This is a genomic window from uncultured Maribacter sp., assembly GCF_963975365.1.
In the GTDB taxonomy this organism is placed as follows: domain Bacteria; phylum Bacteroidota; class Bacteroidia; order Flavobacteriales; family Flavobacteriaceae; genus Maribacter.
The window spans coordinates 1-57671 of record NZ_CAXBGF010000006.1 but is presented as its reverse complement, the minus strand read 5'-3'; the positions used below and the strand labels follow the sequence as shown (position 1 = coordinate 57671).

The 57671-nt window shown below is 34.0% G+C and carries 61 protein-coding genes and 1 pseudogene (1 of these 62 running past the window's edge); 27 read left to right on the top strand and 35 right to left on the bottom strand.

Annotated elements, in window-relative coordinates; genetic code table 11:
• The 6 genes from AACZ49_RS08910 to AACZ49_RS08885 form a co-directional block, all read right to left on the bottom strand.
• Positions 1–247: the start of a DUF4835 family protein gene (locus AACZ49_RS08910; RefSeq protein WP_339653666.1), read on the bottom strand. Its footprint begins 647 nt before the window's first position; 247 of the gene's 894 nt are visible here — the first part of the coding sequence; its start codon is at positions 245–247; its stop codon lies off the left edge, out of view.
• Entirely contained in the window at positions 240–1445 is a 1206-nt protein-coding gene (gene coaBC, locus AACZ49_RS08905; RefSeq protein WP_339653663.1) for a bifunctional phosphopantothenoylcysteine decarboxylase/phosphopantothenate--cysteine ligase CoaBC, read from the bottom strand. The genes AACZ49_RS08910 and coaBC overlap by 8 nt, the downstream gene beginning before the upstream one ends.
• A 5-nt stretch (positions 1446–1450) precedes the next feature.
• Positions 1451–1777, bottom strand: coding sequence for a DNA-directed RNA polymerase subunit omega (locus tag AACZ49_RS08900; protein ID WP_339653660.1), 327 nt, complete (start codon positions 1775–1777; stop codon positions 1451–1453).
• 17 nt (positions 1778–1794) lie between these two features.
• Positions 1795–2622, bottom strand: coding sequence for an outer membrane protein assembly factor BamD (bamD, locus tag AACZ49_RS08895; RefSeq protein ID WP_339653657.1), 828 nt, complete (start codon positions 2620–2622; stop codon positions 1795–1797).
• A gap of 118 nt (positions 2623–2740) precedes the next feature.
• Positions 2741–3631 carry a 4-hydroxy-tetrahydrodipicolinate synthase gene (gene dapA, locus AACZ49_RS08890; RefSeq protein ID WP_339653654.1) on the bottom strand — a complete coding sequence of 297 codons (891 nt, stop codon included), beginning with the start codon at positions 3629–3631 and terminating at the stop codon, positions 2741–2743.
• Between the two features lie 2 nt (positions 3632–3633).
• Entirely contained in the window at positions 3634–4167 is a 534-nt protein-coding gene (locus AACZ49_RS08885; protein ID WP_339653652.1) for a hypothetical protein, read from the bottom strand.
• Positions 4168–4296: 129 nt separating this feature from the next.
• On the opposite strand from AACZ49_RS08885, the gene AACZ49_RS08880 reads away from it, so the two are divergent.
• The 3 genes from AACZ49_RS08880 to AACZ49_RS08870 are packed head-to-tail and all read left to right on the top strand — an operon-like array spanning position 4297 to position 6373.
• A complete protein-coding gene (locus tag AACZ49_RS08880) occupies positions 4297–4998 on the top strand; it encodes a 5'-nucleotidase (RefSeq protein WP_339653649.1) in 702 nt (233 codons plus the stop codon).
• A 1-nt stretch (position 4999) separates the two neighbouring features.
• Entirely contained in the window at positions 5000–5908 is a 909-nt protein-coding gene (locus AACZ49_RS08875; RefSeq protein ID WP_339653646.1) for a metallophosphatase, read from the top strand.
• A 15-nt stretch (positions 5909–5923) separates the two neighbouring features.
• On the top strand, positions 5924–6373 hold the full coding sequence (locus AACZ49_RS08870) for a GNAT family N-acetyltransferase (protein ID WP_339653643.1): 450 nt from the start codon (positions 5924–5926) through the stop codon (positions 6371–6373).
• Between the two features lie 52 nt (positions 6374–6425).
• Here the strand turns inward: AACZ49_RS08870 and AACZ49_RS08865 are convergent, their stop codons facing one another.
• The 6 genes from AACZ49_RS08865 to AACZ49_RS08840 are packed head-to-tail and all read right to left on the bottom strand — an operon-like array spanning position 6426 to position 11887.
• The gene (locus tag AACZ49_RS08865; RefSeq protein ID WP_339653640.1) at positions 6426–6728 is read right to left on the bottom strand and encodes a hypothetical protein; all 303 of its coding nucleotides are present in this window, start codon (positions 6726–6728) and stop codon (positions 6426–6428) included.
• Complete coding sequence (locus tag AACZ49_RS08860; protein WP_339653638.1) at positions 6725–7963, bottom strand: sodium:proton antiporter; 1239 nt, start codon at positions 7961–7963, stop codon at positions 6725–6727. The genes AACZ49_RS08865 and AACZ49_RS08860 overlap by 4 nt, the downstream gene beginning before the upstream one ends.
• Before the next feature lie 6 nt (positions 7964–7969).
• The gene (gene ligA, locus AACZ49_RS08855; protein ID WP_339653636.1) at positions 7970–9967 is read right to left on the bottom strand and encodes an NAD-dependent DNA ligase LigA; all 1998 of its coding nucleotides are present in this window, start codon (positions 9965–9967) and stop codon (positions 7970–7972) included.
• Positions 9967–10548 (bottom strand): TIGR00730 family Rossman fold protein, encoded by a 582-nt coding sequence (locus AACZ49_RS08850; protein ID WP_339653634.1) that lies wholly within the window; start codon positions 10546–10548, stop codon positions 9967–9969. The genes ligA and AACZ49_RS08850 overlap by 1 nt, the downstream gene beginning before the upstream one ends.
• Positions 10545–11399 (bottom strand): peptide chain release factor N(5)-glutamine methyltransferase, encoded by an 855-nt coding sequence (prmC, locus tag AACZ49_RS08845; RefSeq protein ID WP_339653632.1) that lies wholly within the window; start codon positions 11397–11399, stop codon positions 10545–10547. The genes AACZ49_RS08850 and prmC overlap by 4 nt, the downstream gene beginning before the upstream one ends.
• Before the next feature lie 2 nt (positions 11400–11401).
• Positions 11402–11887 carry a GNAT family N-acetyltransferase gene (locus AACZ49_RS08840; protein ID WP_339653630.1) on the bottom strand — a complete coding sequence of 162 codons (486 nt, stop codon included), beginning with the start codon at positions 11885–11887 and terminating at the stop codon, positions 11402–11404.
• A gap of 77 nt (positions 11888–11964) precedes the next feature.
• Here AACZ49_RS08840 and ribD point away from each other — a divergent pair, with 77 nt between their 5' ends.
• The 4 genes from ribD to AACZ49_RS08820 are packed head-to-tail and all read left to right on the top strand — an operon-like array spanning position 11965 to position 15176.
• Positions 11965–13068, top strand: a complete 1104-nt coding sequence (gene ribD, locus AACZ49_RS08835; protein WP_339653628.1) for a bifunctional diaminohydroxyphosphoribosylaminopyrimidine deaminase/5-amino-6-(5-phosphoribosylamino)uracil reductase RibD — start codon at positions 11965–11967, stop codon at positions 13066–13068.
• Positions 13065–13667: an HAD family phosphatase gene (locus tag AACZ49_RS08830; RefSeq protein ID WP_339653625.1), complete on the top strand. Its 603-nt coding sequence runs from the start codon at positions 13065–13067 to the stop codon at positions 13665–13667. Before ribD ends, AACZ49_RS08830 begins: the two co-directional genes overlap by 4 nt.
• Entirely contained in the window at positions 13668–14552 is an 885-nt protein-coding gene (locus AACZ49_RS08825) for an EamA family transporter (RefSeq protein WP_339653623.1), read from the top strand.
• Between the two features lie 21 nt (positions 14553–14573).
• Complete coding sequence (locus tag AACZ49_RS08820) at positions 14574–15176, top strand: YigZ family protein (protein WP_339653621.1); 603 nt, start codon at positions 14574–14576, stop codon at positions 15174–15176.
• 16 nt (positions 15177–15192) lie between these two features.
• Here the strand turns inward: AACZ49_RS08820 and AACZ49_RS08815 are convergent, their stop codons facing one another.
• Positions 15193–15594, bottom strand: coding sequence for a thioesterase family protein (locus AACZ49_RS08815; RefSeq protein ID WP_339653619.1), 402 nt, complete (start codon positions 15592–15594; stop codon positions 15193–15195).
• Positions 15595–15795: 201 nt separating this feature from the next.
• On the opposite strand from AACZ49_RS08815, the gene dnaA reads away from it, so the two are divergent.
• Genes dnaA through AACZ49_RS08800 form a run of 3 tightly spaced genes read left to right on the top strand, consistent with a single transcriptional unit; the run spans position 15796 to position 18408 of the window.
• On the top strand, positions 15796–17220 hold the full coding sequence (dnaA, locus tag AACZ49_RS08810) for a chromosomal replication initiator protein DnaA (RefSeq protein WP_339653616.1): 1425 nt from the start codon (positions 15796–15798) through the stop codon (positions 17218–17220).
• A gap of 12 nt (positions 17221–17232) precedes the next feature.
• Positions 17233–17685 (top strand): low molecular weight protein-tyrosine-phosphatase, encoded by a 453-nt coding sequence (locus AACZ49_RS08805; protein ID WP_339653613.1) that lies wholly within the window; start codon positions 17233–17235, stop codon positions 17683–17685.
• Entirely contained in the window at positions 17686–18408 is a 723-nt protein-coding gene (locus AACZ49_RS08800) for an SAM-dependent methyltransferase (protein WP_339653611.1), read from the top strand.
• 55 nt (positions 18409–18463) lie between these two features.
• Here the strand turns inward: AACZ49_RS08800 and AACZ49_RS08795 are convergent, their stop codons facing one another.
• From AACZ49_RS08795 to dapF, 4 genes are all read right to left on the bottom strand, one after another.
• Positions 18464–19093 (bottom strand): hypothetical protein, encoded by a 630-nt coding sequence (locus tag AACZ49_RS08795; protein ID WP_339653609.1) that lies wholly within the window; start codon positions 19091–19093, stop codon positions 18464–18466.
• A 148-nt stretch (positions 19094–19241) separates the two neighbouring features.
• Positions 19242–20285, bottom strand: coding sequence for an endolytic transglycosylase MltG (mltG, locus tag AACZ49_RS08790; protein WP_339653607.1), 1044 nt, complete (start codon positions 20283–20285; stop codon positions 19242–19244).
• Complete coding sequence (locus AACZ49_RS08785) at positions 20285–20809, bottom strand: GNAT family N-acetyltransferase (protein ID WP_339653604.1); 525 nt, start codon at positions 20807–20809, stop codon at positions 20285–20287. Before AACZ49_RS08785 ends, mltG begins: the two co-directional genes overlap by 1 nt.
• Entirely contained in the window at positions 20803–21579 is a 777-nt protein-coding gene (gene dapF / locus AACZ49_RS08780) for a diaminopimelate epimerase (RefSeq protein WP_339653601.1), read from the bottom strand. Before dapF ends, AACZ49_RS08785 begins: the two co-directional genes overlap by 7 nt.
• Positions 21580–21706: 127 nt before the next feature.
• On the opposite strand from dapF, the gene AACZ49_RS08775 reads away from it, so the two are divergent.
• The 10 genes and pseudogenes from AACZ49_RS08775 (at position 21707) to AACZ49_RS08730 (ending at position 33611) form a co-directional block, all read left to right on the top strand.
• Positions 21707–23104, top strand: coding sequence for a trypsin-like peptidase domain-containing protein (locus tag AACZ49_RS08775; protein WP_339653598.1), 1398 nt, complete (start codon positions 21707–21709; stop codon positions 23102–23104).
• Positions 23105–23234: 130 nt separating this feature from the next.
• Positions 23235–24693, top strand: a pseudogene (locus AACZ49_RS08770) (glyceraldehyde-3-phosphate dehydrogenase).
• Positions 24694–24838: 145 nt separating this feature from the next.
• Complete coding sequence (locus tag AACZ49_RS08765; RefSeq protein WP_339653595.1) at positions 24839–25462, top strand: tRNA (guanine-N1)-methyltransferase; 624 nt, start codon at positions 24839–24841, stop codon at positions 25460–25462.
• Positions 25463–25476: 14 nt separating this feature from the next.
• A complete protein-coding gene (locus AACZ49_RS08760; RefSeq protein ID WP_339653593.1) occupies positions 25477–25941 on the top strand; it encodes a GNAT family N-acetyltransferase in 465 nt (154 codons plus the stop codon).
• 14 nt (positions 25942–25955) lie between these two features.
• Entirely contained in the window at positions 25956–26630 is a 675-nt protein-coding gene (gene trmD, locus AACZ49_RS08755; protein ID WP_339653590.1) for a tRNA (guanosine(37)-N1)-methyltransferase TrmD, read from the top strand.
• 136 nt (positions 26631–26766) lie between these two features.
• Positions 26767–27117 carry a 50S ribosomal protein L19 gene (gene rplS / locus AACZ49_RS08750; protein ID WP_339653587.1) on the top strand — a complete coding sequence of 117 codons (351 nt, stop codon included), beginning with the start codon at positions 26767–26769 and terminating at the stop codon, positions 27115–27117.
• Between the two features lie 617 nt (positions 27118–27734).
• Positions 27735–29951 (top strand): NADP-dependent isocitrate dehydrogenase, encoded by a 2217-nt coding sequence (locus tag AACZ49_RS08745; protein ID WP_339653584.1) that lies wholly within the window; start codon positions 27735–27737, stop codon positions 29949–29951.
• Positions 29952–30064: 113 nt separating this feature from the next.
• Positions 30065–32464 (top strand): TonB-dependent receptor, encoded by a 2400-nt coding sequence (locus AACZ49_RS08740; RefSeq protein ID WP_339653581.1) that lies wholly within the window; start codon positions 30065–30067, stop codon positions 32462–32464.
• Between the two features lie 3 nt (positions 32465–32467).
• Positions 32468–33385, top strand: coding sequence for a DUF4249 domain-containing protein (locus tag AACZ49_RS08735; RefSeq protein WP_339653578.1), 918 nt, complete (start codon positions 32468–32470; stop codon positions 33383–33385).
• On the top strand, positions 33372–33611 hold the full coding sequence (locus AACZ49_RS08730; RefSeq protein WP_339653575.1) for a DUF6095 family protein: 240 nt from the start codon (positions 33372–33374) through the stop codon (positions 33609–33611). Before AACZ49_RS08735 ends, AACZ49_RS08730 begins: the two co-directional genes overlap by 14 nt.
• Here AACZ49_RS08730 and AACZ49_RS08725 read toward each other — a convergent pair.
• The gene (locus AACZ49_RS08725; protein ID WP_339653573.1) at positions 33608–34297 is read right to left on the bottom strand and encodes a DUF4294 domain-containing protein; all 690 of its coding nucleotides are present in this window, start codon (positions 34295–34297) and stop codon (positions 33608–33610) included. The genes AACZ49_RS08730 and AACZ49_RS08725 overlap by 4 nt on opposite strands.
• 103 nt (positions 34298–34400) lie before the next feature.
• On the opposite strand from AACZ49_RS08725, the gene AACZ49_RS08720 reads away from it, so the two are divergent.
• Both AACZ49_RS08720 and AACZ49_RS08715 read left to right on the top strand, forming a co-directional pair.
• Positions 34401–35492, top strand: a complete 1092-nt coding sequence (locus AACZ49_RS08720) for a M42 family metallopeptidase (RefSeq protein ID WP_339653571.1) — start codon at positions 34401–34403, stop codon at positions 35490–35492.
• A gap of 49 nt (positions 35493–35541) precedes the next feature.
• Positions 35542–36090 carry an NUDIX domain-containing protein gene (locus AACZ49_RS08715; protein ID WP_339653568.1) on the top strand — a complete coding sequence of 183 codons (549 nt, stop codon included), beginning with the start codon at positions 35542–35544 and terminating at the stop codon, positions 36088–36090.
• On the opposite strand, the gene hisS is transcribed toward AACZ49_RS08715, so the two are convergent.
• From hisS to rpsF, 6 genes are all read right to left on the bottom strand, one after another.
• Positions 36082–37461 (bottom strand): histidine--tRNA ligase, encoded by a 1380-nt coding sequence (gene hisS / locus AACZ49_RS08710; RefSeq protein ID WP_339653565.1) that lies wholly within the window; start codon positions 37459–37461, stop codon positions 36082–36084. The genes AACZ49_RS08715 and hisS overlap by 9 nt on opposite strands.
• Before the next feature lie 81 nt (positions 37462–37542).
• Positions 37543–38019, bottom strand: coding sequence for a DUF6495 family protein (locus AACZ49_RS08705; protein WP_339653562.1), 477 nt, complete (start codon positions 38017–38019; stop codon positions 37543–37545).
• 61 nt (positions 38020–38080) lie between these two features.
• Positions 38081–41188: a carboxypeptidase regulatory-like domain-containing protein gene (locus AACZ49_RS08700; protein WP_339653559.1), complete on the bottom strand. Its 3108-nt coding sequence runs from the start codon at positions 41186–41188 to the stop codon at positions 38081–38083.
• A gap of 103 nt (positions 41189–41291) precedes the next feature.
• Entirely contained in the window at positions 41292–41744 is a 453-nt protein-coding gene (gene rplI, locus AACZ49_RS08695; protein WP_339653556.1) for a 50S ribosomal protein L9, read from the bottom strand.
• 13 nt (positions 41745–41757) lie between these two features.
• Positions 41758–42054 (bottom strand): 30S ribosomal protein S18, encoded by a 297-nt coding sequence (rpsR, locus tag AACZ49_RS08690; protein WP_027067300.1) that lies wholly within the window; start codon positions 42052–42054, stop codon positions 41758–41760.
• A 5-nt stretch (positions 42055–42059) separates the two neighbouring features.
• Positions 42060–42404: a 30S ribosomal protein S6 gene (gene rpsF / locus AACZ49_RS08685; protein ID WP_079513901.1), complete on the bottom strand. Its 345-nt coding sequence runs from the start codon at positions 42402–42404 to the stop codon at positions 42060–42062.
• A gap of 229 nt (positions 42405–42633) precedes the next feature.
• Between rpsF and AACZ49_RS08680 the strand changes: the two genes are divergently transcribed.
• Entirely contained in the window at positions 42634–43326 is a 693-nt protein-coding gene (locus AACZ49_RS08680; RefSeq protein WP_027067302.1) for a LytTR family DNA-binding domain-containing protein, read from the top strand.
• A gap of 53 nt (positions 43327–43379) precedes the next feature.
• On the opposite strand, the gene priA is transcribed toward AACZ49_RS08680, so the two are convergent.
• The 4 genes from priA to nadC are packed head-to-tail and all read right to left on the bottom strand — an operon-like array spanning position 43380 to position 48102.
• Positions 43380–45836 (bottom strand): primosomal protein N', encoded by a 2457-nt coding sequence (gene priA / locus AACZ49_RS08675; protein WP_339653552.1) that lies wholly within the window; start codon positions 45834–45836, stop codon positions 43380–43382.
• Between the two features lie 2 nt (positions 45837–45838).
• Entirely contained in the window at positions 45839–46279 is a 441-nt protein-coding gene (locus AACZ49_RS08670) for a DUF2147 domain-containing protein (RefSeq protein WP_339653550.1), read from the bottom strand.
• Positions 46276–47244, bottom strand: coding sequence for a YihY/virulence factor BrkB family protein (locus tag AACZ49_RS08665; RefSeq protein WP_339653547.1), 969 nt, complete (start codon positions 47242–47244; stop codon positions 46276–46278). The genes AACZ49_RS08670 and AACZ49_RS08665 overlap by 4 nt, the downstream gene beginning before the upstream one ends.
• On the bottom strand, positions 47245–48102 hold the full coding sequence (gene nadC, locus AACZ49_RS08660; protein ID WP_339653545.1) for a carboxylating nicotinate-nucleotide diphosphorylase: 858 nt from the start codon (positions 48100–48102) through the stop codon (positions 47245–47247).
• A 66-nt stretch (positions 48103–48168) separates the two neighbouring features.
• Here nadC and rlmH point away from each other — a divergent pair, with 66 nt between their 5' ends.
• The gene (rlmH, locus tag AACZ49_RS08655) at positions 48169–48642 is read left to right on the top strand and encodes a 23S rRNA (pseudouridine(1915)-N(3))-methyltransferase RlmH (protein ID WP_339653543.1); all 474 of its coding nucleotides are present in this window, start codon (positions 48169–48171) and stop codon (positions 48640–48642) included.
• 31 nt (positions 48643–48673) lie between these two features.
• Here rlmH and AACZ49_RS08650 read toward each other — a convergent pair whose 3' ends face one another.
• From AACZ49_RS08650 to AACZ49_RS08620, 7 genes are all read right to left on the bottom strand, one after another.
• Positions 48674–49033 (bottom strand): hypothetical protein, encoded by a 360-nt coding sequence (locus AACZ49_RS08650; RefSeq protein ID WP_339653540.1) that lies wholly within the window; start codon positions 49031–49033, stop codon positions 48674–48676.
• A gap of 53 nt (positions 49034–49086) precedes the next feature.
• Complete coding sequence (locus AACZ49_RS08645; RefSeq protein ID WP_339653538.1) at positions 49087–49473, bottom strand: type IV pili methyl-accepting chemotaxis transducer N-terminal domain-containing protein; 387 nt, start codon at positions 49471–49473, stop codon at positions 49087–49089.
• Between the two features lie 188 nt (positions 49474–49661).
• Positions 49662–51554, bottom strand: a complete 1893-nt coding sequence (gene serA / locus AACZ49_RS08640; protein WP_339653536.1) for a phosphoglycerate dehydrogenase — start codon at positions 51552–51554, stop codon at positions 49662–49664.
• A gap of 141 nt (positions 51555–51695) precedes the next feature.
• Positions 51696–52346, bottom strand: a complete 651-nt coding sequence (locus AACZ49_RS08635) for an alpha/beta fold hydrolase (RefSeq protein WP_339653534.1) — start codon at positions 52344–52346, stop codon at positions 51696–51698.
• Between the two features lie 150 nt (positions 52347–52496).
• Positions 52497–53192, bottom strand: a complete 696-nt coding sequence (locus AACZ49_RS08630) for a DUF3307 domain-containing protein (protein WP_339653531.1) — start codon at positions 53190–53192, stop codon at positions 52497–52499.
• A gap of 1 nt (position 53193) precedes the next feature.
• Positions 53194–53799 carry a SatD family protein gene (locus tag AACZ49_RS08625; protein WP_339653528.1) on the bottom strand — a complete coding sequence of 202 codons (606 nt, stop codon included), beginning with the start codon at positions 53797–53799 and terminating at the stop codon, positions 53194–53196.
• Positions 53800–53898: 99 nt separating this feature from the next.
• Complete coding sequence (locus AACZ49_RS08620) at positions 53899–54351, bottom strand: isoprenylcysteine carboxylmethyltransferase family protein (RefSeq protein WP_339653525.1); 453 nt, start codon at positions 54349–54351, stop codon at positions 53899–53901.
• Between the two features lie 60 nt (positions 54352–54411).
• Here AACZ49_RS08620 and AACZ49_RS08615 point away from each other — a divergent pair, with 60 nt between their 5' ends.
• The 3 genes from AACZ49_RS08615 to AACZ49_RS08605 all read left to right on the top strand — a co-directional run bounded on the left by AACZ49_RS08615 (position 54412) and on the right by AACZ49_RS08605 (position 57628).
• Positions 54412–54999 carry a non-canonical purine NTP diphosphatase gene (locus AACZ49_RS08615; RefSeq protein ID WP_339653522.1) on the top strand — a complete coding sequence of 196 codons (588 nt, stop codon included), beginning with the start codon at positions 54412–54414 and terminating at the stop codon, positions 54997–54999.
• Positions 54986–55630, top strand: coding sequence for a DUF4337 domain-containing protein (locus AACZ49_RS08610; protein ID WP_339653519.1), 645 nt, complete (start codon positions 54986–54988; stop codon positions 55628–55630). Before AACZ49_RS08615 ends, AACZ49_RS08610 begins: the two co-directional genes overlap by 14 nt.
• A 159-nt stretch (positions 55631–55789) precedes the next feature.
• Complete coding sequence (locus tag AACZ49_RS08605) at positions 55790–57628, top strand: DEAD/DEAH box helicase (protein WP_339653516.1); 1839 nt, start codon at positions 55790–55792, stop codon at positions 57626–57628.
• Positions 57629–57671: the final 43 nt, after the last annotated feature.

Below are 57671 nucleotides of genomic sequence, written 5' to 3'. Positions count from 1 at the left end.
GGTTCGATTCGTACTCGGTAATCGTAATGAACATCTGTGCATTTATACGCTCGTTCTCCTTGTATACCCGATTCGTCCATTTTGACTTGTTCACAAAATCATTGAGTGAACGCTCTAAAGTCTTAAACACCTGAAGGTCTCCTTGCGATAACTGATCAGAATTAACCGTAACGGTACAAGTTAATTCTTGTGCCTTAGCAGAGCAACTTACTAAACACAACAGTAGTAGAAAAAGAATCTTACGCATAACGTCTTTTAATAATTTCATTAAAGATGTCCACAGCAACGTCTGCCTTGGTCTTTAGTTCAAACGTAGTTATGCTAGAATTGGTATCTATAAATGAAATTTTATTGGTAGCACCACCAAAACCAGCTCCCTTATCTTGCATCGAATTCATTACTATTGCATCTAAATTCTTACGCTTAAGCTTACCCAGTGCATTCTCTAACTCATTTTCAGTCTCCAAGGCAAAACCTACCAAGTATTGATTTTTCTTGTGCTCACCGAAAGTTTTTAGAATATCTGTATTCTTGACCAATTCTATAGTTAAGTTCTCGTCAGACTTTTTAATTTTCTGCTCTGCTACCATTTTAGGTCGATAATCGGCAACTGCTGCTGCACAAATTACGATATCTGAATTATCATAATACATCTGTGCGCTATGATACATATCTTCTGCAGAAACAACTTTTACCACATGAATATTATCGTGCATTATCGACAAATGTGTAGGACCGGTTACCAAATAAACTTCGGCACCTAATTTTGCTGCTGTTTTTGCAAGCTCAAAACCCATTAACCCAGAAGAATGGTTTCCAATAAAACGTACAGGATCTATAGCCTCATAAGTAGGTCCGGCCGTAATCAGTACTTTTTTTCCTGATAATGGCAAACCTTGAGAAAGTTGATTTTTAATAAAATCAACAATGGCCTCTGGCTCGGCCATTCTGCCCTCACCATGTAGACCACTCGCAAGCTCACCACTAGTTGCAGGTATAATCTTATTACCGAATGATATGAGAGCATCCATTGAGCTTTTTGTACTCGGATGCTTATACATGTCCAGATCCATAGCGGGAGCTACAAAAACCGGACATTTAGCTGATAAGTAAGTTGCCAATAAAATATTATCGCAATTACCAGAAGCCATTTTAGCCATGGTGTTTGCCGTTGCCGGTGCAATTATCATCAGGTCTGCCCAAAGTCCTAATTCCACATGATTGTTCCAATCTATGGTGTTTGCTTCCGACTTTACAAAATCTAATACCACAGGGTTTTTAGCCAAAGTAGCTAATGTAAGCGGGGAAACAAAAGAGCTGGCACTATCCGTCAGTATGACCTTAACGTTAGCGCCAGCTTTTATAAATAAACGAACTAAGAATGTTGTTTTATAAGCAGCAATTCCTCCGGTAATCCCTAAAAGAATGTTTTTGCCGTTCAACATATTTCTTAAGCGTCTTTTTCTGTATTTCTATGGTATATTTTATCCATCAGCCACTCCTCTACTGCCATAGCATGAGGCTTAGGTAATTTTTCGTAAAATTTAGAAACTTCTATTTGTTCTTTATTTTCAAAAACCTCCTCTAAACTATCACTATAAGTAGCAAACTCTTCTAATTTCTCTAAAAGTTCTTTTTTAATTTCAGAATTAATCTGAACAGCACGCTTTGCAGCAATTGAAATTGCCTCGTAAATATTTTCAGTTGGCTTATCAAACTCGTTACGATTAATAGTAACAGTAGATACCGCTGCTTTTGAGTTTTTTAAATCGTTCATATTCATAATTAAATTATTTATTTTGATTCAACAGTCTGTGGTTGCAAACGTTGTAATTCTTTATTTATTTTCTCGATAAGATCATTAACTTCTTTATCAAATTTTGATTCTGGATATTGCTTCTTAAGTGTGCTGTAGGCTGCTTTTGCTGTTTTTAAACGCTCCTCTTTTAAACTCTCAAAGCTGTTCATCGCCATGTGGGCCAAAGCCTGTAATTTTACAAACATTGCTTCTTCCCTAAATTTTGAACCAGGATTATCAGATACAAAGTTATCACTTGCAGCTACGGCAGATTTAAGCATGTCATAGTTAAACTCACCTAACTTATTGTATTGCTTCATTATTTGAAAAGCTTTCTCTTCTTTCTTAGCAGTAAGCTCTTGCGCCATCTCATTTGCTTCTGCAAAATATTCAGATTCAGAATACGTATTAATAAAGTTTTGCAACTTCAATAGCGCTTTATCTGTTTCAGTTTGATCTAAAGAATATTCAGGAGATAACTCATAATAGCTTTTAGCACCTAAGAAAGATGCCTCAATAATTTTATCACTTTTCGGATATGATTTTATGAAACGTTCAAATTGATAGCCGGCCATATTAAAATCGCCACGTTTAAAATAACTATTGGATAAAAAGAACATTACACGCTCACCTTGTGGCTTACCTACATATTTTGGTGCTATCTGTTCATACAAACGGTTAGCCCTTTTGAAATCTCCTTGTTCATAGTATTTTTCAGCCATATCGTATTTAGCCTTTAGATCATCGTTCTTAAGCACCTTTTGGTACTCGCTACAAGATTGTAAAGCAATGGCAATCAATAGAATCGGAAATATTCGCCTCATTTTAAAAAACATTTTGCAAAATTAGTGATTATCAATGGATTTAAAAAACATTTTAAACCAATAAAAATACAGGCTTTATGCGGCACAAAACTACCTTTTGGGGAAGTTTTAACGAAATTTATACAGGTATACGGATTACCGATTCCATAAATGAAACAATTCTATGTTTCAATGAATCAGTCGCAGCCATAAGTGGAAGTCGAACAAAAGGCTTGGCTATTCCTAAATATTCAAAAATAACTTTAATACCTGCTGGGTTGCCTTCCTCGAAAATTAGCTTCATACCTTCTTGCAACTTATAATGATACTTATAAGCCTCGTCGGTATTTCCATTTAATCCTTCATGAACCATTTTGGTGAATTCTACGGGTAAACCTTGTCCTATAACCGAAATTACACCGTCGCCACCAGCAACTATGGTAGGCAAAGCCGTTATGTCATCGCCAGAAAGAACCAAAAAGCCCTCTGGTCTTTTAGAAATCAATTCTAAAACTTGTGACATATCGCCACAAGCTTCCTTAACAGCAACAATATTCTCGAAGTTCTTTGCCAAACGCACTACTGTTTCTGGAAGCATATTGCTTCCTGTTCGACCTGGTACGTTATAGACTATAATAGGTAATGGCGATACTTGTGAAAGTGCTTTAAAGTGTTGAAAGATTCCTTCCTGTGTAGGTCTATTATAATACGGAGAAACCGATAAAATTGCGGTATAGGAAGATAAATCCAAGGTTTGCAATTCCTCTACAAGCCCTAACGTATTATTTCCGCCTACGCCAATGATTAATGGTAAAGCACCTGCATTAGCTTCTTCAACAGTACGCATCACCAACAACTTTTCTGCTTTTGTTAGGGTTACAGACTCTGCTGTTGTGCCTAGCACCACCAAATAATCGATACCACCTTCGATATTATAGGCCACCACCTTCTTAAGGGCAAGAACATCTACCGAACCATCTTCTTTAAAAGGTGTAATTAACGCAACTCCTGCACCTTGTAATTCTTTCATATTTAAATCTCTTTAAAAATGCCCAAGTACTTTTTCAATTCTTTTTTAAACAACTGAAAGTCCTTTAACGGCGTATCTAACATTAAATCGTTATAAGTAGGACCAACTTCTTTAAAACCTACTTTTAAACGGGCCTTTGTCTTTGCTGACATTAAATTCAATAAAAGGCTATCCTCGTCATAATAATTTACTAATAGGTCGTATTCCCTGCCTAAAAATTCAAGAGCATAACTATTTTCTATTTCACCGTTCCACCCTAAATCTTTATCTGAAAACACAGGTGTTGCATAGGGTGAATTCTTATCATAAAAACGCTTATAACCTATAATCTTTACTGCATTTGGTTGCAAAGAAAATTCATCTTGAAACTGAAAAAACAGCTCTGACTTTTCGAATTTATCCAAATCTACAATACAACCTAATGAACGTATACCCTTACTCTCACGCGTAACAGGTGGTGGCATTGTCACCATTTGTTTCAATAACTTACGGCCAGATTTTTGTTTAAACTTGTCCTTAATTCCTTTAAAAAACATGTATTTTTACATTTACACAAATGTAAATAATATCCCTGCAACTATATGGCGAAGTTAAAACACTTTGGTATTTTAAAAATAAAACATTTTGTTATATTTTTAACAATTGTGGTTTTTGGTTCTTGTAAAATGAAAACAAAACAACTTACCGAAATTTATGGTAAGCAAATACCTATTGATAGTAGTTTTATTCTTGTCGATAGTATTCAAGATTTTATTACCCCTTATCATGATCGTGTAGAGCAGATTCTTGACAGCACCATAGCCTATGCACCATTTACCATTTCAAAAACAGATGGGGAATTCAATACAACGGCAGGCAACCTTATGGCCGATATTGTTATGAGTGAAACGAATCCTATATTCCAAAAGCGAACGGGAAATACAATTGACTTTGTATTACTAAACCATGGTGGTATACGTGCTATTATATCTAAAGGTAACGTCACAGCAAGAACCGCCTACGAGGTTATGCCTTTTGAAAATTTGGTTGTTGTTGTAGAATTAAAAGCTGAATCTCTTTTAAAAATGGTTACATACCTTATAAAAGCAAAGCGAGCACACCCAGTATCTGGTATACAATTAATCTTGAACAAGGATAATACCGTAAACACATTTTCTATTGGTGGAAAGCCGATAGCTATGAATAGAACCTATTTTGTAGCTACCTCAGATTATTTGGTGAAAGGTGGCGATAATATGGATTTTTTCAAAGATGCTGTTTCTATTATCGAGACAGATTACAAGATACGGAATGCAATGATAGATTTCTTTTCTAAAGTAGATACGCTATCACCTAAAGTGGACCTAAGATATTATCAACTACAGTAATATGGAAAGAAGAAAATTTATTCGAAATACCGCTGCATCTTCAAGTTTATTGACCCTTGGCGGATTAAGTCTTAATTCTTGTGCCACATATTCTAAAAAGCATATTACCATTTTACATACCAATGATGTTCACAGCCATATAGATGCTTTCCCAAATGATCATGCCGATTTTCCTGGTTTAGGCGGTTTGGCAAGAAGAGCTGGTTTGGTAGATAGTATTCGAAAGGAGAATCCCCATACCCTACTCTTTGATGCCGGTGATATTTTTCAGGGTACGCCTTATTTTAATTTTTATGGTGGCGAGCTAGAATTTAAACTCATGAGTATGCTCAATTACGATGCCACCACTATTGGTAATCATGATTTTGACAATGGCGTGGACGGACTTTTAGCTCAAATGCCTTATGCCAAATTTAATTTCTTAAGCGCTAATTACGATTTCACCAATACAGATTTAAATGGCTTTACCCAACCTTATAAAATTTATAGGAAAGACGGGGTGAAAATTGGTGTTTATGGTTTAGGTATTCAACTCGACGGATTGGTCACAAAAAAACTATATAAAGAAACCCAATACCTTGACCCCTTCGAAATGGCCACCGAAATGGAAACCAAGTTAAAAGAGATAGAAAAATGCGATATAGTTATTTGCCTCTCACATTTAGGATACGAATATGATTTTGCTGAAAAACCAGACGATTTAAAACTAGCCATAAGATCCAAGTATACCGATTTAATTATTGGTGGTCACACACATACTTTTTTAGAAAAACCAACAGTGGTTACCAATGCAAACGGTCGTGAAGTTTTAGTAAACCAAGTAGGTTGCTATGGCGTGAATTTAGGTAGAATCGATTTTTACTTCGATAACACAGGTAACTCCGCTAATGGATATACAATAAAAGTCTAATTATTAGACCTATTTATGGTGCAATTAAAAAGGACTACAAGTACAGATAATGATTTTAAGGCTTTGGTCTTTTTGCTTGATAAAGATTTAGCGCAACGTGATGGGGAGGATAATGCATTTTATTCTCAATTTAATGGTATTGTACAGCTCAAACATTGCGTAGTACAATACTTAGATGACACACCAATAGCATGTGGCGCTTTTAAACCATTTAATGAAACTACCATTGAAGTAAAACGTATGTTTGTGCAACCAGGCCATCGTGGAAAAAGTATCGCCTCAAAAGTTTTAAATGAACTTGAGGTATGGGCCAAAGAATTAAACTATTCCTATAGTGTGCTAGAAACTGGATTACGCCAACCCGAAGCCATTGCCCTTTATAAAAAGAATGAGTATATAATAATACCGAACTACCCGCCTTATGAGGGAATATTAAATAGTGTATGTTTTAAAAAAGAACTTTGAATCTACACTCCATAGAATAGTATGCTTGATTTTGTATATCATTTAAGTAGTTCTATGTTGTTTCTATTAAATAAGTTACAATCTCCTCTAATTCTTCCTCTAAGGTAGATTTCGGAAAAGACTTATCTGCCAACCGATACCAATAACCTGCATTAAAGCGGTCGCCTTCTTTTCGGTGTAAATACGCATGTAGCCAACTACCCAATTTATTATGCATATCTTGAGCAATATTGTGCGAAGATTCCCAATCTCCCTTCGCATCGAACCACATAGACTTTAATGCATCGGGCCATTGATTTGGAGGCTCGTTCAAAACTAAAGTATTTTCAAAATCTAGATAGGTTTGAGGTATCATTGTACTACACGTTTAATTAACTTCTCAACCGTTAAGCCTTGTCCTATTATAGAAAATACGACCACGATATATGTAATTACCAGAAAAACATCCCTAAACATATCATCGGATAATCCTAAAGCTAAGGCTATTGAAATACCTCCACGCAATCCGCCCCAGGTCATTATCAAATTAGTTTTTGGCACGAAGTTAAGCTTCTTCTCAAAAAATTTGATAGGTAGCAACAAAGACAGGAATCGACATATCAAAACTAATGGAATAGCCAATAAACCGGCAATTACATATTCAGTCTTAAAAGACAGTACCAACATTTCCATCCCTATGAGAACGAACAATAGTGTATTCAGTAGAATATCTAACAACTCCCAAAATTTATCAACATAGGTTTCTGTAGTTTCAGACATGGCAGAATTCCTAACCGTATCATTACCAACAACCAAACCTGCAGCCACCATTGCCAATGGAGCTGATAAATGGAAATTTTGAGCTATTAAAGTACCTACCATAACTGTTGCCAATGTAATAATTACCTCGATATCATAATCATCAATTGATTTCATTAATTTGTAAGTAACCCATCCTAATGCCAACCCAAGTGCTAAACCGCCTATGACCTCAACACCAAAAAGTTCCAAAATTTCTAAAGGCCCCACGGCTACTTCACCAGCCGAAGCCAATTGAAAAATAGTGAGGAATACTACAACACCTACCCCATCATTAAAAAGTGATTCGCCCACAATCTTTGTTTCCAATTGTTTTGGGGCTCCGGCTTTCTTCAATATCCCCAAAACTGCAATAGGGTCTGTAGGTGATATTAATGAACCAAATAGCAAACAATAAATAAAAGAGATATCCATTCCTAAAAGCTGTAATAAATAATACATGCTGGTACCAACTAAAAAAGTAGAGACCAAGACGCCAAGGGTAGAAAAAACTAAAATTGGCCAACGTTGCACTTTTAATTGCTCAAAATTGGTATGAAGTGCCCCGGCAAATAGCAAGAAACTCAACATTATATCGAGCAAAACAGATTTAAAATCTATCTGATCAATGATATAGCGTTCAGCATTAATAAGGGTATCGTCAACATAACCTATACCAAAGACTACCAATGTAAAAGCAATAGTAATGAGCATAAGTCCAATGCTATTGGGGAGTTTTAAAAACCGAGCATTTAAATAACCGAAAATGGCCGATAGAAATACTAATACTGAAATAATCGTGAAAACATCCATAGTTACTTATGCTATCATATTTATAAAATCTTGTTCACTGATAATTGGTATTTCTAAGTTTTCAGCTTTTGTTCGTTTACTTGGCCCCATTTTATCCCCTGCTACTAAATAGCTTGTCTTAGAAGATATAGAAGAGCCAACCTTGCCCCCATTATCCTCAATTTTCTTCTTGAGTTCATCTCTACTCAATATTTCAAACACGCCTGAAACGACAAAAGTTTTTCCTGCCAAGGTATCGGTCAATTTTTCTAACTTATCTGCAGAAAGCTCTAATTGCACACCATAACTTCTTAATCTCTCCATGGCATCAATATTCTTTTCATTGGTAAAAAAGTCAATTACACTCTGGGCAATACGCTCACCTATTTCATCTACTGCAGTTAAATGTTCTAAAGATGCTTCTTTTAAGGCATCAATATTTTTATAGGCTTTGGCCAATTTTTTAGCAACAGTTTCACCGACATAGCGAATACCTAATGCAAACAGGACCCTTTCAAACGGCACATTAACTGAATTAGCTACTCCTTTAACCAAGTTTTCAGCAGATTTCTCAGCCATACGTTCTAACGGTAAAACATCTTCCTTGGTTAATCGATATAAATCGGCATAATCTTTAATAAGGCCTTCTTTAAAAAGCAATTCTACGGTCTCACCTCCTAAACCTTCAATATCCATCGCTTTTCTCGAAATAAAATGTTGAATTCTACCCGTTATCTGAGGCGGACAACCATATTCGTTTGGACAATAATGTTTTGCATCACCCTCGTTTCTAGTTAGTTCTGTTCCGCATTCAGGACAATGAGTTATGTACTTAGTGGGGACAGAATCAACTGGTCTTTTAGACAAATCAACTGCAATTATCTTAGGGATAATCTCACCGCCCTTTTCAACAAACACTGTATCTCCCGCTCGTATATCCAATTTTTCAATCTGATCTGCATTATGCAATGAGGCCCTTTTTACAATTGTACCGGCAAGTAACACTGGTTCTAGGTTCGCTACAGGTGTAATGGCTCCTGTACGTCCTACTTGATACGTTATTTCATTTAACCTGGTAAAAACCTGCTCCGCTTTAAATTTATAGGCCATTGCCCAACGGGGAGATTTTGCCGTATACCCTAACTCCTCTTGGTTTTCAAGGCTATTAACTTTAACAACAACGCCATCGGTTTCGTAAGGTAACTCATGACGTTTAACATCCCACTCTTCTATGAATGCCATTACTTCATCTGAAGTTGAACAAAGTTTAGCAACTGTTGGTACTTTAAAACCCCACTCTCTTGCTTTCTCTAACAGTTGAAACTGGGTATCTATCTCCAAATCTCTACCAATAATACCATATAATAGACACTCTAAAGGCCGTTGTGCCACTAAACTGCTGTCCTGTAATTTTAAACTTCCCGATGCTGTATTTCTTGGGTTCATATATGGCTCTTCACCATTTGCAACCCGTTCTTCGTTCATCTTTAAAAATCCATCGAAAGGCAGCACAATTTCTCCTCGTATATCAAACTTTGGTGGATAATCACCTTTCAATTGAAGTGGTACTGATTTAATCGTTTTGATATTGTTAGTGACATCATCACCTTGAAAACCATCACCACGTGTAACCGCTTTCACCAGATTACCATTCTCATAGGTTATACTTATGGATGCCCCGTCATATTTTAATTCACATGTAAAGGCAACAGGTACATCTCCCAAAATACGCTGAATACGTTTTTCCCAATCCTTTAAATCTTCTTTGGAATATGAATTATCCAAGGAATACATACGATGTTCATGTACTACCGTTGCAAAATTCTTGGTAATCATTCCACCTACCCGTAAAGAAGGTGAACTGGCATCGTACAACTCTGGATGCTTTGCTTCCAACTCTTGCAATTCCTTGAGTTTCATATCAAACTCAAAATCTGAAATGGTCGGATTATCTAGCACATAGTAATTGTAATTATGCTCGCGTAATTCTTTTCTAAGTTGTTGTATTCTCGCTTCAATAATCATTATAACTGCTCTTTTTTAATCCATTTTGGAGTTGGTAATGACTGGTAATGCTCCATTTTATCTAATAAATTATCAATATTCGTGTCAACTAGAATAGTATTTAAATGGTCATTTTTTACAAAACCTTCCGCGACCATTTGTTGCATCATATTTATTAAATGGTCATAAAAACCATTGGTGTTCAATATTCCTATAGGGTACTGGTGTAATCCCAATTGTGACCATGTCAACATTTCAAAAAATTCTTCAAGCGTACCAAAACCACCAGGTAACATAATAATACCATCAGATAAATCATGCATTTTCAATTTACGTTCGTGCATGTTTTGAGTAACAATCAATTGAGTTAAACCCGTATGAAACACCTCTTTAATTTTTAAAAAATCAGGAATTACGCCTATGACCTTACCCCCATTATTTAAAGTCGCTTCTGCCACTTTACCCATTATACCAATTTTTGCTCCACCATAAACCAATTGAATATTTTTCTTTGCAAAGGTCTCTCCCAATTGATAACCGTTCGATGCATAAACAGCATTAGCACCTTCACTACTACCACAAAAAACAACTATACTTTTCATCGTATTATTCCCTTAAGCATACGCTCATTTCCGTACATATCTTGTTTTAAATCTATAGTATGAAATTCATACTTTAATAGAAGCTCTATCATTTCTTTACCCAAATATTGATTAATTTCTAAATACAAGCTGCCTTTGTTCTTTAAATGTTTAGATGCAAAATCAACAATTGCCTTATAAAACTTCAATGGATCTTCATCGGGTACAAATAACGCAATACTAGGTTCATGGTTAATAACATTCTTTTGCATCTCCTCTTTTTCCAATTCTCGTACGTATGGCGGATTCGATACAATTATATCATATTTAGTATTTAGGTTTAGGTTTAGGTTTAATATATCTGCTTGAAAAAATTCAACTTTAGTTCCATGAGTTTTGTTATTCTCATTTGCCACTTCTAAAGCATCCAAAGAAATATCTAATGCGAATATATTTGAATTTGGTAAGTGTTTTGATAGAGAAATAGGTATACATCCACTACCTGTGCCCATGTCTAAAATAGTTAGTGCCAGTTCATCTTTTCTATTATCTTCTAGAATCCAACGAACCAGTTCTTCTGTTTCAGGCCTAGGAATTAATACATGTGAATTTACCTTAAAATCCATATCCATAAAAAAGCAGCTCCCTATAATATGTTGAATAGGGCGTTCTAACTTCAATTCGGATAAGGCGTTAAAAACGATAGTTTCTTGTTCTTTATCTATAACTAGTTCTGGCTGGATTGCTAATACGAAGCGCTCTAAATTAAAATAGTATTCAATTAACATGTAGAAAAAACTAGAGACTTCATCCTTTCCATAAAGCACATCTAATTCGGAATGAAATATATTTTTAATTTCCCTTAAAAGCACAGCTATAATTTTTTAAGCATCCAAACCGGACAAGAATAATGACCCGTATCACCCATTGGTGCATCTATATATTCGAAACCCATTCTCTTATACAGTTTTTGCGCAGCTTCCATGTATGGCATGGTTTCTAAATAACAGCCTTCAAAACCATATTCTTTGGCACGTTCTAAACAAGTATTTATCATTTTGTTTCCGATACCTTTACCTCTTGCAACTTCGAGAAAATACATTTTCTGAAGCTCACAAATATTGCCCTCATAATTATCTAATTGGGCAATCCCTGCACACCCTAAAATAACTTCATTTTCTTCGACAACAAAGTAAGTTGCCTTTGGCTTATCGTAATGTTCGAACATATGGTCTAATGCAGCATCGGCATATGCTGTACCAACTTTCGGTACTCCTAAATCTACGAATACCTTTCTTATGACTGAAGCCACTTGAGGATTATCTTCCTTTCTAATTTCACGAATTACAACATTTTTCATATCAATAAAGCAATAGGTTTTAAAGTGCTATTTTTGAGGTGTGAAGATACGTGATATGCGTATAAAGGTAAAGTTTGATGTCCAATAATAATCTTGATCCCCATAATACCACACCAACAAATTTAGAATCCTTTACTAGGGATGAGAAATATATGTTACGTTGTATACAAATTGCAAAAAACGGACTAGGAACGACAGCTCCCAATCCGATGGTGGGTGCCGTTATAGTTTTTAATGACCTAATAATCGGCGAAGGATTTACCAGTGCCTTTGGTGGTGCCCACGCTGAGGTGAATGCCATTAATTCAGTTAAGGACATTTCATTGTTAAAATCAGCAACTCTTTATGTTACCCTAGAGCCTTGCTCCCATTATGGAAAAACACCACCTTGTGCCGATTTAATTGTAAAAATGGGTATACCTAAAATTGTAATAGGCTTGAAAGACCCTCATGAAAAAGTTGCAGGGAATGGTATAAAGAAACTAGAACAGGCCGGTTGTAGTGTTCATGTAGGTATATTAAAAAATGAATGTGAAGAACACCACAAAAGGTTCCTTACTTTTTACACCAAAAAACGCCCTTATATTATTTTAAAATGGGCAGAGACGGCAGATGGCTTTATAGCACCCGAAGCCACAATTAGAGGTGAAAAGAAAAAACCCTATTGGATTACCAATAAAAGGTCTAGACAATTAGTGCACAAATGGCGTAGCGAAGAGTCTGGAATTTTAGTCGGAACCAACACCGTACTAGCCGACAATCCTCAATTAAACATAAGAGATTGGACAGGAAAACCTCCCACAAGAATTATTATAGATAGAACATTGAAAATACCAAGTGAATTTCATGTTTTTGATGGAAAACAAAAAACAATTATATGTACCGAAGTTGAAGATACCAACCAATTCATAGGTGATATTAATTATAAAGTTCTAAATTTTGAAAATTTACTACCCCATCAATTATGTTCATTGCTTTATGAAGAACAGATACAAAGTATTATAATTGAAGGCGGGTGTAAAACCTTGGAAGGTTTTATTGAAAGTAATTTATGGGATGAAGCTCGAATTTTTAAAGGAGCAACAACATTTAAGAAAGGTATTAAAGCCCCTAAAATACAAGGCGTTATTAAAGAACAGGTTCAAATTTCAACTGACCAATTAACCATATTTAAACCATGATTAAAAATATCATATTTGATTTTGGTGATATTTTCATCAATCTAGACAAGCAAGCACCTTTAATTGAAATGTCAAAATTTGGATTAAGCCAAGTGACGCCAAAGCTAGAAACCATTTTTATGGAATATGAAATGGGTTTGATAAAATCTAATGATTTTCTGAATAGCTTATGTCCTTATTTACATGACGCAACTATCGAGCAAATTAAATTTGCTTGGAATTCTATTATTTTAGATTTTCCTGAAAAGCGCCTGAAATTCATTGAAAAACTCAAAGTTGAAAATAACTATCGATTGTTCTTATTAAGCAACACCAATCACCTGCATATTGAAAAGGTAAAGGAATCTATGGGCTTAGAACGCTTTAATAGATTTCAGAATTGCTTTGAGAAATTTTACTTATCACATGAAATGAAAATGCGAAAACCAAACGCAAATATTTATGAATTCGTACTTAACACAAGTAGGCTAATAGCCCATGAAACCTTATTTATTGACGATTCTAAAATTAATACCGATAGTGCCAGCAAATTAGGAATTCGATGTTGGAACTTAAAAGTTGGGATTGAAGATATACTTCAAACACAAAAACATCTATAAATGATGTATTTGTCATTAAGCATTCTGTTTTCCAGTTTAATATTTGTAGAATTTAAATTTTATACAAAATATCAAATTCAAACGATATTTGCCATTATAGTCAATTATATAACAGCATGTATAGTTGGTCTATTATTTTACAAAGAACGTATTGACCTTATCTCCATACCTCACAAAAGTTGGTTTTGGGGTGGAATGGCCCTAGGTTTATTGTTTATTTTGATTTTTAACTTGATAGCTGTAACATCTCAAAGACTAGGAGTATCTGTTGCTTCTGTAGCCACTAAAATGTCTTTCACAATACCAGTGCTTTTTGGAGTTTTCTTCTTTAAAGAAGCATTAGGTGTTTTAGAAATAACCGGAATCATCTTAGCTTTTTTTGCTATATATCTCACATCGACAAAAGCAAATAAAATAAAAGCTAAGAAATGGGCCTTGGTATTACCGGTATTAGTTTTTTTAGGTTCTGGAATTATAGATACCTGTATTAAGTATTTTCAAGCGGTGCATATGCCAGAAGAAGAGTACGCCCTATTCTCTGCTTGTGTTTTTGCTTCTGCCGGAATCTTCGGCGTTTTATTTATTGGGTTTAAATCAATAAACCAACCTATTAAGGTGAATTTAAAAAATATAATTGGAGGGATTTGTTTAGGTGTTCCTAACTATTTTTCTATTTTCTTTTTATTAAAAGCTTTACAACACCCTACGTGGAACAGTGCTTCGGTATTCACTATAAACAACGTTGCTATAGTAATGTTCTCAACTTTATTAGGCATCCTATTATTTAAAGAAAGGCTAACGATTAAAAATTGGTTTGGTATTGGCATGGCCGTATTGAGTATTGTTTTGGTTGCATTTGGTCAACAATTAATGAATTTTCTTTAAAACCAGAGAAACTATTCAAAAATGGACACATACAGAACTATTTCAAAACCATCGGAACCTATATTATATAAGGAACGAAAAAGTAAGTTCTATGGATATTGCTTTCCTGTCACCAATGAAGATGAAGTAAAAGAATATATTGAAGGTTTAAAGAAAGAATTCCCTACAGCCAACCACGTATGTTATGCCTGGCAAATTGGAATTGAAAACTTTTCGTACCGTGCAAATGATGATGGTGAACCAAATAATTCAGCAGGAATGCCCATTTATGGTCAATTACAATCTTTTGATGTTACCAATACGCTAGTTGCTGTAGTTCGAATTTTCGGAGGAACCAAATTAGGCGTTGGCGGATTAATAAGTGCTTATAAAGAAACTGCAAAGCTAGCTTTAGAAAACGCCACTATTATAATGAAGGTATTAAAACAGCAATTATGCGTTTCATTCGAATATTCAGAAATGGATATAGTTATGCGTTTGGTCAAAAAACATCAACTTGAAATTATTTCACAAGACTTACACCTTAAATGCAAAATTGTTCTTTCTATTCCAAAAAGTGAATTCAAGAAAACCTACACACTTTTAATGGCTCATCACAAACTAGTGATAAAAGATGTTGATTAATTTAAATTATGTCCTTCTATGAGTAGTTTAATTTATCCAATAATACTTGAGGACATTTAGTAGGCCTTTTCCTTTTCATATCCATAAACACCAAAACTGTATTTGCAGTAGCTAATAAATCCCCAGACTCATTTGTAATCTTATAATCAAACTCAATTCTAACCGCAGGCTTTTTTTTCAATATTACTTTGACCGTTATTAAATCATCATATAAAGCAGGCTTTAAATAATCAATCGATAAACTTATCACTGGAAGCATTATTCCGCCTTCTTCCATAGTTTTGTAAGAAATACCTAATGACCTTAACCATTCAACTCTTGCCAATTCCAAATATTGAGCATAATTACCATGATACACTACACCCATTTGGTCAGTTTCACTGTATCTTATTCGAAAAGAAATTTCGTTTGTACGCATTTATTCAAAGTAAAAAGTATATATTTAAAAGCTGAGTTACTAGCAAGCGAACATGAGAAAAAAAAAGGTCAAATTCAATGGTAATCCATTTTTTTTTTAAATTATTTGTTCACATATTTGCCCAAGTTAACTAACAGACCTAATTGAAATTTTTCAATTAAAGTTAGCTAAACGCTAACCATTAAAAGTTTAGAATTGATTATGAGTGTTACTGCAAATTCCGTATGGAAAAACTGTTTGGTGTTTATTAAGGATAATATCCAACCGCAGGCATTCAAAACTTGGTTCGAACCTATCAAGCCAGTTAAATTATCTGAAAAAGCTTTAAGCATACAAGTACCAAGCAAGTTTTTCTATGAATGGCTAGAAGAGCACTACGTAAAACTTCTAAAAGTTGCCTTAACCAAAGAATTAGGAGAAACTGCAAAACTGGTTTATATTATTCGTATGGAAAACACCTACGGTAATAAAGAGCCTTTTACAGAAAAGATACCTAGCTCAAATAGAGGTGCAATGGCAGCGCAAGAAATGGATGTGCCAATTAAATCTAAAAATCCCGAATTAAGAAATCCTTTTGTTATACCAGGAATTAGAAATATAAAGATAGAGTCACAATTAAATCCGAATTATAATTTTGATAATTTCTTAGAAGGAGATTCTAACCGCTTGGCTCGTTCAGCAGGTATGGCAGTCGCCAATAAGCCAGGAGGAACTTCTTTTAACCCTTTATTAGTATTTGGTGGTGTTGGTCTAGGAAAAACTCATTTAGCTCACGCCATTGGTGTAGAGATTAAGGATAAATACCCAGAGCGAACCGTGCTTTATATATCTGCAGAGAAGTTTACTCAGCAGTATATTGAATCTGTAAAGAAGAACACTAGAAACGATTTCATTCATTTCTATCAATTAATAGATGTACTCATCATTGATGATGTGCAGTTTTTATCTGGGAAATCTGGCACGCAAGATGTTTTTTTCCATATTTTCAACCATTTACATCAAAATGGTAAACAAGTAATACTTACTTCGGATAAAGCTCCTGTAGACATGCAGGATATTGAACAACGTCTTTTGTCTCGTTTTAAATGGGGACTATCCGCAGAATTGCAAAGTCCTGATTATGAAACAAGAATATCTATTTTAAAGAACAAGTTATATAGAGATGGTGTTGAAATTCCTGAAGACATCATAGAATATGTTGCAAAACATATTAAAACTAATATTAGGGAACTTGAAGGCGCTATTATTTCTTTGATTGCTCAATCTACCTTAAACAAAAGAGAGGTTACTATAGAACTTGCCCAACAAGTTGTAGAAAAATTCGTTAAGAACACTAAAAGAGAAGTATCTATCGACTATATTCAAAAAGTAGTTTCTGATTATTTTGAAATGGATGTCGCTACTTTGCAGTCTAAAACTAGAAAGAGACATATTGTTCAGGCAAGACAATTAGCCATGTTCTTTGCAAAGAAATTCACAAAAGCTTCATTAGCTAGTATCGGCTCTCAAATTGGAAAGAGAGATCATGCAACTGTTTTGCATGCGTGCAAAACTGTAGATAACTTAGCAGAAACTGATAAACAATTTCGTAAGTATATTGACGATTTAACAAAGAAATTCTCTTAATACCACTACTACATGAATGTGTTGATGGTTTGCCTAGGTAATATCTGTAGGTCTCCATTAGCAGAAGGTATTCTTAAATCAAAAGTTAATTCTACTTATACTTTTGTAGACTCAGCAGGTACAGCCGGATATCATATTGGCAATCCTCCTGACCATAGATCAATAAAGATTGCTCAAGATTATGGCATCGATATAAGCAACCAAAACTGTAGAAAGTTCGCTATTTCTGATTTTGATACTTTTGATTTGATTTACGTCATGGATAAAAGTAATTATAAGGATATACTAAGTTTAGCAAGAAATAATTTGGACGCACAAAAAGTTAAGCTACTTTTAAGTGAAATTAATTTAAAGAACGAGGAGGTCCCCGATCCTTATCATGATTCTGATGATGGTTTTAAAAAAGTTTATATAATGATCGACAAAGCTTGTACGGTTATAGCAGCAAGAATAGAAAATAAATAAATGAGCAAACAAAACGGGAAATTTGGAAATGTATATTTAATACCTTCTACGTTAGGTGACATGGCGCCATTAGAAGTATTGCCCATATCAATCAAGCAAACTATTGAGAAATTAGATTATTATATCGTTGAAAATGAGAAAACGGCTCGTCATTTTATAAAAAAAATAAGTCCGAGAAAATCTCAACCCTCACTAAAACTTTCTGTATTAAATAAGTTTACAGAGGCACAGGAAATTCCAACTTTTCTTAATCCATGCATAGAAGGTTTTGATATTGGTATACTTTCAGAAGCTGGCTGCCCTGGTATTGCCGACCCTGGTGCTTCCGTCGTCAAAATAGCTCATGAAAAGAATATTCAAGTAATTCCTTTGGTAGGTCCCTCCTCGATTTTATTAGCATTAATGGCTAGCGGAATGAATGGTCAAAATTTTGCTTTTAACGGTTACCTCCCTATTGAAAGTCCTGATCGTAAAAAATATATTAAAAATTTAGAGCGAAAATCAAAAGAAGATAACCAATCGCAAATATTTATTGAAACTCCGTACCGTAACAATAAAATGCTTGAAGAACTAATAAAAACATTAGCTCCGAGCACACGAATTTGTGTTGCAGCAGATATTACGCTACCAACGGAATACATTAAAACAAAAACTGCTATCAATTGGAAAAATGAAAATGTTGACCTTCACAAAAGGCCGGCAATCTTTATTATTCATGCATAAAAAAACCTTGGTAATTAATTGCCAAGGTTTTCCATATTCATATCTACTTAAACTTTTAAATTCTTGGATTGCGTTTCGGCAAAATCATTGAAATATCGTATCCCGAGAACTTTTTCATATAGTGTGAAATACTAGTTCCATAACCATCCATAATTTCCATACGACCTTGAGAGCGTAAATATATTTTTACGTTGCCTGGACCTGCAAGATGTGCCGCTGCTAGTATACCTGATTCGGTAATTTCTATTCCGCGCATGTGCACCCCAACATATCGTTTAATATCCTTTCTTAAAATCCATTTATTTCTAGAAATATTTACCTTAAAAACTTTCTCTTGAAGAACTGGGTCATTTAAAAAATGATTTCCGTTGTAAACACCAACTAATTCTAGGGTACCTAACCCAAATTGATATTTTCCCAAATAACCATAGCTATTCGTGGCAAAATAATTGCCTTGAGACTCTTTAAAGGCCAATGCCTCTTTAAAGCCTATGTACTGACTACCAAGAAAGGGGGGAGCAATTTGATAATTAAATAAAAAAGATTCGTTTTGAGGAAACGAAACTAAAGTAGGTTCTTTTACTTTAAGCAACTCCGGTACTTCAACCTTAAAAGGTTTGAAACCGAAACCAGATAAAATAAACATCATAATTAGAGGACAACAAATTAATATCCATCTTCTCATACTTGTTATTTCTTAAGACTAATGGCGAACTCAATATGCCTGCTTAAATTTCTTTAACAAAGGTATAAGGTAAATTATAGTAGTTTAAGAAGGTTCTGTTAAAAGAATACAGTTTTAGTTAACAATTGCTAAAATTCGGACAATAAACCTATCTATTGATTTTTTGTGCATTTATCCATCGGATGTATTGCTCTTTATTTCGGTTGTGTTGCGTTAAGTTCTCCGCAAACATGTGATATCCGAATTTTTCTACATTCGCCACAAAATAATAGTAATTATGTATTTTAGGGTTCAATACCGCATCTATAGCTGTAATATCGGGCATTGCAATCGGCCCAGGAGGTAAGCCAGCATATTTATAAGTATTATAAGGAGAGTCCATTTCTAAATCTTTATACAATACTCGCTTAATAATGGTATCAAAATTACCCGTCTCCTTTTTTATTGCATAAATAACTGTTGGGTCCGCCTGTAGCAACATTCTTTTTTTCAATCTATTTAGATACACGCCAGCAACTGTTGGCCGCTCATCAACCTTTGCAGTTTCTTTATGTACTATTGATGCTAAAGCGATTACTTCGTTAGGCTGTAAACCCAATACTTTTGCCTTTTCAATTCTAGCCTCGTTCCAAAATCGATTATATTCTTTTAACATTCTGTCTCTAAAGTCTGTTGCAGATGTATTCCAAAAAAACTCATAGCTATTAGGAATATATAGAGATATCATATTAGCTTCATTAAAACCGTTGGAATTTAAAAACCCGGTATCCTTAAAAGCAGTAACTAAAGAAATACTATCCGCCTCAATTTGACTTGAAATTCTACCCGCCAAGTCATTGACATTCTCTTGATTGTTAAACGATACTTTTACGGGTAAATTACCGCTTCGTAAGGAATTAACAATCTCGTTATTATTCATACCCTTGGTAATCTTATATCTACCTGCTTTAATATTGCTTAAATAGCCTTTTATGTTCGCCGCAGATCTGAAGGTATCAAAATCCTTAAGTAATGGTAACAAACCTTTTTCTAAATCATTCTCAGAAGCATCGGTAGGTATAAAAACAAATTCTTCATCACTATTGAAATTTGTATTAGGCGTAAAAAATGTACCATAAGCAATGTATGCGAAAATACCGCCACCAACTAAACCTGCTAGAACTAAAATCAGTAAAATACGTTTGAAACCCATTAGTCATTTATTTTTTGCAGTAAAACCTCATTCTTAAAGGTATTCTTAATTCGAACCCAATCTTTCTTGACACCAACTACATCGAAACCTAACTTTCTAAACAAATGCATGCTAGCTAAGTTCTCTTCTAAAATATTGGCATAAATCTGTCTTAACCCTAGCGCATCAAAAGCATAATTACATAATAAGGTAATGGACTCTGTCCCAATTCCTTTATTTCTTTTCTCCGTATCTAAAATGATTATACCTATTCCTGCTCGTTTATGATTTGGTTCAAAATCAAAAATATCTATTAATCCGATTGCTTTATGCTGTAAGTCGCAAATTACCAATCTTAATTGTTTTACGTCAAAAATATCTCGGTGGGCATTATCTAGATAGCGCTGTAATACGCTTTTAGAGTACGGTGCAATTGTACCGCTAACCTCCCAAACATTTGTATTATTCTCAAGTTTATATAGAAAATCTAGGTCCTCTTGCTCTAAGGCCCTTAGATATATCTGATTTCCTTTTAATTTTACCACGTTAGCTCACCTTTAAAAACTTGTTTCGCTTCTCCTTTTAAATAGATATTACTATATAAACCATTATGCTTCTCAAAAGAAACTTCAAGATTACCGCCAATTGCTTTTATGGCAATAATTTTATCTTTTGTTTTTCCCATATGATACATACCTAAAGCAACAGCAGTTACACCGGTACCACAAGATAATGTTTCATCTTCAACACCTCGTTCGTAGGTACGTATATCGAAACCTCCTGATTTGTTTTGTTCTACAAAATTGATATTACTACCCTTTTCTCCATAAACACCATACCGCAAACGGGCACCTTCCTTAATCACATTAAATGATTTCAAATCATTTACCAATTGTACATGATGAGGCGATCCAGTGTTTAAGTAAAGTGCATTTGGTTTTTCATTTATTTCTTGAACATCTGACATTTTTAAACTCACTACATCTCCTTTAATATGAGCTTCATGTAAACCATCCACAGCTATAAAAACTGTTTTTTCCTCAATTATATCAAGAAAATGGGCGAATGCAACAATACATCTTCCGCCATTTCCACACATGCTTCCTTCCTTCCCATCTGAATTAAAATACACCATTTTAAAATCCGTATCCTCATCATCTTCCAAAAGAATCATACCATCAGAACCTACACCAAATCTACGATTACAGATATTCGCGACTAAACTCTCATTATCTTTCGGAAATTCGTTTTTGCGGTTATCAAACATTACAAAATCATTTCCAGTTCCTTGATATTTATAAAAGGTGTATTTCATGTTTGCTTATAGACACAAAGATAGTATATAATTAAGTTTTTAATCGTAGTTAAAAAGTAGTTAAACGATTATCAAAGTGCATAAAATCAAGTAATTTTACATCGAATACGTTAAACTATTAAAGATTATGAAAAGATTAGCAAGTCTTCTATTTGTATCTGTTTTTGCAGGCGCATTCACTTTGGGCGCTTATAAATTCTTTTTTGAAAAAAATAATTTTACCATTATTTCACAAGAAAATGGCAATAGCAATGGTGTTTTTAACACCAACTACACCCCCACTTCCGCAAATGGTTCTGGAATTAATGAAGTAGATTTTACTATGGCTGCAGAAAATACAGTTAATGCTGTTGTTCATGTTATGAATATCACTTTAAGTAAAGGACCTACGAGCATTTTAGATTTTTTCTATGGTTCAAGCGGTAGTCCTGTACCTCAATTAGGAACCGGATCTGGAGTAATAATTTCTTCTGACGGATATATCGTTACCAATAACCATGTTATAAGCAGAGCTAATCAACTACAGGTAACATTAAACAACAACAAAACATATAATGCTGAATTAATAGGTGCTGATCCAAATTCAGATATTGCCCTAATTAAAATAGATACAGATGAAAAATTACCTTATTTAGCATTTGGCGATTCTGACCAAACAAAGATTGGCGAATGGGTTTTAGCTGTAGGCAATCCATTTAACTTAACTTCTACGGTAACTGCAGGAATAATTAGTGCAAAAGCACGAAATCTTGGCAAAAACCAATCTTTTATACAAACAGATGCCGCTGTTAATCCAGGAAATTCAGGAGGAGCGTTAGTAAATACAAACGGAGACTTAGTAGGTATTAATACAGCAATTACATCACAGACCGGTTCATATGTGGGATATTCTTTTGCCGTTCCCAGTAATATTGCGAAAAAGGTCATACAAGATATTTTGGAGTATGGAAATGTACAGAAAGGCTTTATGGGTATTAGCCCTGCCCCTACAAATACAAGAGATGCAATTGAAAAAGGAATCAATAATATTGATGGAGTTTATATTGAATTAATTGAAGAAGAATCTGCTGCTCAACAAGCAGGAATTGAAATCGGAGATATCATTAAAAAGGTAGATGAAATAGTAGTTCATAAATACCCAGATCTAACAGGATACCTTTCGACTAAAAGACCTGGCGACACGTTATCTTTTGTGATTGATAGAAATAATGAGTTGTTGAATATACTATTAACATTAAAGGAAAGACAATCATTAGTAGTCCCGGAAATGGGCTTAGAAGTAAAGAACCTTACCGAACACGACAAAAAGGTTTACAAAACTAAAACTGGTGTCAAGATCATTGGAGTCCCCGAAAGATATAGAGGTTACGGATTATCTGAAAAGGTTATTATTAAGATTGATGATATCGAGATTGGAAATATCGACGATGCATATAATGCTTTCGGAGGCATCTCTAAATACAGTAAGACAGTTATTACAATGTTAGGCTCTAACGGAGAGCGAGACCGGCTTATCTTTCAATAAAAAAATCAGTATAAAAAAAGCCTTCGTAAAAATGAAGGCTTTTTTTTGAAAATCATTCAAATAAGGCAATAAATTCATCGTTTTATGCGAATTCAAAAAAAAAAAAAAAAAAAAAAAAAAAAATAAATAAATATGGCATCAAAAAACCGCATTTGAAAAAGAGCTGGCATTTCAAGCAGATTGAAGAAAAGCTACGACTAAATTCATCAAAATTGTAAGTGATTTTTGGTACGATAAGTCTATTGAAATTGTACTTTTTAAAAATCATGTTATTGATAAAAACGTAAGTGACATTATCTATTTACATGAGTACTCGGGTGAATTTGTGCAAAAACCGATTTCAATTTTCGATTCGGTAGAAATTTTACGTTCAATAGCCGATATTCCTTTACCCCTTCTAAGCTTGACATTTAGAAATTAACATATGAGTATAACTCTGATGAAAACATCTTAAGCAATGTAAAAGCGATTGTAATAGGTAAACTTAAAAGCGCACAAGATTTTGAAAGCATAGAACCTAAAGATGTTGTGCTTTACGGTTTTGGAAGAATTGGCCGATTGGTAGCTAGATAATTAATGTCTAAAACCGGTAAAGGAAACCAATTAAGACTTAGAGCAATTGTTGTTCGCTGGAAGCTAACCAACGAAAACTAAGAAAAAAGAGCTAACCTTTTAAGAACTGATTCTGTTCATGGGATTTTCAACGGAACTGTAAAGGTCGACCATGAAAATGAAAAACTTATGATAAATGGCACTATTTTACACGTTATATATGCCAATATACCCCAAGAAATTGATTATACCGAATACGAAATAAAAAATACTTTGATTATTAACAATACCGGTGCTTTTCGAGGTTAGGAACAATTAGGAAGACATCTAGAAGCAAAGGGTGCCTAAAAAGAACTATTAACAGTACTTTAGTGAAGAGATTGCGAACATTGTACATGGTGTAAATCATTTAGAATATAGTCCTGATGATACTAAACTATTTTATGCCGCATCTTGCACTACAAATGCCATAACCCCTATATTAAAAAACGTTGAAGAGACCTTTGGAATTGAAATGGTCATCTAAAAACTATTTACGCATATACTAACGATCCAAACCTTGTCAATAATATAGATGGTAAATATAGAAGAGGTCGTGCTGCTGCCCTAAACATGGTCATAACCGAAACAGGGGCTGGCCAAGCAGTTGCTAAAGCGCTACCCTATTTAAAGGGGGAGTTGACATCGAATGCTATTAGGGCAACTGTCCCGAATGGGTCATTGGCTATTCTAAATCTAGAAATAAATCAAAAATAAAAAAAACTTCATTAGATGGTGTAAACACTATAATTAAAAAATATGCGCTTGAAGGTGATTTGGTAGAACAAATAAAATATTCCCTAGATAAAGAGCTTGTATCATTTAATATTATAGGTACCTCTGCCCCATCAATTTATGATAGTAAGGCTACTATAGTTTCTAGTACTGGTAAAAATATAATACTTTATATATGGTAAGATAACGAATATGGTTGATCTCACCAAGTGATTAGGTTAGCAAAATATATTACGAAAGTTCGCCGTTATACTTATTACTAAATCAATAAGGAAAACGTCTATTTCATAATTGTTTATGCAGTTAAATATACAGTATCAACGTTTATTCATTTTTTTTTATATTTTAACTTTAATGAAGTACTTTAGTCATCTCTAAATCATTTATTTTAACCTAAGAATCTATTTCATGAAATTCTATAGAATACTACTAATAGTGGCGTTTCTTTTTGTCGCTAACCAACAATTTGCCCAAAGCACTGAGGAAGAAGACGACAAGTTATCGTTAGACGAAGGACCTATCAGTAATCAATTTGACTATATATTAAAGCGTTCAGGTAATTATAGAGCTGATGGTGTTAAGTATGAGGTAGTAAAAGAAACCAATCTTTTTAAGATACGTAAGAACGTATTGGATTCTATTTCCGTCATGAATAAAAAGACTGGCGAATTAAAGTCTACCATTGCAGAACATGAGACCACTATAACTTCTTTAAATAAAAAATTAGAAGAGACAACTACGAATCTTAGTTCTGTTACTGAAGAAAAAGATAGTATGTCATTCATTGGTATTCCTGTTTCTAAAGGAACTTACAATTTTATTCTTTGGACAATTATTGGAGGCTTATTTCTATTATTAGGCTTGTTTATTTATAGGTTTAGAAACAGTAATATACTTACCCAAGAAGCAAAACAAAATCTTTCTGAATTAGAGCTTGAATATGAAGACCATAGAAGAAGAGCTCTAGAACGTGAGCAGAAGATAAGTAGACAGCTACAAGATGAAATCAACAAACAAAAGAAAACTAAATAATTAAAAGCTCCGTTATGGAGCTTTTTTTTGATATGAATAATTTAAAAAGAATTATCCATGCCCAAATAGAAGATATCGCATCCCTTTTCGATAGCTACCGAGTATTTTATAAAATGGAGTCTGACATTGATGCTGCAATAGCATTTCTAAATGATAGAATATCAAAGGAAGAATCTATCATATTCGCTGCCTATGAAAGTGAAAATGCCATAGGTTTCGTACAAATATACTATACCTTTTCTTCCGTAAGTTTAGAAAAGTCATTAATTCTAAATGATATTTATGTAGATTCAGCATATCGCAAGCAATCGGTAGGACAAAAACTATTAGAAAAAGCTCAACAATATTGCGTTGAACAGGGGTTTAAAGGACTTGCCTTAGAAACAGCAATCGACAACCCTGCGCAAAAGCTTTATAAGAAATTAGGATGGGAAAAAGATTACCACTGTTTTCATTACTTTTGGCAGGATAAACGATGAAGCAAAATCAAAAAATGCGAATAGATATTATTACCGTATTACCCGAATTACTTACAAGTCCGTTTGAAGCTTCTATATTAAAAAGAGCTATAGATAAAGGCTTAGTTGAAGTACATTTTCATAATCTCAGAGATTATACCGATACCAAATATCGAAATGTTGACGACTATCAATTTGGTGGAGGCGCAGGTATGGTTTTAATGATTGAACCTATAGATAAATGTATTACCGAACTAAAGTCTCAACGCAATTACGATGAAATCATATATATGACGCCCGACGGGGAAACACTAAATCAGAAAATGTCCAATCAACTATCAATGATTGATAATATGATTATTCTTTGTGGTCACTATAAGGGTGTAGACCAACGTGTTAGAGATGCATTTATTACCAAAGAAATTTCTATTGGTGATTATGTACTTTCAGGAGGTGAATTAGGTGCGGCAGTACTTTGCGATACTATTATAAGATTAATACCAGGGGTTCTAAATGATGAAACTTCTGCCCTGACAGATACTTTCCAAGACGGGTTGTTAGCTCCGCCGGTTTACACAAGACCTGCCGAATATAAAGGTATGCAAGTGCCAGATATATTGCTAAGCGGCAATTTTGGTGAAATTGAAAAATGGCGTGAAAGCATGGCTTTTGAACGTACAGAAAAGCTTAGACCAGATTTATTACAATAAGCAAATTCTATTCAAACAAAAAAAATCCCTAAAATACTTGTATGTTTTAATATAAGGATTAATTTTGCAGCCTGTTAGAATAACCTCTGACGATAATCGTGAATGTTGCTCTAATTTAATTCCAATTAACTATTCAATGGAATCATTAATAAAATTTGTACAAGACGAATTCGTAACTAAAAAAGAATTCCCAAATTTTTCATCTGGTGACACAATTACTGTGTACTACGAAATTAAAGAAGGTGAAAAAACAAGAACTCAGTTTTTCAAAGGTGTAGTTATACAACGTAGAGGTACTGGTTCAACAGAAACTTTTACCATTCGTAAAATGTCTGGAACAGTTGGTGTAGAACGTATCTTCCCAATTAACTTACCTGCACTTCAAAAAATTGAGGTAAATAAGAGAGGAAAAGTACGTAGATCTAGAATTTACTATTTCCGTGAATTAACTGGTAAGAAAGCTAGAATTAAGGAAGTAAGAGGATAAATTACACTCAACAAATATATAAAGCACCGTTTTAATTTAAGACGGTGCTTTTTTTATGAACAAAAGTGAATAACTCATGTTCACAACATGTTTAATAATAAATATTTACAAAGTCATCCTCACAATTATTTTTTTTGTAAATTTAAATGTGATTGATAATTTGGAAACAACAAGGCATCCATCTTAAAGTCATTACATAGCTTACGTTCTATGTATTGTTATTGAACCTTTTTAGTGGTGAATATTAAAATAAAGGCTGTCGCCTTTATTTTAATAATTTATTGAACAACTAAATTCTAAGATATTAGCTTTAGTGTTTAATGAAATAACAAAAAAGAAATGTTTATTAAAATTTAGACACCATGTTTAGATTTCAAAAACATTTTAAACGTTGAATTAGTAAAGCGGGTGCAATCAAGGGTTGCCGTTTTAATGAAAAATTAGAACAAACTGTCCGTAAACTTTTTCTAAAAAGCCATATCATTGTATGCGTACATTGATATGGCTTTTGTTATTTAACAAATCTTCACACCCGCCTGAAATATTAGGGCATTTCCTGTCTTTTTAGCCTATAGAAAATTGTATCTTTGTTCCGCTTAAATTAAAACAAACCACAAATGTCCAAAATTTTTTATACCAAAACAGACGAAGCCCCTGCATTGGCAACGGTGTCTTTTTTACCTATTGTAAAAGCTTTCACAAAATCTTCAGGAATTGAAATAGAGACAAAAGATATCTCTCTAGCCGGCAGAATTGCAGCCACATTTCCCGAATTTTTAACTAAAGAGCAACAGGTGTCCAATGATTTGGAAGAATTGGGCGATATGGCAAAACAGCCAGAAGCAAACATTATTAAATTACCGAATATTAGTGCCTCTATTCCTCAATTGAAAGAAGCCATACAAGAGTTACAATCTAAAGGATATAATTTACCTAGCTATCCTGATGAGCCTAAAAATGATGAGGATAAGGAAATAAAATCCAAGTACGATAAAATAAAAGGTAGTGCCGTTAATCCTGTATTACGTGAAGGTAACTCTGACCGTAGAGCACCACGCGCAGTAAAAAATTACGCAAAGCAGAATCCACATACCATGGGCGCTTGGAGCTCCGATTCTAAGACACATGTTGCTACAATGGGTAAAGGTGATTTTAAAGCAAATGAAAAATCAATTACTCTTAATAATGCAACATCGATACAGATTAAATTAGTAGCTGATTCTTCAGAAACAATACTTAAGGATAAAATAGACCTTCAGACAGGTGAAATTATTGATGCTGCAGTTTTAAACAAAGAAGCCTTACTTGAATTCTTGAAGAAAGAAATCAAGGACGCTAAAGAAAAAGGAGTTCTTTTTTCTGTTCACTTAAAGGCAACTATGATGAAAGTTTCCGATCCAATTATTTTTGGTCACGTTGTGGAAACATTTTTAAAACCTGTTTTTGAAAAATATACTGACACTTTTGATGTATTAGGTGTTAGTCCAAATGATGGATTAGCAAGTTTATATCAAAAAATTGAAAAGCTTCCTAAAACCGAGAAAGACGCAATTAACAAGGATTTAAATGCTGCTTTGGCCAGTGGACCAGATTTAGCCATGGTTAATTCAGATAAAGGTATTACAAACTTACATGTACCAAGTGACATAATTATTGATGCATCTATGCCTGCAATGATTAGAAATTCAGGTAAAATGTGGAACGCTCAAGGTAAGGCTCAAGACACCAAGGCCATTATACCTGATAGTAGTTATGCTGGTATTTATACCGCTACAATCGATTTCTGCAAGAAACACGGTGCATTTGACCCGACAACCATGGGTACAGTACCTAATGTTGGACTTATGGCCCAAAAGGCTGAAGAGTATGGCTCTCATGACAAAACTTTTGAAATAAAGGAAAATGGAACAGTACAAGTTTTAGAATTAAAAACTGGTAATGTTCTTCTTGAGCATAAGGTTAGTAAAGGAGATATTTGGCGTATGTGCCAAGTTAAGGATGCTCCTATTCAAGATTGGGTTAAATTAGCGATATCCAGAGCTAAGGCAACTAATGACCCTACAATATTCTGGTTAGATGAAAATAGAGCACATGATGCAGAACTTATTAAAAAAGTAAATACCTACCTTGCAGAAGAAGATACAAAAGGATTAGATATTCAAATCATGTCCCCTACTGTAGCTACAGAATTTACATTAAAAAGAATGAAAGCCGGCAAGGATACTATTTCTGTTTCCGGAAATGTTTTACGTGATTATTTAACCGACCTTTTCCCTATACTTGAGGTTGGCACGAGTGCTAAGATGCTTTCTATCGTTCCTTTAATGAATGGTGGTGGTCTATTTGAAACAGGTGCTGGTGGTTCAGCTCCAAAACATGTAGAACAATTTTTAGAGGAGGGCCATCTAAGATGGGATTCTTTAGGTGAGTTTCTAGCATTAGGAGTATCTTTAGAGTTCTACGGAGAGAAAAACGGAAATGCAATGGCTAAGGTTCTTGGCGACACTTTAGACAGTGCCACAGAGAAGTTTCTGTTAAACGATAAATCTCCATCTAGAAATGTAAAAGAAATCGACACTAGAGGAAGTCACTTCTTCCTAGCAAAATATTGGGCAGAAGCACTAGCTAAACAAGATAATAGTGCAGAATTAAAAGCAATATTTTCAAAGGTAAGTGCTCAAATTAAAGAAAAAGAATCTCAGATTTTTAGTGAATTAATTAATGCTCAAGGTTCAAAACAAGAAATAGGTGGGTACTATAAGCCTGATCCTATTTTGGTAGAAAAAGCAATGAGACCGAGTACTACACTAAATGAAATTTTAAAAGCCATTTAATTAGAACGTTTTAAATTAAAATACCCCCAATAAATATTGAGGGTATTTTTTTTGGAACAATATTAACTTTTAGGAGTGTCATGATTTTCTGACTATTTTTACTAAAAAAATTGATGAAAGGATATCTACAACTTATTCTTGTCACCCTGTTTTGTTATTCTTCCAATTCATGGGGTCAAGAAAAGTTCACTATAAGTGGTACTATTTCTGAAAATAGCAGTAATGAGACACTAATTGGCGTTACTGTGGCAATACCAGAATTAAAAACCGGTGTAACTACAAATGAGTATGGCTTTTATTCAATCACTTTACCTGAAGGTACTTATTCCGTTTTAATTAGCTACTTAGGTTTCAAAGATGTTTTACAAGAAATTAACCTTAACGAAAATAAACGTATAGATTATTTACTTGAAGAAGAAGCTGAACAGTTAGAAGAGGTAGTAGTTACAGAAAATGTGGAAAAGATGGATATTCGAAAACCACAAATGAGTGTAAACACGCTCTCAATAGGCACCATTAAAAAAATACCTGTAATTCTTGGAGAGGCCGATGTAATTAAGTCCATTTTACTCTTACCTGGTGTAACAAATGCCGGTGAAGGTGCTTCAGGTTTTAATGTGAGAGGTGGCGCCGCAGATCAAAATCTTATCCTTTTAGATGAAGCAATAATTTTCAATTCATCGCACTTATTCGGCTTCTTTTCCGTATTTAATCCAGATGCAATTAAAGATGTTAAACTATACAAAGGAGGCATTCCTGCTCGATATGGTGGTAGAGTTTCCTCAGTTTTAGATATTTTTCAAAAAGAAGGAAATAGTAAAGAGTTTAAAATAAATGGAGGCATTGGCGCAGTCGCCAGTAGGCTTTTGGTTGAAGGACCTATTAAAAAAGATAAAGCAGCTTTCTTAATTGGTGGCAGAGCATCATATGCGCATCTTTTCTTACCCCTATTCGATGTTGACAACACCGCCTATTTCTATGATTTAAATACAAAGCTAAATTATAGATTAGACGAGAAGAACAACATATTCCTATCTGGATACTTCGGTAGAGATGTCTTTGGCATAAATGATAGCTTTGTAAACACTTACGGAAATGCAGTGGGTAATTTTAGATGGAACCATTTATTCTCTGATAAATTATTCTCCAATCTATCTCTTATTTATTCAGATTACTACTATGGCCTAAAGCTTGATTTTGTTGGTTTTAACTGGAATTCAGGTATTCGAAATTTTAATATAAAATATGACCTCAAACATTATATGAATGACAAGTTGCAAATAAATTACGGCCTAAATAATGTTTATTATCAATTCAATCCTGGTAAAATTGAGCCTAGTAATACTGAATCGGGGATTGTTGAAGAACAACTCATTCAAAAATACGCTAATGAATTTGCTGCTTATATTGATGTTGAACAAAGGGTGACAGAGGATTTAAGTTTTGGCTACGGATTACGTTTCAGTCATTTTATGCGCTTAGGTCAAGATGAACTTAATGTATATGCAAATAATAATCCTGTTGAATTCGACCCATTTCTTCTTATTTATAAAGAAGCAGAACCTATTGATGTCATCAATCCTGGAAGAAGAATAACATTATCAACTTTCAGTAATTTTGAACCTAGAGCCTCCTTATCCTATACCTTAAACGAATCTAGTTCTTTCAAAGCAAGCTATACCAGACTAGCTCAATACCTTCACCTTTTATCCAACACCAGTTCCCCTACTCCTTTAGATGTCTGGACACCTAGTGGACCGTTTACTAAACCACAACTGCTAGATCAATATGCTTTTGGATATTTTAAAAACATAAAAGAAGGTGATTATTCTATGGAGAGTGAGGTTTTCTATAAAAATGTTAAAAATAGAATTGATTACATAGACGGTGCCAACTTAATTGCAAATAATGCTATAGAACAAGTTATTTTAAACGGTGAAGCTCGAGCATATGGTTTAGAATTTTTACTTCGCAAAAATGAAGGCAAACTACAAGGGTGGCTTGCATATACATTATCTAAATCAGAGCAACGCACACCTGGAAGAGCACCGTTTACGGATAATGGTCGTAGCAATATAGAATCTGGAATTAATTTCGGAAACTGGTACAACACTCCCTATGATAAAACCCACGATATCTCGCTGTTCTTAAGCTATGATTTAAATGATAAATGGAATTTCAGCAGTAATTTTACCTATCAAACTGGGCAACCTACCAATTACCCAATTGGTCAATTTGAATTTCAAGGTTTAACAGTACCTTATTATGGATTGAGAAATATACAAAGACTACCTGCTTATAATCGACTTGATTTATCTGCTACACTAACTCCAAAAAAGAATAGTAACAGAAAAATAAAAGGTGAATGGGTATTTAGCTTATATAATGTATATAACAGGCGAAACGCTGCTTCCATAAACTTTAGACGTAATGACGATACAGGTGCAAATGAGGCGGTTAGAACTTCTATTTTCGGAATAGTACCGGCAGTAACCTATAATTTTAATCTTTAATCGATGAAACATTTTATACTACTATTATCGACTATTTTTTTAGCTATGTCTTGTGAAGATGTAATTGATGTAGAGCTGCCTAATGACGATTCTAGGCTTATTGTCAATGGTGTCATAAGAGTAGATGAAACACAAGAGTATTTACCTATTGAAATTGTAGTTTCAGAAAGTAGTTCTTTTTTTGAAGACAACACAATTGCTTCTTTAGTAAGTGCCGTTATTTATTATGGTACTCCTAACCCTGATGCTCCAGAAATATTAGATGGTGGTGGCATTTCAAATTTAACAGAACTTGAACCTGGTAGTGGTAAATGGGTGCCAGACCCATCATTTGATAGTGATCAAAGGATTAGAGTAAGTAGTATTAATGAAGGTGATGTTTTTCAATTAATACTTACCACCAGTGAAGAACGCTATTTCGCAACTACCACGTATGTTAAATCAGTTCCTATAGATTCATTAGCTCAAGGAGATCAAACCTTATTTTCTGGTGATGAAACCGAAGTTATCGTCACATTTACAGATAATGGCGAGCGTGACGATTTTTATATATTAGATTTTGACTTTAACGAGTATTTGGTAACTGAAGATGAATTTTATCAAGGCCAAACATTTGTGTTTTCATATTTTTATGATTCTGATTTGGAATTGAACACAGACAAAACAATTAACATAGGACTTCTTGGCGCGGATGAATCGTTCTACAACTACATGAATCAAATAATAGTCCAATCCGGTGGTGATCAAGGGCCTTTTCAAACGCCTGCTGCTACTGTAAGAGGTAATATCATCAATATTACTGGTATTGATAATTCTGATATATTTGACAATGTTGGGCGTAACGATAATTTTGCCCTAGGTTATTTTGCAATAGTTCAAGAATATAAGGAAAGTATAGTTATAGATAATGAGAAGAACTGATAAAGATATGCTCGTAACCGGGCTAAAACGTTTAGGAATTACTGTGGTTTTAATGTTTACAGCTCCATTAGTGCTATGGCAAGCATTTAAAAATCAAGAGCACTTTCTATTTTGGCCAGTTTGCATTCTCGGAATTACCTTAGCTTGTTATGCGATTTTTATGGGATTCAATGGAATAAAAACTATTGTAAATTCTGTGTTTGGGGCTAAAACTAAATCGAATTAGTTCTTAGGTATTTTTGTAGTTTTCTTCCACTTATTATACAAATTATCATAGTCATAATCTAAAACCGTAGCCTGCCGATCTAATTTACCGTTAGAAAATGCACGCTGAAGAATATCCTCAATTAAATAATCTTCTTCAATTAAATCTGGGTGAAATTCTTCTTTAATACTTATTTTAAACAATTTGGCTGTAGTATTATACCAAAAGGCACGCCAACCATTGCGAAGATTCTTTACCAAATCGAATGCAGTAGTACCCGTTTGTCTGTAGATTAACTTTACTAAAATCTGACCCTCAGTGCGGGTAAGTTTCTTTAACTCTTCCGAAAATTCTTCCTCAATATACTTTTGAACTTTTTTAGTGTATTTCTTTCTCTTTCTGGTATTCTTCATGTCGGCAAGACTATCATTAAGTTCTACCAACCTTTCTGCGGCCAATTTTGCGTACGGATATACTTTTTCTGTTTTTCTACGTAAAATATAATACCTAAGTTTTTCATCGTAAGATGAGAATTTTAGCCTTCCAAAAACATAAGCTTCTTCCAAGGCAATAGAATTCTGTACTAAAGAATCACCAGATATTATTATCATTTTTTCCGATATAGAATCCAATTCCTGTTCTTCTATCTGTGCACAAATAGAATAACTGGTCAAGAATAATAAAATCAGTAAATAGTTATATTTCATTAACATAGATTAGCAAAAGTCTTGTCAAAATTAATGATAATTATAAAAGGTTATTATTAATACAACGCTAATATTGTTAAGTTTGTATCTTAAAATTACATTGATGGCTGATAAAAAAATTATTACTAAAAAGTCGCTAGACTTTTTTGAAAAATACTTGAACAATGCTGCACCGACCGGTTATGAATTGGAAGGGCAAAAATTGTGGATGGACTACCTAAAACCATATGTAGATACTTTTATCACAGATACTTATGGCACTGCAGTTGGTGTTATAAATCCTGACGCAAAATATAAAGTTGTTATCGAAGGACATTCTGATGAAATTTCATGGTATGTAAATTACATTACCGACAATGGTCTAATCTATGTTATACGTAATGGCGGCAGTGATCATCAAATAGCACCTTCAAAGTGGGTAAATATCCACACGAAAAAAGGAATTGTAAAAGGAGTATTTGGTTGGCCAGCAATTCACACCCGTAAAGGAGAAAAGGAAGAATTAGCCCCTAAACTAGATAATATTAGTATTGATATTGGTGCTAAGGACAAAGCTGAAGTCGAAAAGATGGGAGTTCATGTTGGCTGTGTTATCACCTACCCAGACACGTTTCATGTTTTAAATAAAGATAAATTCGTTTGTAGAGCTATAGACAATCGCGCCGGTGGATTTATGATTGCAGAGGTTGCTCGTTTATTACATGAAAATAAAATAAAATTACCGTTCGGACTTTACATTACGAATTCCGTTCAAGAAGAAATAGGTCTACGTGGTGCAGAAATGATTACCCAAACCATTAAACCAAATGTTGCAATCATAACAGATGTTTGTCACGACACTACCACTCCTATGATTGAGAAAAAGATTCAAGGACATACAGAAATTGGTGCCGGACCTGTAATTTCATACGCTCCTGCTGTGCAAAACAAATTACGCGAACGTATATTAGAAACAGCTGAAGCGAAGAAAATACCTTTTCAACGTATGGCTGCTTCAAGAGCTACAGGTACAGATACCGATGCATTCGCTTATAGTAATGGTGGTGTTGCCGCAGCATTAATATCATTGCCCTTACGTTATATGCATACTACCGTAGAAATGGTTCACAAAAAAGATGTTGAGAATGTTATTCGATTAATTTATGAGACACTCTTAACAATTAAAGAAGGCGAAACCTTTAGTTATTTCGATTAAATTATAACAATCCCTCCTATTTTTTAGGAGGGATTTTTTTTTTTACTTTATGGATGAACTTATAGATATTTTAAAAGCCGATGGTAAACCGTTAGGAAAAAGCGTTATGAAATCTAAGGCTCATAAGGAGGGACTCTTTCATGCAACAGTTCATATTTGGTTCTACACAAAAGATGGTGAATTATTGTTGCAAAAACGGGGTGCCGCTAAAGATACTCATCCGGGTTTATGGGATGTTTCGGTAGCTGGCCACATAGGTGCCGGAGAATCAATTATAGATTCAGCTGTTAGAGAAGTGCAAGAAGAAATAGGTTTAGCGCTTTCAGGTAAAGAGCTTAAGAAGATAGGTGTATTTAAATCTATTCAAAAACATTCCGAACAACTCATCGATTGTGAGTTTCATCATACATTTTTGTCGGAATTAAAAATTCCAATAAAACAACTTACTAAACAAGAAAGCGAAGTTGATGACCTAAAACTAATATCCACCGTTCAATTTACAAACGAATTGAATGATAACGAATTAGCTAAACAATACGTGCCACACTCTAAAGAATACTTTACTGAAATATTAAAAGAGATTAATCTACTATTCTAAAGTTGCAACAAACTTTTCTACTTCAGAAAGTGTATAAGTTATTTGATCACCACTCTCCATATATTTCACCACAAAACTATTATTTTCCAGTTCTTCTGCTCCTAATAATATTACATAAGGCACCTTTCTGTTATTGGCATATTTAAATTGTTTCTGGATTTTTACATCCGAAGGATATAAATCTGAAATCACACCTCTTTTACGAAGTTCAGTTACCAGTTTTAAAGACGCTAAAGCTTCTTTAACGCCAAAGTTAAGGCAAAGCACATCTAAAGACTTATCAACTGACTTAGGGAATAAATTTAACTCTTCTAGCACAAGATATATTCTATCCAACCCAAAAGAAATTCCCACCCCACTTACGTCATTTAATCCGAAGATACCCGTAAGGTCATCGTAACGACCACCACCACCAATAGACCCCATAGATACGCCTTCTGGAGCAGAAACTTCAAAAATTGCTCCTGTGTAATAGTTAAGCCCTCGAGCCAAGGTAACATCTATAGCCAATTTAGCAGATTGCAAACCCAATGTAGAAATAGTCTCCATAATAAAACGGAGCTCTTCCAAGCCTTTTTGCCCTTCTACAGAATCTTTTAATAAATTATCTAAACGATTTAACTGATCCACATTACTCCCTTGAGGTTCAAATAAAGGCGCTGCTTTTAAAATAGCTTCTTTAGAAATGCCTTTAGCCAACATTTCTTTTTTAACGCCATCCTCCCCTATTTTATCTAACTTATCTAAGGCAACCGTGAAATCTATCAATAATTGTTTTGCGCCAATAACTTCAGCTATACCAGCTAAAATTTTCCTATTATTCATTTTAATAGTTACACCTTCTAATTTTAAATCAGAAAATACCGCATCATATAATTGAATCAATTCTACTTCTTGCAATAATGAATCTGAACCTACTACATCTGCATCGCACTGAAAGAATTCCCTAAAACGACCCTTTTGAGGTCTATCTGCACGCCATACGGGTTGAATCTGATATCTTTTAAACGGGAAATCCAATTCATTCTGATGCATTACCACATAACGGGCGAAAGGCACAGTTAAATCATAACGTAACGCTTTCTCTGTAATTTTTGGAGCTATACTTGCTGAATTTTTAGAACTATAGGTAACATCATCTACCTTACCGATAAAATCTCCAGAATTCAATATCTTAAAAATTAACCGGTCACCTTCTTCACCATATTTACCCAACAACGTTTCTGAATTCTCAAAAGATGGAGTTTCAATAGGTTGAAAACCAAAAGTTTGAAAATTCTTCTTGATGGTATCGAAAATATAGTTACGCTTTGCAATTTCAGATGGAGTGAAATCGCGTGTTCCTTTAGGAATAGAAGGTTTCTGTGCCATTAATTTTTTATTGTAATGCAAATATAGCCTTCAAAAGGTAAGACTACAATTAGGAATTAATAATATGATCAGTCAAATGCTCTACGAGGTTTCAATTACCTTTTCGAACCATTGGTATAATTCTCCTTTAGTAATAACTGCGCCTTGTTGAAGTAACAAGAACTTGTCGACATTTTTATCATCGGTATAGGCTTTTGAAGCTGTCAAGTATTCTACAAAATCTGATTGCCAATTCTTCTTGAACCACTCGAACCCAACCTGTGTTTTTAAGTCCAAATCCGGGTTCATCACTTTAACCGATATTAGCTTCATTTCTTTTTCCGTAAGAAAAAACAAATGCATTTGATTGCTTGAAATATTCTCTAAGTAAGAAACCTTGCTCAAAACCCCTTCCCAAACCAAGTCACTAAAAACATCTAATTCTTCTTCCGCTACTTTTGGCTTATCTTTTTTTATAGACTCCCATTCATCACCTGTAATAGATTGTGTAGCCAAAAAATTAATAAACTCTTGATGTAGTTCCTCTAATTGTTCTTTTGTTAGCCTCGTGTATTTCATTTTGCAAAAATAAAAAGCCCCAGCATATTTGCTAGGGCTTTTACAAGTTAATTTTATACTATTAAAAAATATAACGTAAACCGAATTGTGCTTGCCATCTAGATAGCAGACTTGCATCATAACCAAATGTCTCAGTCAATTCTGGATTAAACGTATACGTTGGAATACTTGTATTAGCATCTACACTTACGCCAACTGGCTGAACATTATTTGGTTGTTGTGTTAATCCCCAATCAGAATTTATCATGTTTCCAATATTCAAGACATCAATACTGAATTGAACTGTATGGTTCTTATTTGTGGAAACCTTAAAATTATAATCTTGCAAGAATTTAATATCCCAACGTCCTCTCCATGGAGCCAAAGCACCATAACGCTCTGCATATTGCCCTCTACGGCCACTTAAATAATCATCTTGAGAAATGTAATTATCGAAGGCAGCTCCTTGACCAGCACCAGCAAATTGCATTTGCCCAATTTCACCGGATGTAGGCACATAAATAAGATCATTTATACCGGATCCATCACCATTTATATCACCACCATAAGTATAGTTGAATCTACCACCTTGGGCATATTCAAAAAATGTTGAAATTGTAGTGGCCCATTTTTCATTACCATAAATCCAATTTTTACTGGCGACACCAATAAACCTATGCTTATCACCATATTTTGAAGGTGCCAATATATCGGCATTAGCATCATTGATAACTGGATTACCAACAAAAGCATCTGAAGTAATTTCAGCTTCAATTGAATTTACATCTTTCGCATCTAAATAACTATAAGCTAACATGGCGTACAAACCATTGTTAAAAGTTTTTTGACCTTTGAATGAAGCATTCCAAATTCTACCTTTGTTAGAATTTGTAAATACATATGGTCCTGCACCCAAACCAAAACTATTTAGTAAATTTTCAGCAGTATATGTAGCTCTATTATCCACACCAACTAAATTACCTGATGGTGAAGTTAAAGCCCAATTTTGAACATGTGGGCCATTTATATCTTTTGTATAGGATAAATCGCCCGTTAAGACTATTCCATTTTCTAATCGTTTATCTGCACCTAAATTAGTTCTCCAAACTTGTGGAAATTTATATTCAGGATCAACTGCCTGTAAGAAAAATACATCTGGAGCTGCAATTTGATTTCCTAACCATACGAAAGGAAAACGCCCTGTAAATAATCCAGAACCACCTCTTACCTGTAATGACTTATCTCCATTTACATCATAATTGAAACCTACTCTTGGTGAAATTAGCCAATCATTAGTAGGCATTTGAGTATTATCAATAAATACGGTTTCACCTGTATTAGGGTTTTGATAAGGTTGATCTGCAATTACGAAACCTCTGTCTATAACATTTTGTGCCTTTTCAGCAGAATCAAAAAATAGCGGTTTATCAAATCGAACACCGTAGGTTAACTTAAATTTTTCATTGACATTCCATTCATCTTGTACGTAAAATGCGAATTGACCGACATTGGTTTCTGCCAAAGCCCAACCTTCACCATCTGGCACACTATTATTAGAATTAAAAGTAGAACGTGGTGAAGCAAAATCATAGGTACTAGCATCAAAATCAGCGATATCTACACCCCCAAATAAATCAAAACCATAACTTGTTAAGTTAAAGGAATTATCGAACATAAATTTTTCGAGAGAGAAACCAACAGTATAAGTATGATCACCTTTATAAAAATTAAGATTGTTAGTTATTTGTAAAACTTTTTGATCTAATCTGTTATTAGCTGAGAAAGGTTCATGACCAGCAATAATATAATTAGATCCACCTTTTGTTATATTAATAGAAGGTGCTGGTGTCGAAAACGGATTTCTAAAGTCATTAAAATGTGTATACCCAACTTGTAATTTATTAGAAGCTGTTTCCGATAATGTAGAATTCAATTCGACTTGTATCGATTTAAGTTCATTGTTTATTTCATATCCAGAATTTTGAAATTGCAAGGTATTTGCATTCGGCCCTCTAAATTGAATTGCTGTTGGGTGAGCTGGTTTTTCTTTAGATGCATTTAAGAAATTATAAATAACAGCCAAACGATTATTATCATTGATGTTCCAATCTAATTTAAAAAGACCTTTTGTTGATCCTGATGCATGTGTAAAACCTTCATAAGCCCCAGGATCATAACCTGCTGCCAATAATTGATTTCTAACAAGAATTAAATCACTTTCTAATACCCTAGATTCATTTATCAAGCCAGAACCTGTATTAGGCACCCAACCATTAGTTCCTAAGTCTGTTCTATCGTCCTTTTCAAAATTGGCAAAAAAGAATAATTTATTTTTCACGATTGGACCTCCAATACTTACACCATATTGATTTTGCTCTAGTTTGGGCTTAACAATTTCATCTCCCTTTATTTTACCACCGGTCATATCTTCATTTCTGAAAAAACCATATACCGTGCCATGAAATTCATTACTACCACTTTTGGTAACAGCATTCACAGAAGCTCCTGTAAAGCCAGATTGCGTAACATCATAAGGAGCGGTAGAAACTTGAATCTGCTCAATGGCATCCAATGAAATTGGTTGAGAATCTGTTTGCCCGCCTGGGGTAGCAGCATCTAGTCCGAATGGATTATTAAAAATTGCCCCATCTAAAGAAAAGTTATTAAATTGATCATTTCTTCCACCAAAAGAATTACCACTTGCTGTAGGTTCTAATCTTGTGAAATCTTGCGCTGAACGAGAAATAGTTGGGAGTCTTGTTAATTCTCTTCTTCCTATGTTTGTTTCCGCACCTGTGCGGCCGCTACTAAATGTACCTGATCTGTCAGATACTACGACAACTTCATCTAATGCCTGACTTTCTCCAACAAGTTTAGCATCTATATTAAACGTTTGACCTAGCGATAAATACACATCATTCAATTCATGTGCTTTAAAACCTACATAAGATATTTCAATCTTATAAGGACCACCAACACGTAAGTTTAAAAGATTAAACCTACCGTCTTCATTGGTTATTGACCCATATTTGGTTCCCGTAGGGGTGTGAATGGCCACTATATTTGCCCCAAAAAGTGGTTGATTTTGGTCATCTTCGACGTAACCTCTAATATTAGATGTTGTCACTTGACCATAAACTGTACCTACAAAAAGTAGACACAGCAATTGAAAAAACAATTTGTTTTTCATAAGAACTGGTTTCGAATTAGTTATGTAATATTTGACAAAAGTAGCAATAAAAAAAGAGCTATGCATGCATAGCTCTTTTAATCTTAATAACATGAGAAATGAATTATTTCTGCTCTGCAACAACTTCAAATCCAAAATCAACTATAACCTCACGGTGTAACCTGATTTGAGCATTGTAAGGGCCAGTTCTCTTAACTGCACCACCTAAAATACTGATGAATTTTTTATCGATAGCATGACCATCTTTAGCCAAAGCCTCTGCCAAATCACTGTTAGTAACCGAACCGAATAATTTATCTCCAGCGCCTGTCTTAGCAGTGATTTTTAATTCTAAAGCTTTTAATGCCTCCTCAGTTTTCCTAGCGGCATCAACAACTTTCTTCTCTTTATGTGCTCTTTGCTTTAAGTTTTCAGCTAAAACTTTTTTAGCAGATATAGTAGCCATTGCAGCTAAGCCTTGAGGAATTAGGAAATTTCTTCCATATCCGTTCTTAACATTAACCACATCGTCTTTAAAACCTAAATTTTGTACGTCTTCTTTTAATATAAGCTCCATGATTCTTTTCTTATTATTTTAATAAATCAGCAACATATGGCATTAATGCCAAATGACGAGCTCTTTTTACCGCTTGGGCTACCTTTCTTTGATACTTCAATGAAGTTCCTGTAAGTCGTCTTGGTAATAATTTACCTTGCTCGTTTACCAACTTCAATAAAAAATCCGCATCCTTATAATCCACGTATTTAATACCGGACTTTTTAAAACGACAATACTTCTTTTTAGTGTTGGTCTCAATGTTTAATGGAGTTAGATACCTGATCTCTCCATCTTTTTTTCCTTTTGCCTGTTGTTGTAATGTTGCCATAATACTTAAGCTTTAGCGGTTTTTTTGTTTCTTGTTCTTCTTCTTTCTGCCCATGAGATAGCGTGCTTGTCCAATTTAACGGTCAAGAAACGCATTACACGTTCATCTCTTCTAAACTCCTGTTCGTAAGGTGTAACTACCTCACCAGTGTTAGTGAATTCAAACAAGTGGTAAAATCCACTTTTCTTGTTTTGGATTGGGTAGGCTAATTTCTTTAGCCCCCAATTCTCTTTAGCTACCATTTTGGCGCCATTGTTAATTAAGAAATCCTCGAATTTCTTAACTGTTTCCTCTATCTGTACATCTGATAGAACGGGATTCAAAATGAAAACAGTTTCGTAATGGTTCATATTATATTTGTTTTAAGGAGTGCAAAAATAGATATTATTTTAAAATAATTATAAGAAATAAGAAAATTCTTCGTTATTGAATGGTAACAACATTAAAAAACAAACCAAATCTTAATCATATCATCATTACCAAATACACGATCAACAATGCAATGTTCACATCTTTTGTTGCAGTTCAGCATATTTTTTCGGTCATTTGTCGATGATTTAACCCCACAAATCAGCCCTTATGAAGTTAAGAAGTATCATCGTTGACGATTCATCCATGCAAAGGATGGCCGTTGCAAAGTTGGTAAACAATCATCCTAATTTAACAATGGTAGCAGAATACAGTAATGCTATCGAAGCTAAAAATGGAATCAAGAACCATGAGATTGATCTTATATTTCTTGATGTTGAAATGCCAATTATCACAGGATTCGACCTACTCGAGTCACTAGAAAACAGTCCCCAGGTAATTTTGATTACTGGGAAACCAGATTATGCACTAAAAGCATTTGACTATGATGTAACGGATTATTTACATAAACCGATTACCATGGCGCGTTTTGATGCTTCTGTTAAAAGAGCTGTTGCCAATTACGAACAATTACACCGAGTAAATGAAGATGAGGAGCATATTTTCGTAAAGAGTAACCTTAAGAAAAGAAAGGTTATTTTGAATGACATTAAGTGGATTGAAGCACTTGGAGACTATATAAAATTAGTAACCGATGAAGCTAATATCGTAATCTTATCAACAATGAAATCTTTTGAAAAGCAATTGCCAGAAGATAAGTTTTTAAGAATACACAAATCTTACATTATTAACCTTGAGAAGGTTGAGAAATTCAACAGTAAAAATGTTGAAGTAAGTGGTAGATCGATACCATTAAGTAGAAATAAAAAGACAGAACTCGCAGAAGCGCTTAGTAACGTATAATATATGATATAATTTTACTTTCAAAAAAGACCGCTAATTAGCGGTCTTTTTTATTATATATGGTCTACATTATAAATCACCCTAACACTTCTATACATGGCAACCGCTTTAAATGATTTCTCTATACGCCTAATATTGGCTTTAGTTTGAGCCAAAGATTGAACTTTTTGAACTTTAACCACAATATGCTTCAAATATTGATTTCTAATTCGAGCTACCGGTGGATATTCCGGTCCTAATACGGTACCACCGAAATTAGAACGTAATGCACCTGCAAACCAATCTGCCGATTCATTTAGAACATTATAATTTTTATGCTTGAAAGTAACTTTAATAATTCTGTTTATAGGAGGATACTTAAATTGCTCCCGTTCATAAAGCTGTTCTGTATACATACCTTCATAATCACTTGTAGTAACCTGTTTTAAAATTTGATGATATGGATTATAGGTCTGAATTATTACCCTACCTCTCTTTTGGGTTCGCCCTGCCCTACCCGAAACTTGGGTCAATAATTGATAGGTTCTTTCATGTGCGCGATAGTCGGGAAAATTCAATAAAGAATCTGCGTTCATTACACCTACTAAATTTACATTTCTAAAGTCTAGACCTTTCGTAAGCATTTGAGTTCCAACCAAGATATCCAGTTCTTGTTGTTCAAAAGCTGAAATTATCTTTTCATATCCATGTTTACCTCGAGTAGTGTCCAAATCCATTCGGCCTACTTTTGCTTCTGGAAACAACCCTAAAACTTCTTTTTCAATTTGTTCGGTTCCAAATCCTTTTGTATCTAAATCTTGGCTACCACAGGCAAAACAACTTTCAGGCAACGCAGTATGATGACCACAATAATGACAACGTAATTGATTTCGAAATTGATGGTAGGTAAGACTTACATCACAATTAGGACATTGAGGTGTATGCCCACAGGTTAGACACTCTAATAAAGGTGCAAACCCTCTTCTATTCTGAAACAGTATTATTTGATTACCTTCTTTAAGCGTTTCTTGCATTTCCAATAAAAGTCTTTCAGAAAAATGCCCTTTCATCCTTTTTTTGCGCGTAGCCTCTTTAATATCCACCAACTCCATCTCTGGCATCAATACATTACCATAACGCCTATTAATTTCCGTATAACCGTATTTACCGGTTTTAGCATTATAATACGTCTCAACACTTGGTGTTGCTGTGCCTAATAATACATTAGCCTTATGTAAATTACCCAAAACAATAACAGTATCTCTTGCATGATATCTAGGTGCTGGGTCAAATTGCTTGAACGAGCTTTCGTGTTCCTCATCTACGATTACTAAACCTAATTTACCAAAGGGTAAGTACATTGCTGATCGTGCTCCAATAACCAACTGTGCCTTTGGTTTAGCTTGCAATACATTTTGCCAAACCTCTACACGTTCTTGAACATTATATTTAGAATGATAAACTGCTATTTTATCGCCAAAATATTCTTGCAACCGACTTATTAATTGCGTGGTCAATGCAATTTCAGGAAGTAAATAGAGTGCTTGTAAATCCTTTTCCAAACATTCTTCAATCAACTTTACATACACTTCGGTCTTTCCAGACGAAGTAACTCCTTTTAAAAGTGTTACTTTCTTTTCTTTAAAAGCAGCTTTTATATCCATCAAAGCAGACGCCTGATATTCATTTAAATCTCTAGTTTCAGAGTCATCAGAATTCCCGTCATAATTGACGCGGTCAGTTTTAAGGAAATACTCTTCTAAAACTCCTTTATCCACCAATGACTTTATTACGACTTTAGATGCATTACTCGCCTTCTCTAAATCTGAAATTTTTATAGGATTTTTATTTCTACCCTGAAGTTGAAAAAGTGAAAGCACCACCTGACTTTGCTTAGGAGCCCTTGTCAATGAATTTAAAAGTATTTCTAATTTATCATCTGTACCGTATTCTACTCCTAACTTTACATATCCCACTAATTTTGGCTTATACTGTTCATAAACCTCTTCTTTGAGTATTATGATTTTTTTCTCCAATAATCTTTGAAGAATAGGTAGAACATTTTTACGTTCTATAATTGCAGATACCTCTTGAACTTTAAGTATTGACTGATGCTGTAGCGCTTCATACACTAAAAACTCATCATCTAAAAGCTCATTTTCATCAACCTCGCATTCCATATTACGTAAAACCAATGTTTCACTCTCTAGTAAAAAAGCACTTGGTAATGCACTACGCACTACTTCACCTAATGTACACATATAATAAGAAGCTATCCATTCCCAGTGTTTGAGTTGTATTGGATTTATAATCGGATAATCATCTAACAGCTGATGTATTTCTTTTGCTTCATAGGCCTCAGGAGGTTTTTGATGAACACTATGAACAATACCGGTATATATTTTTGATTTACCAAAAGGTACGGCAACACGCATACCAGGCTGTAAGAGTGTTGATTCCTCTTCTGTTATGGTGTAAGTAAAGCTTCGCTCTAGAGGAATTGGTAATATTACATTAATAAAATTTTTCATAACTATCCTTCCACCCGCAACCAAGTCTGGGTTCTGAAGATGAATGCTAAATATCCTCTTACTTTTAATTCATTGTGATTATCTGGATTCAACCATATTTTGAATCTAAACGTCATCGCTTGTTGTGGGTCAAACAATCTTTTCCCTTTCCATTCACCATCTTCATATTTTTCACCTGCAGTAATTATCTCCATGCCCTCAACAGGCTTATCCTTTAATTCTCCATCACATTTTACACAGGTTACACCTTCCATTCCTTCTTCTAGAATTTTAATCACCTTACCATACATTAATCCATCTTTCTTATAAATCTCAATTACGCCTTTAGGCAAACCAGTTCTATCATCAATGGTTTTCCATTTTCCAAAAACAGATTGTGCTGAAACATTCATAGCTATTAGAAGGAAAAATAGAATACTTAATTGAACAGTTTGATTTATCATTCTTTTTTAGTGATTTTCCTTAAGGTATTCAAGGATGCGTTTAACTCGAACCCAAGTAGCAATATATTAGAATTTAACCAGATGTAAACCATTAATATCAATAATCCTCCAAGAGCCCCATATAATTCATTATACCGAGCAAATTTTTCAATATAGATTCCAAAAAGATAAGATGTAAGCAAAAATAAAATAGTGGTCATCAATGCCCCTATAGAAAAGAAACTGGCTTGCTTTCCTTCCCTTGTTCCTGAATAATACAAAATTGCGGTCGTAAAGTAAGAAAGAATTATGAAAAAAAGAACTTTGGCAATCTGAACTCCTACCAATTCTTCTTCTTCCAACACATATCCGCCCTGTCTGGCTGCAAACTCCGAAAGATAACCTAGAACATAAAACTCAAAATATATAAAAGCTACAAAACCTAAAATTATCAATATTGCCAAAATAAGACCTACCATTAAGGCGTATAAATATTGCTTAAAAAAATTACGAGTCAATTCAATATGATATGACGTCTCAAACCCCCCAAAAATAGAATGTACGCCATTTGCTATTAAAAAAATGGAAAGTATAAAGGCCGATGAAAGTAATCCCCCACTTTTTTGGTCTTTTATTTGCTGAAATACTTCACCAAAATATTCACCAGTTGCACTAGGTAAAAAAGATTCTAAGAACAATTGAAACTGAACATCAAAATCACCATGCTCAATACTTATATATGATACTAAAAAAGGTACCAACGTAACCATGAATATTAATAACGGAAATAAGGCCATGAATAAACTAAATGCTATAGCACTGGCTCGTGTAGACAATGTTCCTCTTAAAATACCAAACGCATACATCTCTAATAGGTCATATACCGAAAGCCCTTCAAAACCAGGTAATCTGACTTTTTTCAAAAGCCTGACACCCAAATTTATTATAGGAATCTTATCTAGTTTTTCCTCTACCTCTAAAGACATCTAAACCGCTTTTAAACTTAAATCCATATTGTAGACCGAATGGGTCAATGCACCTGAAGAAATATAATCAACTCCGCATTCCGCATATTCTCGAATAGTTTTCTCATTAATTCCACCAGAAGATTCTGTCAAACAAGTATCGCCTATTAATTTTACAGCTTTTCGTGTATCCTCATAATTAAAGTTATCTATTAATATTCGATACACACCAGCAGATTCCAATATTTCCTTTATTTCATCTAAACTTCTAGCCTCAACAATTATTTTTAAGTCTCTTCCCGTTTCCTTTAAATAGTTCTTGGTCTTATTAATTGCCTTTGTAATACCACCAGCAAAATCTATATGATTATCCTTTAGCATTATCATATCATAAAGTGCAAACCTATGATTTTCACCTCCACCGATTTTCACCGCCCATTTTTCAAGGGCTCGTATACCTGGTGTTGTTTTTCGTGTATCTAAAATTTTGGTTCCGGTACCTTCTAATAACTCAACGAACATATTGGTTTTTGTAGCAATAGCACTCATTCGTTGCATGGCATTCAGTACCAAACGTTCAGCTTTCAAAATACTTTGAGAGCTACCTTCCACATAAAAAACAATATCTCCATGGTTTACAGGTGAACCATCTTTTATTCGAACATCTATTTTTAAATTAGGATCAACAAAATAAAATACTAATTCTGCAAAATCGACCCCAGCAATTATTCCTTTATCTTTTACCAATAGTTTCGCTTTACCTACAGCTGTTTCTGGTATACAAGCTAAGGAACTGTGGTCACCATCGCCTACATCTTCACGAATTGCATTTGCTATGATCAAGGTAATCTCTTCCTTAAATTGCTCTTCTGATATCATAATTTTTTAAAATCTATTGTTTGCTAAATTACAAAGACATTTGTGAAATTAATTTACTTTTGAATTATGACTATAAAACTTTTAGCCATTGGCAAAACAGACAGTTCTCAACTGCAAGAACTCATTGAAGTTTATCAAAAAAGATTACAACATTATATCAATTTTGAAATTGAACTAATACCTGATTTAAAGAAAACTAAAAACTTATCCGAAGAACAACAAAAAGAAAAAGAAGGCCAATTAATTCTCAAAAAATTGGCTCCCACCGATGTTTTAATTCTTTTTGATGAAAAAGGAAAACATTTGACTTCAATTGAATTTTCGCAATACCTACAGAAGAAAATGAATTCTGGAATAAAACAAGTGGTCTTCTTAATTGGGGGGCCTTATGGTTTCAGCAATGATGTTTATGCTAAAGCATTGGGGAAAATAAGTCTTTCAAAAATGACATTTTCCCACCAAATGGTACGTTTATTTATAACCGAACAACTTTATAGAGCATTTACCATACTAAAGAATGAACCCTATCATCATAATTAGATATACCAATTAAAATAGGTTCCTTTTAATTCTACTGTTCCTTTTCTAAAGATTTAACCATGTTGTTTGAAACATCTTCTAAATCTTTAAGCTCTTCCATTAAAAATGCTATCATCTCTTCTTTATATTCAACATTTTTCTCTATTTCTATGACTCGATGAAAGTTTTTTATATTAGTCATATGCGATTTAAAAGCGCGGGTTTGATGCCATGAAATCTCTTTTAGCTTTTTATTCTGAACAGCAATTTTCTTTGTGGAAGGATTTATGAAAAAGAATATTTCAATAATAAGTATTAGTAAAGAAAATACCGCAAGTTCTAATTCGATATTCATTAAGGCTTTGATTTCTTTCTCGGATGCTTTTTGAAACTGAGTCACAATTTTATCCATTATCAATAAAAATTGATCCACCTCGGCCGATAATTCTTCTATAGAAACCTTTTCTAACTCCTTAAAGTTTTTAGAATATAATTTAAATGAGGCTGTAATTTATCAAAATTATTTTGAATATCTACATTGGTCAAAGGCTCTAAATCCATGGTAGCGCTACCTTTTTGCAATGCTTCATTTATGAAAGATAACTCATTGATTTCCAATCTAATATTGTCATAATCACAAATAGAATATCTGCATTGGTATATATTTTTAACTATCATTTGAGATAACATTCGTTGTCTACCTGCAACATTAATTCTTAATGCATCGTGTCTTTGTTGCGCTAAGGAAAACTGAATTATAGACTGTATCGTAATAGTTAATACAATTACAGTAAAAACTAGCAAATAATATTTATTAAAAAGAATATTCTGTTTTAACCAATTAAAAAACATTTTAAACTTCATTAAAGAGATTTCCTACAAAAAGTGAAAATACAATAATACATTGCAGTTTTTAGACAAAAGTTGTAATTAAAGTATTTAACAGGGTAAATTAACTAAATAGAGTTGTCTAATTATAAATTCATTAGACAACTCTTATTTAACAGAATAATATAAATATTGAAAAGAAATCCTTTCCTCTAATACAAAACTCTAAACTTAATTGTATTCTCTACCTTTTTCAGTGCTTTTAAAACTTCTTTATTATACTCTTTATCTAAGTCTGTTATCACATAACCTACTTCATTATCTGTAGAAAGATATTGACTAGAAATATTCAGTTCATATTCTGCCAAAACCTTATTGATTTTAGCCATAATGCCTGGTACGTTTTTATGAATGTGAAGAAAACGGTGCGATTTGTTTTGCTTAGGCAAACGAATGTTTGGGAAATTAACGGCATCGACCGTATTACCAGAGTTTATATAATCCATTATCTTATTCGGCACAAAATCTGCAATATCGCGTTGTGCTTCTTCTGTACTACCACCTACGTGCGGAGTCAAAATCACATTAGCGAACCCTTGTAATTTGGTATGAAACTCTCCATTACTAGCAGGCTCATCTGGATAAACATCTACTGCTGCGCCACCAATATGTCCACTTTTTAAACCTTCGGCCAGTGCATCAATATCTACCACAAAACCTCTTGAAAGGTTAATTAGCATTGCACCCTTTTTCATTTGCTTTATTTCGCGCTCACCGATAAAGTTTTTATTAGCCTTATTGTCATCGATATGTAAGGTAACAACATCTGAAACGCTCAATAAATCTTCTAGTGTACCACATTTTACGGCATTACCTAATGCCAATTTATCATCAACATCATAATAGTAAACACGCATACCCATAGCTTCAGCCAATACAGATAATTGCTTACCTATGTTGCCATAACCAACTATTCCTAAATTTTTACCACGTACCTCTCGAGATCCAGCAGCTGTTTTTTGCCATTGTCCCTCATGAATCTCACGACTACGGTCAAATACACTGCGCATTAGCATAATAATTTCACCTATCGCCAATTCCACAACAGATCTTGTATTACTGTAAGGAGCGTTAAATACTACGACACCTTTTTTCTTTGCATTCTCCAAATCGATCTGGGTAGTTCCAATGCAGAAAGCACCTACTACCAAAAGTTTGTCGGCAGCATCTAAAACTTTTTGTGTTACTTGCGTTTTTGAACGTATACCTAAAACGTGTACGCCTTTTATTTTTTCAATTAGCTCATCTTCAGATAAGCTATTCTTTATTAATTCAACGGAAAATCCATCTTCAGAAAGATTTTCAAATGCAGCTGTGTGCACGTTTTCTAATAGTAGGACCTTAATCCTATTCTTTGGGTACGAGATATTTCTTGGCAACTTGTTCACAAATAAAAATTCATCTAAACTTGGTGTAACATAATCCGCTTTATTAGCGGCCTTTTCTCTATGCACATTTTCAGTATAAGCAAAAAACTTATGGGCTATACCTGCTTCGCGCATTACATAATCGCTGTAACCATCTCCTATTACTTGAACTTCTCCGTCCAAATCCATTTGCCTAAGACAATCAATTTTTCCATTGTGCTGAGATAGTACATTTTTTTCATCGAAACCGATGATACTTCCTTCTTCGTCGAATTTAAATGTATTTGCATACACACGTTCAGAAGGTATATTGTATTCTTTAACTATTGGATCAATAAACTCTTTAAATCCGCAGGATATTACATATATATCATCTGCATATTTTTGAAAGAAATCTTTATTCGATTCTATTGATTTAGAAATTTTGTTTCGAAGTTCTTTTACCAGGCCGTCTAAGTCTTCTTTTTTTGCATTCAAAAGTTTTATACGACGCTCTAATGACTCGGTAAATGAAATATCACCATCTATTCCAAGATTCGTAATCTTTTGAATCTCTTTTATTACATCATCTTTGTCAGACCTTCCTTCTAAGGTCATTTCCGCAAGTACATCTAGAGCTTCCACCCTTGTTAACGTACTATCAAAATCAAAAACGTATTTCCTACTCACTTCGACCATTTCTACCTTTTGTTTTATTTAGTATTCTTGCGATTAAAATAAGAGGCAAAAGTAAAAATTTAATTTATCCTGATAAATGTTATCTCGTAAATAAAACAAAAATGATTGGTTATGATGTAAATTAATCAAATGCTTCGGGAATTAGTGTAAAAATCGAAGTACCGTGTCTGAAAAATCTGCTGTTTTATATGTACCATTATGATCTCCTGACACTCTTACCAATTTTCCATTCAAAAACGCATTACTCAACTCTTTGGCATTTCCATTATCAGAATCTTCATCTCCACAAATTACTATAACGTCTATCTTAATTTTTCTTAATTCCTTTTTTGATGTTACAGGTTGATATTTTTGCTGTAAATGCAGCGAACGTAAATCGGCCTCAATAGAAGTTGCATAGTCTACGGCACCTTTGGTTATTTCATTAACTTCGCCATTAAAGGCTTTGGCGAACATAATTCTCCTTTCCCAATTCGGATTCGTAAAATCTATTCCCATACCCCCTAAAACCGATTTTTCTATTCGCTTATCAGTAGTCAGTAGTTTTGCCAAAACAATACTACCTCTAGAATACCCTACAGCGTTATAACTTTGAACATTTAAATGGTTCATTAATAATTTTAAATCTTTAACTTCTGCATCATTTTCATATGCTTCTTCATCTTGGGGTTTATCTGAATCCCCGTTACCCCGTAAATCTGGCACAATCACCCTATATCCCTTATCAAGTAAATCTTCTTTCAATCGTGCGTTATCCCATGATTTTCTTGAATTTATGAAACCGTGAATCAATAAGACCGGTTCACCTTCTCCCTCATCCGTATAAACAATATTTACACCATCGAAAGTCTTAAAATTTTTATGTTGTGAAAAAGAAGCATTAGTAAAGCATAATAGAAAAATGATGAATAAAATATGCTTTTTTTTTCATAGATGAATTCATTAAGATATATATAACAGTCCGGCCAAAATTGCTAAACCGAAACTGACTAACGTACCTATTAGAATATATTCAGTAAGCTTTCTATTATTTCGTTCTTTCAAGTCATTAAACCTAAAAACCGATTTTGCAGCTATCAATAGACCAATTACTTCCCATCTACCAATTACTATAAAGATGAGCACGAACAACCTTTCTATTATACCAATATATTTACCTGCATTTGGTAATGATTTATGATCTGTTTCTATCTGATTAGACATACCCTCGAGTATTTTTCCCATAATAATTGCCGATGGATACGTTACAAAAACAATTGCAGTGACCAATGCCCAATCTAAATTTTGAAAGAGTGTTAGTGTATGTACATGTAAATTAGAATAAAAAACACAGCAATAGATAAGTGTAATATGTAGGCCTTGGTCAATAAAAAATGGAATGCTTTTATTTTTGAAAAATGAATTGGTATACAGTTTTAATAGGTCGACAAAGAAATGACCAATGGTAATTGCTATTGCCATTTTCCATAAGGACAAATCCCATAAAAAAAGCATATACAGTGCAAAATGAAGCAGAATATGTAAGTATAAATATTTTGAAGTTATCTTATTCGATTCTTTATGAATTACCCATTTTGTTGGTTGCATAATAAAATCACCTATTAAATGGCCTAAAATTAATTTTATGTATATCAACATTTTACTTATCTGTAATTACTTCTTCATAATATGACAATACATCTAAAACAAGGTCCAATCTAGCTCTTTTTAATCGTTGACTCACAGCAGACTGTTTAATTCCTAATTCTTGAGCAATTTCTTTTTGCGAATATTCAGGATAATCCAATACCAACGTTACAATCTCTGCAGATACCACACTCCAATCATCCATAAAATCTAATGCCAATTTCAACATCAAATTTAGAGTTCGGTCTTTCTGCTCTACCCCTGTAGCAATACTAATATTTACTTTACTTTCTTTTAAAGATTCAAAATTTCGCCCTGAGCGTTGGTATGCTGGCCCATTAGATTCAGTAATACCTGTACCAATATAGGTCTCTAACCCTATACCTATAGCCATTCTTACGTCCAATCCTTTTACAGCTTTCAACATAGCCTTAATACGGATTGCTGTAAATAAAGCATTTTTCTCTGTGACCTTTAATTGAAATTCATCACCTCGATAAATTTCCCAATTCATTGGCGAAGCACCAAACTGATTAAAGTATCCTTTCAATAAATCTATCCATTGAGAACTTGGATGATCTTCAGAATTTATAATATCTCCGGTAATTATTGCTATCATGATTATTAATTAAAAAACTAATATATCGAATTATAAGCTAATTACATAATATTTTAAAATATTGGCTTTAGTGTTAATATATAGATTTAATTAAAAACTCTAAAACCAGCGTCTAGTCAACGTACAATACTCCTTGTAGGTACGACCAAATTTATTTAAGAGAACACGCTCTTCGGGTATTATCTGAAAACGATTCATATAACCCACATATGCGGCGGCTATTAAGGCATTAAAGGCATTTCCTAAAACCACACCCAATGCCAATAAAGCAAGAAGCATAGCCAAATACATTGGATTGCGAGAAAATTTAAATATTCCATTTACTACCAAATTAGAAGTTTTATTAGGTTTGGTTGGATCTGCAGTAGTCTTTGCTTTATAAAATTGAAACAGAGATACAATGCCAACTAAGAACGCAAAAACCAATAAAGTTTTAAAAAGGAATAAACGACCAAAAAAATCAAAAAACCCAAAAGGTAAAAATGTGGCCAAAATATACATAGCCAATCCGAAGAGTAAAAACACCAAAGCTGGCGGTAATTTTAATTCCATTTTATAAAATTACTACTTTTGAGATTCAAAAGTCAATAAACCAGTTCCCAAATTAAGAAAATGAAGCTTGTATTCGCAACTCACAATGCTAATAAATTAAAAGAAATTCAACAACTACTGCCTGCTAGCATTGAATTGGTAAGCTTAGACGCTATAGGATACACAGAGGATATACCTGAGACAGCAAATACTTTAAAAGGCAATGCAAAGATAAAAGCTGATTTTGTCACCAAAAACTATAACCTACCCTGTTTTGCTGATGATACCGGCCTACTAGTAAAATCGCTTAACGGTGAACCCGGCGTATATTCTGCACGTTATGCTGGCAGCCAAAACGATTCACAGGCCAATATGTCAAAATTATTGAAGAACCTAGAAAACAAACAAGATAGATCAGCACATTTCAAGACCGTTATTGCTTTAAATATAAAAGGAGAAACACATATATTTGAAGGTAAAGTAAGCGGGGTTATCACAATCAGCCAAAAAGGTAAACGTGGTTTTGGTTATGACCCTATATTCAAACCAAATGGTTATGAAGAAACATTTGCTGAATTACCATTAACTGTAAAAAATAGAATAAGCCATCGTGGCCAAGCAGTTCAGAAATTGATTGCATATTTAAATAATATTAATGTTACAGAATAAAAATAATAGAGAAACCGTTGAAGTTTCTGTCGCATCGGAAAGAGCTGAAGCTGTTGGAGGTGTATTAATTGCATTATTTGCTGCACTCATGGCTATATCACAAATGGTTAATGGTGAGCTAGAGGAAGAAATGATGATTGCACACAACAATGTAGTAAGTTACTCCAGTTGGTACCAATCTAAAAGCATTAAAGAAAGCTTAAAAGAAAGCGAACTTGATTATTTGAGCGCACTAATTCAAAGCGGTATTGTTACCGAAGACAACATTCAAGTAATTAAGCAAAAAATTGCTGATGTAGAGGAAAAGATAATTAAATATAGAGCAGAAAAAACAGAGATTCTACTAGGTTCTACTAAAGTTGGTAAAGAAAACTGGGTACAAGACATAGAAGGCAAAATGGGAATAATTACAGGTGTCAAAGAATGGGAGCAATTGACCCAAACCTATGATTACGCTACCAAAAGGTTCGACTATGCTTTGCTTTTCTTTCAAATCTGTATAGTACTAGGTGCTGTTTGCATTATTATATATGATAACCACTTGTTACAGAAAGGCCTGATTATACTGATGATTATCTTTGGTATTACAGGAACCATTCTATCTATAAACGGCTACTTATTGGCCCCATAATATTACTTACCTTTTTATTATACCAGTCCAATTATTAGCAGTACCTTTGCAAATTAATTAACGCCGCTAGTATAGCATGTGTTGCCCTGAGTCTAAATAGGTTATATACGATAATCGCTCTATGCAACATTCATATTTGCGATTTAGTATAACATATTTATGACAAAGTTTGAAGCACTAGGACTCCAGAAGTCCTTATTAGATGCTGTTGCTGATTTGGGTTTTGAAACTCCTTCAGAAGTACAGGAAAAAGCAATCCCAATTTTATTGGAAAGTGAAACCGATTTAGTTGCCTTGGCGCAAACCGGAACTGGTAAAACTGCCGCATTCGGTTTTCCATTAATTCAAAAAATTGATAGTGATAGTAGAACCACACAAGGTTTAATACTATCACCGACCCGTGAGCTTTGCTTACAGATTACCAAAGAAATGCAAGCGTATTCAAAATACGAACGCAATATTAATGTGGTTGCCATATATGGTGGTGCTAGCATTACAGACCAAGCAAGGCAGATTAAAAAGGGTGCTCAAATTATTGTAGCTACGCCTGGTCGAATGAAAGACATGATCAGTAGACGTCTTGTAGACATTTCTAAGATAGATTACTGTGTACTTGATGAGGCAGATGAAATGCTGAACATGGGCTTCATGGAAGATATTAAAGATATACTTTCTGGCACCCCAAGTGATAAATCTACATGGTTGTTCTCTGCAACTATGCCCAAAGAGGTATCGATAATAGCTAAGAAATTTATGCACTCTCCACAAGAAATTACTGTGGGTGCAAAAAATTCTGGCGCATCAACAGTACAACATGAATATTATGTTGTTGGCGGTAGAGATCGTTATCCTGCTTTAAAAAGATTGGCAGATACCAACCCAGATATATTTTCTGTTATTTTCTGTAGAACTAAAAGGGATACCCAAAAAGTTGCCGAAAATTTAATTGAAGATGGTTACAACGCAGGGGCCTTACACGGCGATTTAAGTCAAAACCAACGTGATTTGGTGATGAATTCTTTTCGAAAAAGGCAGATTCAAATGCTTGTCGCAACTGATGTAGCTGCACGTGGTATTGATGTTGATGACATAACCCATGTAATAAATTATCAATTACCTGATGAAATTGAAACCTATACACACCGTAGCGGTAGAACCGGTAGAGCTGGTAAGTCAGGTATCTCAATGGTAATAATTACACGTAGCGAACAACGTAAGATTAAAGCTATTGAAAGCAAAATCAATCAGAAGTTTATCGCTAAACCAATTCCTACGGGGATGGAAATCTGTGAGATTCAATTATATCACTTGGCAAACAAAATCAAGGACACAAAAATCAATACTGATGTAGAGAATTATTTACCTGCAATCAATGATGTTCTTCAAGGAATTGACCGTGAAGAATTAATCAAAAAAATTGTATCGGTAGAATTTACAAGATTCTCTAACTATTACAACAAGTCAAAAGATTTAAATTCTTCCGATAGCGTTAAAGATAAAGATAGAGAAAGAAGTGATGGTAGAAGAGGTGGAGAAACCCCCACTAGCGGTGCGGTTCGTTATTTCATAAATGTTGGTGAAAAAGACGGTTATGATTGGATGTCTCTAAAAGATTTTATCAGAGATACAGTGGGTCTTGGCCAAGAAGATGTTTTTAAAGTTGATGTAAAAGAAAGTTTTTCTTTCTTTAATACGGAAGCTGAGTCAACACAGCAAATTCTTGACAAGTTTACAGAGTTTAAGGTTGATGGTCGATTTGTAAATGTAGAAGTTTCTAAAAACCCTGGCGGTAGCGGAGGCGGAGGTGGAAATCGCAGAAGCAGTGGCGGAGGTGGATTTAGAGGAAAAAGAAGTGGCAGAAGAGATGATGACCGTGGTGGTTATGGAAGAAAAGATAGCGATCGGGAATCTAAAGGTAGAAGCCGAGGTAGAAGTGAATCTAGCAGTCCTAACTCTGGAAAAAGACGTAGCACTAAAAGAAAGGGTGATTTCTTTTAGTTAATTGTATATTAAAAATACGCTTCGGCGTATTTTTTTTATT

Bases quoted from the DNA above. Each gene is read 5' to 3' on its own strand.
- AACZ49_RS08670 (WP_339653550.1), bottom strand. From the start codon at position 46,279: ATGATAAATCAAACTGTTCAATTAAGTATTCTATTTTTCCTTCTAATA.
- AACZ49_RS08885 (WP_339653652.1), bottom strand. From the start codon at position 4,167: ATGTTTTTTAAAGGAATTAAGGACAAGTTTAAACAAAAATCTGGCCGT.
- AACZ49_RS08800 (WP_339653611.1), top strand. From the start codon at position 17,686: ATGAGCAAACAAAACGGGAAATTTGGAAATGTATATTTAATACCTTCT.
- AACZ49_RS08830 (WP_339653625.1), top strand. From the start codon at position 13,065: ATGATTAAAAATATCATATTTGATTTTGGTGATATTTTCATCAATCTA.
- priA (WP_339653552.1), bottom strand. From the start codon at position 45,836: ATGAAAAATTTTATTAATGTAATATTACCAATTCCTCTAGAGCGAAGC.
- rpsF (WP_079513901.1), bottom strand. From the start codon at position 42,404: ATGAACCATTACGAAACTGTTTTCATTTTGAATCCCGTTCTATCAGAT.
- AACZ49_RS08805 (WP_339653613.1), top strand. From the start codon at position 17,233: ATGAATGTGTTGATGGTTTGCCTAGGTAATATCTGTAGGTCTCCATTA.
- AACZ49_RS08875 (WP_339653646.1), top strand. From the start codon at position 5,000: ATGGAAAGAAGAAAATTTATTCGAAATACCGCTGCATCTTCAAGTTTA.
- AACZ49_RS08820 (WP_339653621.1), top strand. From the start codon at position 14,574: ATGGACACATACAGAACTATTTCAAAACCATCGGAACCTATATTATAT.
- AACZ49_RS08720 (WP_339653571.1), top strand. From the start codon at position 34,401: ATGGCTGATAAAAAAATTATTACTAAAAAGTCGCTAGACTTTTTTGAA.
- AACZ49_RS08605 (WP_339653516.1), top strand. From the start codon at position 55,790: ATGACAAAGTTTGAAGCACTAGGACTCCAGAAGTCCTTATTAGATGCT.
- hisS (WP_339653565.1), bottom strand. From the start codon at position 37,461: ATGGCACAGAAACCTTCTATTCCTAAAGGAACACGCGATTTCACTCCA.
- AACZ49_RS08705 (WP_339653562.1), bottom strand. From the start codon at position 38,019: ATGAAATACACGAGGCTAACAAAAGAACAATTAGAGGAACTACATCAA.
- AACZ49_RS08880 (WP_339653649.1), top strand. From the start codon at position 4,297: ATGAAAACAAAACAACTTACCGAAATTTATGGTAAGCAAATACCTATT.
- AACZ49_RS08650 (WP_339653540.1), bottom strand. From the start codon at position 49,033: ATGGATAAAATTGTGACTCAGTTTCAAAAAGCATCCGAGAAAGAAATC.
- nadC (WP_339653545.1), bottom strand. From the start codon at position 48,102: ATGATATCAGAAGAGCAATTTAAGGAAGAGATTACCTTGATCATAGCA.
- AACZ49_RS08630 (WP_339653531.1), bottom strand. From the start codon at position 53,192: ATGTTGATATACATAAAATTAATTTTAGGCCATTTAATAGGTGATTTT.
- AACZ49_RS08680 (WP_027067302.1), top strand. From the start codon at position 42,634: ATGAAGTTAAGAAGTATCATCGTTGACGATTCATCCATGCAAAGGATG.
- bamD (WP_339653657.1), bottom strand. From the start codon at position 2,622: ATGAGGCGAATATTTCCGATTCTATTGATTGCCATTGCTTTACAATCT.
- AACZ49_RS08900 (WP_339653660.1), bottom strand. From the start codon at position 1,777: ATGAACGATTTAAAAAACTCAAAAGCAGCGGTATCTACTGTTACTATT.
- AACZ49_RS08775 (WP_339653598.1), top strand. From the start codon at position 21,707: ATGAAAAGATTAGCAAGTCTTCTATTTGTATCTGTTTTTGCAGGCGCA.
- rpsR (WP_027067300.1), bottom strand. From the start codon at position 42,054: ATGGCAACATTACAACAACAGGCAAAAGGAAAAAAAGATGGAGAGATC.
- AACZ49_RS08860 (WP_339653638.1), bottom strand. From the start codon at position 7,963: ATGGATGTTTTCACGATTATTTCAGTATTAGTATTTCTATCGGCCATT.
- dapF (WP_339653601.1), bottom strand. From the start codon at position 21,579: ATGAAATACACCTTTTATAAATATCAAGGAACTGGAAATGATTTTGTA.
- AACZ49_RS08700 (WP_339653559.1), bottom strand. From the start codon at position 41,188: ATGAAAAACAAATTGTTTTTTCAATTGCTGTGTCTACTTTTTGTAGGT.
- AACZ49_RS08745 (WP_339653584.1), top strand. From the start codon at position 27,735: ATGTCCAAAATTTTTTATACCAAAACAGACGAAGCCCCTGCATTGGCA.
- mltG (WP_339653607.1), bottom strand. From the start codon at position 20,285: ATGGGTTTCAAACGTATTTTACTGATTTTAGTTCTAGCAGGTTTAGTT.
- AACZ49_RS08730 (WP_339653575.1), top strand. From the start codon at position 33,372: ATGAGAAGAACTGATAAAGATATGCTCGTAACCGGGCTAAAACGTTTA.
- AACZ49_RS08765 (WP_339653595.1), top strand. From the start codon at position 24,839: ATGAAATTCTATAGAATACTACTAATAGTGGCGTTTCTTTTTGTCGCT.
- dapA (WP_339653654.1), bottom strand. From the start codon at position 3,631: ATGAAAGAATTACAAGGTGCAGGAGTTGCGTTAATTACACCTTTTAAA.
- AACZ49_RS08625 (WP_339653528.1), bottom strand. From the start codon at position 53,799: ATGATAGCAATAATTACCGGAGATATTATAAATTCTGAAGATCATCCA.
- AACZ49_RS08865 (WP_339653640.1), bottom strand. From the start codon at position 6,728: ATGATACCTCAAACCTATCTAGATTTTGAAAATACTTTAGTTTTGAAC.
- AACZ49_RS08825 (WP_339653623.1), top strand. From the start codon at position 13,668: ATGATGTATTTGTCATTAAGCATTCTGTTTTCCAGTTTAATATTTGTA.
- AACZ49_RS08760 (WP_339653593.1), top strand. From the start codon at position 25,477: ATGGAGCTTTTTTTTGATATGAATAATTTAAAAAGAATTATCCATGCC.
- AACZ49_RS08870 (WP_339653643.1), top strand. From the start codon at position 5,924: ATGGTGCAATTAAAAAGGACTACAAGTACAGATAATGATTTTAAGGCT.
- trmD (WP_339653590.1), top strand. From the start codon at position 25,956: ATGCGAATAGATATTATTACCGTATTACCCGAATTACTTACAAGTCCG.
- coaBC (WP_339653663.1), bottom strand. From the start codon at position 1,445: ATGTTGAACGGCAAAAACATTCTTTTAGGGATTACCGGAGGAATTGCT.
- AACZ49_RS08725 (WP_339653573.1), bottom strand. From the start codon at position 34,297: ATGAAATATAACTATTTACTGATTTTATTATTCTTGACCAGTTATTCT.
- AACZ49_RS08610 (WP_339653519.1), top strand. From the start codon at position 54,986: ATGTTACAGAATAAAAATAATAGAGAAACCGTTGAAGTTTCTGTCGCA.
- AACZ49_RS08850 (WP_339653634.1), bottom strand. From the start codon at position 10,548: ATGAAAAGTATAGTTGTTTTTTGTGGTAGTAGTGAAGGTGCTAATGCT.
- serA (WP_339653536.1), bottom strand. From the start codon at position 51,554: ATGGTCGAAGTGAGTAGGAAATACGTTTTTGATTTTGATAGTACGTTA.
- AACZ49_RS08735 (WP_339653578.1), top strand. From the start codon at position 32,468: ATGAAACATTTTATACTACTATTATCGACTATTTTTTTAGCTATGTCT.
- ribD (WP_339653628.1), top strand. From the start codon at position 11,965: ATGTCCAATAATAATCTTGATCCCCATAATACCACACCAACAAATTTA.
- AACZ49_RS08840 (WP_339653630.1), bottom strand. From the start codon at position 11,887: ATGAAAAATGTTGTAATTCGTGAAATTAGAAAGGAAGATAATCCTCAA.
- rlmH (WP_339653543.1), top strand. From the start codon at position 48,169: ATGACTATAAAACTTTTAGCCATTGGCAAAACAGACAGTTCTCAACTG.
- AACZ49_RS08665 (WP_339653547.1), bottom strand. From the start codon at position 47,244: ATGTCTTTAGAGGTAGAGGAAAAACTAGATAAGATTCCTATAATAAAT.
- AACZ49_RS08715 (WP_339653568.1), top strand. From the start codon at position 35,542: ATGGATGAACTTATAGATATTTTAAAAGCCGATGGTAAACCGTTAGGA.
- AACZ49_RS08815 (WP_339653619.1), bottom strand. From the start codon at position 15,594: ATGCGTACAAACGAAATTTCTTTTCGAATAAGATACAGTGAAACTGAC.
- AACZ49_RS08645 (WP_339653538.1), bottom strand. From the start codon at position 49,473: ATGTTTTTTAATTGGTTAAAACAGAATATTCTTTTTAATAAATATTAT.
- AACZ49_RS08620 (WP_339653525.1), bottom strand. From the start codon at position 54,351: ATGGAATTAAAATTACCGCCAGCTTTGGTGTTTTTACTCTTCGGATTG.
- AACZ49_RS08740 (WP_339653581.1), top strand. From the start codon at position 30,065: ATGAAAGGATATCTACAACTTATTCTTGTCACCCTGTTTTGTTATTCT.
- dnaA (WP_339653616.1), top strand. From the start codon at position 15,796: ATGAGTGTTACTGCAAATTCCGTATGGAAAAACTGTTTGGTGTTTATT.
- rplS (WP_339653587.1), top strand. From the start codon at position 26,767: ATGGAATCATTAATAAAATTTGTACAAGACGAATTCGTAACTAAAAAA.
- AACZ49_RS08615 (WP_339653522.1), top strand. From the start codon at position 54,412: ATGAAGCTTGTATTCGCAACTCACAATGCTAATAAATTAAAAGAAATT.
- ligA (WP_339653636.1), bottom strand. From the start codon at position 9,967: ATGATTATTGAAGCGAGAATACAACAACTTAGAAAAGAATTACGCGAG.
- rplI (WP_339653556.1), bottom strand. From the start codon at position 41,744: ATGGAGCTTATATTAAAAGAAGACGTACAAAATTTAGGTTTTAAAGAC.
- AACZ49_RS08795 (WP_339653609.1), bottom strand. From the start codon at position 19,093: ATGAGAAGATGGATATTAATTTGTTGTCCTCTAATTATGATGTTTATT.